The sequence below is a fragment of the Flavobacterium sp. genome (genome assembly GCF_035195345.1).
Taxonomy (GTDB): Bacteria; Bacteroidota; Bacteroidia; order Flavobacteriales; family Flavobacteriaceae; genus Flavobacterium.
This window is the reverse complement of record NZ_CP136574.1, coordinates 921,379-978,194: the sequence shown is the minus strand read 5'-3', so window position 1 is coordinate 978,194 and position 56,816 is coordinate 921,379. Positions and strand designations below refer to the sequence as shown.

61 protein-coding genes and 1 tRNA gene (2 of these 62 only partly in view) are annotated in these 56,816 nt (G+C 31.9%); 28 read left to right on the top strand and 34 right to left on the bottom strand.

The window, feature by feature from the left end:
* The 3 genes from RSE15_RS04715 to RSE15_RS04705 all read left to right on the top strand — a co-directional run.
* Positions 1-327, top strand: the 3' portion of a protein-coding gene (locus RSE15_RS04715; protein WP_324069810.1) for a DUF6549 family protein. The gene continues 333 nt to the left of window position 1, outside the view; 327 of the gene's 660 nt are visible here — the last part of the coding sequence; its start codon lies beyond the left edge, outside the window; its stop codon occupies positions 325-327.
* A 186-nt stretch (positions 328-513) separates the two neighbouring features.
* Entirely contained in the window at positions 514-726 is a 213-nt protein-coding gene (locus RSE15_RS04710; RefSeq protein WP_324069105.1) for a hypothetical protein, read from the top strand.
* Between the two features lie 2 nt (positions 727-728).
* On the top strand, positions 729-1,034 hold the full coding sequence (locus RSE15_RS04705; protein ID WP_324069809.1) for a helix-turn-helix domain-containing protein: 306 nt from the start codon (positions 729-731) through the stop codon (positions 1,032-1,034).
* Between the two features lie 23 nt (positions 1,035-1,057).
* On the opposite strand, the gene RSE15_RS04700 is transcribed toward RSE15_RS04705, so the two are convergent.
* Together RSE15_RS04700 and RSE15_RS04695 are read right to left on the bottom strand one after the other, a co-directional pair.
* Positions 1,058-2,272, bottom strand: coding sequence for a tyrosine-type recombinase/integrase (locus RSE15_RS04700; protein ID WP_324069808.1), 1,215 nt, complete (start codon positions 2,270-2,272; stop codon positions 1,058-1,060).
* Between the two features lie 110 nt (positions 2,273-2,382).
* Positions 2,383-2,456, bottom strand: a tRNA-Met gene (locus RSE15_RS04695).
* Positions 2,457-2,605: 149 nt separating this feature from the next.
* Here RSE15_RS04695 and RSE15_RS04690 point away from each other — a divergent pair.
* Together RSE15_RS04690 and RSE15_RS04685 are read left to right on the top strand one after the other, a co-directional pair.
* Positions 2,606-2,998 carry an START-like domain-containing protein gene (locus RSE15_RS04690; RefSeq protein ID WP_324069807.1) on the top strand — a complete coding sequence of 131 codons (393 nt, stop codon included), beginning with the start codon at positions 2,606-2,608 and terminating at the stop codon, positions 2,996-2,998.
* 55 nt (positions 2,999-3,053) lie between these two features.
* Positions 3,054-3,893: an aminotransferase class IV gene (locus RSE15_RS04685; RefSeq protein ID WP_324069806.1), complete on the top strand. Its 840-nt coding sequence runs from the start codon at positions 3,054-3,056 to the stop codon at positions 3,891-3,893.
* Here the strand turns inward: RSE15_RS04685 and RSE15_RS04680 are convergent.
* The 5 genes from RSE15_RS04680 to RSE15_RS04660 all read right to left on the bottom strand — a co-directional run bounded on the left by RSE15_RS04680 (position 3,886) and on the right by RSE15_RS04660 (position 8,435).
* The gene (locus RSE15_RS04680; RefSeq protein WP_324069805.1) at positions 3,886-4,446 is read right to left on the bottom strand and encodes a YqgE/AlgH family protein; all 561 of its coding nucleotides are present in this window, start codon (positions 4,444-4,446) and stop codon (positions 3,886-3,888) included. The genes RSE15_RS04685 and RSE15_RS04680 overlap by 8 nt on opposite strands.
* Positions 4,447-4,573: 127 nt before the next feature.
* Positions 4,574-4,849, bottom strand: a complete 276-nt coding sequence (locus RSE15_RS04675; RefSeq protein ID WP_008256752.1) for an HU family DNA-binding protein — start codon at positions 4,847-4,849, stop codon at positions 4,574-4,576.
* 175 nt (positions 4,850-5,024) lie between these two features.
* Positions 5,025-5,972, bottom strand: coding sequence for a methionyl-tRNA formyltransferase (gene fmt / locus RSE15_RS04670; protein ID WP_324069804.1), 948 nt, complete (start codon positions 5,970-5,972; stop codon positions 5,025-5,027).
* The gene (locus tag RSE15_RS04665) at positions 5,972-7,858 is read right to left on the bottom strand and encodes a RecQ family ATP-dependent DNA helicase (RefSeq protein ID WP_324069803.1); all 1,887 of its coding nucleotides are present in this window, start codon (positions 7,856-7,858) and stop codon (positions 5,972-5,974) included. The genes fmt and RSE15_RS04665 overlap by 1 nt, the downstream gene beginning before the upstream one ends.
* Before the next feature lie 37 nt (positions 7,859-7,895).
* Positions 7,896-8,435, bottom strand: coding sequence for an AAA family ATPase (locus tag RSE15_RS04660; RefSeq protein WP_324069802.1), 540 nt, complete (start codon positions 8,433-8,435; stop codon positions 7,896-7,898).
* A 126-nt stretch (positions 8,436-8,561) separates the two neighbouring features.
* On the opposite strand from RSE15_RS04660, the gene RSE15_RS04655 reads away from it, so the two are divergent.
* The 4 genes from RSE15_RS04655 to RSE15_RS04640 all read left to right on the top strand — a co-directional run bounded on the left by RSE15_RS04655 (position 8,562) and on the right by RSE15_RS04640 (position 11,712).
* On the top strand, positions 8,562-8,846 hold the full coding sequence (locus RSE15_RS04655; protein ID WP_324070407.1) for a DUF493 family protein: 285 nt from the start codon (positions 8,562-8,564) through the stop codon (positions 8,844-8,846).
* 7 nt (positions 8,847-8,853) lie between these two features.
* Positions 8,854-9,555, top strand: coding sequence for a DUF4290 domain-containing protein (locus tag RSE15_RS04650; RefSeq protein WP_324069801.1), 702 nt, complete (start codon positions 8,854-8,856; stop codon positions 9,553-9,555).
* An 8-nt stretch (positions 9,556-9,563) separates the two neighbouring features.
* Positions 9,564-10,874 (top strand): UDP-N-acetylglucosamine 1-carboxyvinyltransferase, encoded by a 1,311-nt coding sequence (gene murA, locus RSE15_RS04645; protein WP_324069800.1) that lies wholly within the window; start codon positions 9,564-9,566, stop codon positions 10,872-10,874.
* Positions 10,875-10,944: 70 nt separating this feature from the next.
* A complete protein-coding gene (locus tag RSE15_RS04640) occupies positions 10,945-11,712 on the top strand; it encodes a sulfite exporter TauE/SafE family protein (RefSeq protein WP_324069799.1) in 768 nt (255 codons plus the stop codon).
* Between the two features lie 45 nt (positions 11,713-11,757).
* On the opposite strand, the gene RSE15_RS04635 is transcribed toward RSE15_RS04640, so the two are convergent.
* From RSE15_RS04635 to RSE15_RS04620, 4 genes are all read right to left on the bottom strand, one after another.
* Complete coding sequence (locus RSE15_RS04635; RefSeq protein WP_324069798.1) at positions 11,758-11,982, bottom strand: addiction module component CHP02574 family protein; 225 nt, start codon at positions 11,980-11,982, stop codon at positions 11,758-11,760.
* 122 nt (positions 11,983-12,104) lie between these two features.
* Complete coding sequence (locus tag RSE15_RS04630; protein ID WP_324069797.1) at positions 12,105-14,570, bottom strand: DUF5686 and carboxypeptidase regulatory-like domain-containing protein; 2,466 nt, start codon at positions 14,568-14,570, stop codon at positions 12,105-12,107.
* A 59-nt stretch (positions 14,571-14,629) separates the two neighbouring features.
* Positions 14,630-15,043, bottom strand: a complete 414-nt coding sequence (gene aroQ / locus RSE15_RS04625) for a type II 3-dehydroquinate dehydratase (RefSeq protein ID WP_324069796.1) — start codon at positions 15,041-15,043, stop codon at positions 14,630-14,632.
* A 109-nt stretch (positions 15,044-15,152) separates the two neighbouring features.
* A complete protein-coding gene (locus RSE15_RS04620; RefSeq protein WP_324069795.1) occupies positions 15,153-15,707 on the bottom strand; it encodes a porin family protein in 555 nt (184 codons plus the stop codon).
* A 379-nt stretch (positions 15,708-16,086) separates the two neighbouring features.
* Here RSE15_RS04620 and RSE15_RS04615 point away from each other — a divergent pair, with 379 nt between their 5' ends.
* Complete coding sequence (locus RSE15_RS04615; RefSeq protein WP_324069794.1) at positions 16,087-16,695, top strand: outer membrane beta-barrel protein; 609 nt, start codon at positions 16,087-16,089, stop codon at positions 16,693-16,695.
* 340 nt (positions 16,696-17,035) lie between these two features.
* On the opposite strand, the gene RSE15_RS04610 is transcribed toward RSE15_RS04615, so the two are convergent.
* On the bottom strand, positions 17,036-17,398 hold the full coding sequence (locus RSE15_RS04610; protein WP_324069793.1) for a DUF2752 domain-containing protein: 363 nt from the start codon (positions 17,396-17,398) through the stop codon (positions 17,036-17,038).
* On the bottom strand, positions 17,373-17,732 hold the full coding sequence (locus RSE15_RS04605) for a TM2 domain-containing protein (protein ID WP_324069792.1): 360 nt from the start codon (positions 17,730-17,732) through the stop codon (positions 17,373-17,375). The genes RSE15_RS04610 and RSE15_RS04605 overlap by 26 nt, the downstream gene beginning before the upstream one ends.
* A 47-nt stretch (positions 17,733-17,779) precedes the next feature.
* Here RSE15_RS04605 and RSE15_RS04600 point away from each other — a divergent pair, with 47 nt between their 5' ends.
* Positions 17,780-18,673 carry a hypothetical protein gene (locus RSE15_RS04600; protein ID WP_324069791.1) on the top strand — a complete coding sequence of 298 codons (894 nt, stop codon included), beginning with the start codon at positions 17,780-17,782 and terminating at the stop codon, positions 18,671-18,673.
* Between the two features lie 26 nt (positions 18,674-18,699).
* Positions 18,700-19,599 carry a site-specific tyrosine recombinase XerD gene (xerD, locus tag RSE15_RS04595; RefSeq protein ID WP_324069790.1) on the top strand — a complete coding sequence of 300 codons (900 nt, stop codon included), beginning with the start codon at positions 18,700-18,702 and terminating at the stop codon, positions 19,597-19,599.
* Between the two features lie 113 nt (positions 19,600-19,712).
* Here xerD and rny read toward each other — a convergent pair whose 3' ends face one another.
* The 3 genes from rny to RSE15_RS04580 all read right to left on the bottom strand — a co-directional run bounded on the left by rny (position 19,713) and on the right by RSE15_RS04580 (position 22,075).
* On the bottom strand, positions 19,713-21,275 hold the full coding sequence (gene rny, locus RSE15_RS04590; protein WP_324069789.1) for a ribonuclease Y: 1,563 nt from the start codon (positions 21,273-21,275) through the stop codon (positions 19,713-19,715).
* Positions 21,276-21,483: 208 nt separating this feature from the next.
* The gene (locus RSE15_RS04585; RefSeq protein ID WP_324069788.1) at positions 21,484-21,777 is read right to left on the bottom strand and encodes a cell division protein ZapA; all 294 of its coding nucleotides are present in this window, start codon (positions 21,775-21,777) and stop codon (positions 21,484-21,486) included.
* A gap of 7 nt (positions 21,778-21,784) precedes the next feature.
* Positions 21,785-22,075, bottom strand: a complete 291-nt coding sequence (locus RSE15_RS04580) for a hypothetical protein (protein WP_324069787.1) — start codon at positions 22,073-22,075, stop codon at positions 21,785-21,787.
* A 193-nt stretch (positions 22,076-22,268) separates the two neighbouring features.
* Here RSE15_RS04580 and RSE15_RS04575 point away from each other — a divergent pair, with 193 nt between their 5' ends.
* From RSE15_RS04575 to RSE15_RS04560, 4 genes are read left to right on the top strand one after another with little or no spacing between them, the layout of a single operon-like run.
* Positions 22,269-23,951, top strand: coding sequence for a M23 family metallopeptidase (locus RSE15_RS04575; protein WP_324069786.1), 1,683 nt, complete (start codon positions 22,269-22,271; stop codon positions 23,949-23,951).
* A gap of 9 nt (positions 23,952-23,960) precedes the next feature.
* The gene (locus RSE15_RS04570) at positions 23,961-26,429 is read left to right on the top strand and encodes a carboxypeptidase-like regulatory domain-containing protein (RefSeq protein ID WP_416380768.1); all 2,469 of its coding nucleotides are present in this window, start codon (positions 23,961-23,963) and stop codon (positions 26,427-26,429) included.
* Between the two features lie 41 nt (positions 26,430-26,470).
* Positions 26,471-27,184: a hypothetical protein gene (locus RSE15_RS04565; protein WP_324069784.1), complete on the top strand. Its 714-nt coding sequence runs from the start codon at positions 26,471-26,473 to the stop codon at positions 27,182-27,184.
* A gap of 41 nt (positions 27,185-27,225) precedes the next feature.
* A complete protein-coding gene (locus RSE15_RS04560) occupies positions 27,226-27,675 on the top strand; it encodes a hypothetical protein (RefSeq protein WP_324069783.1) in 450 nt (149 codons plus the stop codon).
* Between the two features lie 77 nt (positions 27,676-27,752).
* Here the strand turns inward: RSE15_RS04560 and RSE15_RS04555 are convergent, their stop codons facing one another.
* The 6 genes from RSE15_RS04555 to RSE15_RS04530 all read right to left on the bottom strand — a co-directional run bounded on the left by RSE15_RS04555 (position 27,753) and on the right by RSE15_RS04530 (position 34,272).
* Positions 27,753-28,454 (bottom strand): hypothetical protein, encoded by a 702-nt coding sequence (locus RSE15_RS04555; RefSeq protein ID WP_324069782.1) that lies wholly within the window; start codon positions 28,452-28,454, stop codon positions 27,753-27,755.
* A 225-nt stretch (positions 28,455-28,679) separates the two neighbouring features.
* Positions 28,680-30,509 (bottom strand): ABC transporter ATP-binding protein, encoded by a 1,830-nt coding sequence (locus RSE15_RS04550; protein WP_324069781.1) that lies wholly within the window; start codon positions 30,507-30,509, stop codon positions 28,680-28,682.
* Positions 30,510-32,237 (bottom strand): phospho-sugar mutase, encoded by a 1,728-nt coding sequence (locus tag RSE15_RS04545; protein WP_324069780.1) that lies wholly within the window; start codon positions 32,235-32,237, stop codon positions 30,510-30,512.
* A 4-nt stretch (positions 32,238-32,241) separates the two neighbouring features.
* Positions 32,242-32,739 carry an ORF6N domain-containing protein gene (locus tag RSE15_RS04540; RefSeq protein WP_324069779.1) on the bottom strand — a complete coding sequence of 166 codons (498 nt, stop codon included), beginning with the start codon at positions 32,737-32,739 and terminating at the stop codon, positions 32,242-32,244.
* A gap of 47 nt (positions 32,740-32,786) precedes the next feature.
* Positions 32,787-33,740 carry a glycosyltransferase family 2 protein gene (locus RSE15_RS04535; protein WP_324069778.1) on the bottom strand — a complete coding sequence of 318 codons (954 nt, stop codon included), beginning with the start codon at positions 33,738-33,740 and terminating at the stop codon, positions 32,787-32,789.
* A gap of 4 nt (positions 33,741-33,744) precedes the next feature.
* The gene (locus RSE15_RS04530) at positions 33,745-34,272 is read right to left on the bottom strand and encodes a DUF4199 domain-containing protein (protein ID WP_324069777.1); all 528 of its coding nucleotides are present in this window, start codon (positions 34,270-34,272) and stop codon (positions 33,745-33,747) included.
* A 228-nt stretch (positions 34,273-34,500) separates the two neighbouring features.
* Here RSE15_RS04530 and RSE15_RS04525 point away from each other — a divergent pair, with 228 nt between their 5' ends.
* A complete protein-coding gene (locus RSE15_RS04525) occupies positions 34,501-34,752 on the top strand; it encodes a type B 50S ribosomal protein L31 (RefSeq protein ID WP_026724762.1) in 252 nt (83 codons plus the stop codon).
* Between the two features lie 141 nt (positions 34,753-34,893).
* Positions 34,894-36,069, top strand: a complete 1,176-nt coding sequence (locus tag RSE15_RS04520) for a GlmU family protein (protein ID WP_324069776.1) — start codon at positions 34,894-34,896, stop codon at positions 36,067-36,069.
* Position 36,070: 1 nt separating this feature from the next.
* Here the strand turns inward: RSE15_RS04520 and RSE15_RS04515 are convergent, their stop codons facing one another.
* Positions 36,071-36,343 (bottom strand): hypothetical protein, encoded by a 273-nt coding sequence (locus RSE15_RS04515; RefSeq protein ID WP_324069775.1) that lies wholly within the window; start codon positions 36,341-36,343, stop codon positions 36,071-36,073.
* Positions 36,344-36,687: 344 nt separating this feature from the next.
* Between RSE15_RS04515 and mtaB the strand changes: the two genes are divergently transcribed.
* On the top strand, positions 36,688-38,016 hold the full coding sequence (gene mtaB / locus RSE15_RS04510; RefSeq protein WP_324069774.1) for a tRNA (N(6)-L-threonylcarbamoyladenosine(37)-C(2))-methylthiotransferase MtaB: 1,329 nt from the start codon (positions 36,688-36,690) through the stop codon (positions 38,014-38,016).
* A gap of 41 nt (positions 38,017-38,057) precedes the next feature.
* Here the strand turns inward: mtaB and RSE15_RS04505 are convergent, their stop codons facing one another.
* The gene (locus RSE15_RS04505; RefSeq protein ID WP_133610790.1) at positions 38,058-38,339 is read right to left on the bottom strand and encodes a GNAT family N-acetyltransferase; all 282 of its coding nucleotides are present in this window, start codon (positions 38,337-38,339) and stop codon (positions 38,058-38,060) included.
* 51 nt (positions 38,340-38,390) lie between these two features.
* On the opposite strand from RSE15_RS04505, the gene RSE15_RS04500 reads away from it, so the two are divergent.
* The 3 genes from RSE15_RS04500 to RSE15_RS04490 are packed head-to-tail and all read left to right on the top strand — an operon-like array spanning position 38,391 to position 40,327.
* The gene (locus tag RSE15_RS04500) at positions 38,391-39,050 is read left to right on the top strand and encodes an alpha/beta hydrolase family protein (RefSeq protein WP_324069773.1); all 660 of its coding nucleotides are present in this window, start codon (positions 38,391-38,393) and stop codon (positions 39,048-39,050) included.
* Positions 39,051-39,057: 7 nt separating this feature from the next.
* The gene (locus tag RSE15_RS04495; protein ID WP_324069772.1) at positions 39,058-39,948 is read left to right on the top strand and encodes a transglycosylase SLT domain-containing protein; all 891 of its coding nucleotides are present in this window, start codon (positions 39,058-39,060) and stop codon (positions 39,946-39,948) included.
* Between the two features lie 10 nt (positions 39,949-39,958).
* On the top strand, positions 39,959-40,327 hold the full coding sequence (locus RSE15_RS04490; protein WP_324070405.1) for a sulfite exporter TauE/SafE family protein: 369 nt from the start codon (positions 39,959-39,961) through the stop codon (positions 40,325-40,327).
* Between the two features lie 53 nt (positions 40,328-40,380).
* Here RSE15_RS04490 and RSE15_RS04485 read toward each other — a convergent pair whose 3' ends face one another.
* A complete protein-coding gene (locus RSE15_RS04485) occupies positions 40,381-40,896 on the bottom strand; it encodes a DUF2892 domain-containing protein (RefSeq protein ID WP_324069771.1) in 516 nt (171 codons plus the stop codon).
* Positions 40,897-41,064: 168 nt separating this feature from the next.
* Between RSE15_RS04485 and rpmH the strand changes: the two genes are divergently transcribed.
* Positions 41,065-41,226 carry a 50S ribosomal protein L34 gene (gene rpmH, locus RSE15_RS04480; RefSeq protein ID WP_007136275.1) on the top strand — a complete coding sequence of 54 codons (162 nt, stop codon included), beginning with the start codon at positions 41,065-41,067 and terminating at the stop codon, positions 41,224-41,226.
* Between the two features lie 172 nt (positions 41,227-41,398).
* Entirely contained in the window at positions 41,399-44,254 is a 2,856-nt protein-coding gene (gene carB / locus RSE15_RS04475; protein WP_324069769.1) for a carbamoyl-phosphate synthase large subunit, read from the top strand.
* 184 nt (positions 44,255-44,438) lie between these two features.
* Here the strand turns inward: carB and RSE15_RS04470 are convergent, their stop codons facing one another.
* The 8 genes from RSE15_RS04470 to rsfS all read right to left on the bottom strand — a co-directional run bounded on the left by RSE15_RS04470 (position 44,439) and on the right by rsfS (position 50,957).
* Positions 44,439-45,305: a DUF4238 domain-containing protein gene (locus RSE15_RS04470; RefSeq protein WP_324069768.1), complete on the bottom strand. Its 867-nt coding sequence runs from the start codon at positions 45,303-45,305 to the stop codon at positions 44,439-44,441.
* A 114-nt stretch (positions 45,306-45,419) separates the two neighbouring features.
* Complete coding sequence (locus tag RSE15_RS04465) at positions 45,420-46,193, bottom strand: superoxide dismutase (protein WP_324069767.1); 774 nt, start codon at positions 46,191-46,193, stop codon at positions 45,420-45,422.
* 14 nt (positions 46,194-46,207) lie between these two features.
* Positions 46,208-46,489, bottom strand: coding sequence for an acyl-CoA-binding protein (locus RSE15_RS04460; protein ID WP_324069766.1), 282 nt, complete (start codon positions 46,487-46,489; stop codon positions 46,208-46,210).
* A gap of 2 nt (positions 46,490-46,491) precedes the next feature.
* Entirely contained in the window at positions 46,492-47,148 is a 657-nt protein-coding gene (locus RSE15_RS04455; protein ID WP_324069765.1) for a phosphatidylserine decarboxylase family protein, read from the bottom strand.
* Positions 47,138-47,944, bottom strand: a complete 807-nt coding sequence (locus RSE15_RS04450; protein ID WP_324069764.1) for a phosphatidate cytidylyltransferase — start codon at positions 47,942-47,944, stop codon at positions 47,138-47,140. Before RSE15_RS04450 ends, RSE15_RS04455 begins: the two co-directional genes overlap by 11 nt.
* A 2-nt stretch (positions 47,945-47,946) precedes the next feature.
* Complete coding sequence (locus RSE15_RS04445; protein ID WP_324069763.1) at positions 47,947-48,555, bottom strand: LUD domain-containing protein; 609 nt, start codon at positions 48,553-48,555, stop codon at positions 47,947-47,949.
* 104 nt (positions 48,556-48,659) lie between these two features.
* Positions 48,660-50,579, bottom strand: coding sequence for an ATP-dependent zinc metalloprotease FtsH (gene ftsH, locus RSE15_RS04440; protein ID WP_324069761.1), 1,920 nt, complete (start codon positions 50,577-50,579; stop codon positions 48,660-48,662).
* Between the two features lie 6 nt (positions 50,580-50,585).
* Entirely contained in the window at positions 50,586-50,957 is a 372-nt protein-coding gene (rsfS, locus tag RSE15_RS04435) for a ribosome silencing factor (protein WP_324069760.1), read from the bottom strand.
* An 86-nt stretch (positions 50,958-51,043) separates the two neighbouring features.
* On the opposite strand from rsfS, the gene RSE15_RS04430 reads away from it, so the two are divergent.
* The 3 genes from RSE15_RS04430 to RSE15_RS04420 all read left to right on the top strand — a co-directional run bounded on the left by RSE15_RS04430 (position 51,044) and on the right by RSE15_RS04420 (position 55,723).
* The gene (locus RSE15_RS04430) at positions 51,044-51,772 is read left to right on the top strand and encodes a biotin--[acetyl-CoA-carboxylase] ligase (protein ID WP_324069759.1); all 729 of its coding nucleotides are present in this window, start codon (positions 51,044-51,046) and stop codon (positions 51,770-51,772) included.
* 106 nt (positions 51,773-51,878) lie between these two features.
* Entirely contained in the window at positions 51,879-55,037 is a 3,159-nt protein-coding gene (gene ccsA, locus RSE15_RS04425) for a cytochrome c biogenesis protein CcsA (RefSeq protein ID WP_324069758.1), read from the top strand.
* A gap of 92 nt (positions 55,038-55,129) precedes the next feature.
* Complete coding sequence (locus RSE15_RS04420; RefSeq protein WP_324069757.1) at positions 55,130-55,723, top strand: glutathione peroxidase; 594 nt, start codon at positions 55,130-55,132, stop codon at positions 55,721-55,723.
* A gap of 78 nt (positions 55,724-55,801) precedes the next feature.
* On the opposite strand, the gene RSE15_RS04415 is transcribed toward RSE15_RS04420, so the two are convergent.
* Positions 55,802-56,296 (bottom strand): GNAT family N-acetyltransferase, encoded by a 495-nt coding sequence (locus RSE15_RS04415; protein ID WP_324069756.1) that lies wholly within the window; start codon positions 56,294-56,296, stop codon positions 55,802-55,804.
* A 79-nt stretch (positions 56,297-56,375) separates the two neighbouring features.
* Between RSE15_RS04415 and menD the strand changes: the two genes are divergently transcribed.
* Positions 56,376-56,816 carry the start of a 2-succinyl-5-enolpyruvyl-6-hydroxy-3-cyclohexene-1-carboxylic-acid synthase gene (menD, locus tag RSE15_RS04410; protein ID WP_324069755.1) on the top strand. The gene runs 1,218 nt beyond the window's last position, so 441 of the gene's 1,659 nt are visible here — the first part of the coding sequence; its start codon is at positions 56,376-56,378; its stop codon lies off the right edge, out of view.

The following is a 56,816-nucleotide window of genomic DNA, read 5'->3' as shown; positions in this document are numbered from 1 at the left end:
TTAGCTTATAAAGATTCTATTCCTTGTAATTTTCAGAAAACAGATGCTATATTCACGGATTGGTATTCTTTAGCCTACAAAAGCAATCAGCATGGAGTTGAGGTTTATGATATGGTAATTCCTGATAGTGTCACCATTGTAACTGGATATAAGCGTAAATGGTTCTTAGGTTCTAAAACATTGGTAGTAGATATCAAACACGATAACCCTTTTGTTAACCCAGAATATATACAACAGATTGAAGTCAAAGAAAAAAAGAAATGGTATCAAACCGACTTATTAAAAGTTGGAATTGGAATCATAGGTGGTATAATTATCACTCGATAATTTATTTGTTGTCAGTTTTAAAAGGTGTCTGTTTAGACGCCTTTTTTAGTTATATGTTAAAATTTAGTGCATTTCATCGATTTTTTTGTTTTTGATTTGTTTTATATTACATATATGTTATATATTTGCGTATACAAAATAACAAATAGAATGTGGCGGCAACACTTTAATACGGCAAAAGAAAAAATGAGAACACCAGAATTTTACATCGAAACAAAAAAAACAGGAGCAGGTCATTATTTAGTAACTGTTACTGATGAAGCAAACAATGAAATTAAATCTTATACCGAAACTGATATGCAAGTTATAGATGCTTACAGCGAAGAAGATGGGATGTATGACATGACTCAATGGGATGCTACTCAGATAATGATTAGAAAAGCAGGATTTGACAATTAATTATGGCAAATAATAAAAATCAAAACGAGCAATGGATGTTGCTCGTTTTACTTCTTAAAGAAATCGCTGAAGAAAAAGGAATTACGCAAGGACAAATTGCGGAACAAACTGGAATGATACAATCCGCAGTTAGTCGTTTCTTTTCCTTAAAATTCAAACCAACTATTGATACTTTTTTGCAAGTTTCAAAAGCAATAAAAGTAAATTTCTTTTTTGAAGATCAAGAATCAAAAACAGATTTAAACAAATGCTTCGAAAAAGCAATGGAGCAACTCGGTAGAAGAGTTGACAAACTTGCAAAAAATTAAAGAGGGCAATTGCCCTCTTTTTACTACAAACTATTACTTACTTTTTTCAATTTCTCAAACTGTCTTTGCTTCTCGCCAACTGCATAAACACTACTTACCATTTTAGTTCCTTTGTGGTTTGCCATACGTGCAGCATCTTCCAAAGATAATAATTCGGTAGTTTCATCCAAATTTAAGTGTTTAAGGGAATAAAAATCAGCCGTAATGTTCAACATCGTTTTCACATTTCTTTTCCAACGTAAACGAATTGCATTATACTTTAATTGTTTGGGTCCTGGAACTAAGCCAGTAGAGAAAATAAAATCATCCTTTCGAGCTCCAAAAACAGCCTTGTTCCAAAAAGGCAATGCAACATCTTTTATTACACTTTCTTTCCATTGGTAGCTTGTACCTTTCTTTACTAAAACTTTATACTTTTGTTTACTCAAATCTACATGATCGGCTTTTACAGATAGTAATTCCGTTATACGAATTCCAGAGTGAAAGAATATTTGAGTGAAAGTATGAAATTCGGGATGAAACCTTTTCAAGTGATTTACAACTTGTGTTCTTTGGTCCTTTGTAAGTACTTCACGGATTTTCTTTTCTTGTTTTCTCTTAGAGATATCGCGAATAATATTTGATTTAATAGCTTCCCATTCTAATAGTTCTGAAAAAACAATACTCAAGTAAGAGCGATATTTATTGAATTTATGTGCCGAAAATGCTCCTTCGGTCTTTTCTAAATTATCAATGATCAACTTTATATGCTTTCTTGTAATTTGAGAAACCGCAATTTCATCATATCGTAATTGCTTTGCCGATTTTTTCACATTCTTAACAACCATATTTAAATCTTCCATTGTAGATTCAGCTTTTTTTAGAGAACTAATTGCTAAATCTAAAGCGATATTGAATGGTGTTTCTTCGCAAAGCTCTTTTAAAAAGTTCTTTTCTTCTTGCACCGGTTTAATCATGAAAGTTTTGGTTATTGGATTGTAACCTTTGTCCAGGAATAACTTTGGAATTTCTTCAAGATACAATTGAACTGCCGCTTTTCGCTCCTCTAAGGTTTTAAGTTTGTTTAATTTTTTACGAAAAGGAAATCCTTTTGGATATTTTTCTTTGAATTTTGGATCAAAAAAAACGCATTGAACATACCAATTATCGGTAAGTGCTTTTTTTCCTGTAATAGTTTTCCAATTTTTTGGTGAAGCCCATACTTCAGAGCATTCACAATCGAAGTGAAGTTTTTTCATTTGTCTGTAATTACATTGTCGTTTACGTTGCCGTTTTAAATGTAACTACACTACTCGAAAGCTTTAAAAAAAGGTGCTAAACCCATGTTGGGTATAGGTTTAGCACCTAGTAGCGAGAGGGAGATTTGAACTCCCGACCTCAGGGTTATGAATCCTGCGCTCTAACCAACTGAGCTACCTCGCCAAATATTGGTCTTGCATACTTGTTGAATGCGGGTGCAAATATAAAACTATTTATATTCTTTGCAAATATAATTTTGGAAAAAATAAATAAAATGTTTTTTTGTATATTCAATTAATTCTGTATATATTTCCCACATAAAATAAATTAGAATGAGTGTTAAAGTAAAATATGAATTAGAGTTTCCAATTCAATCTTCTCCACAGTTATTATATCAGTATATTTCTACGCCATCAGGATTATCGGAGTGGTTCGCCGATAACGTTAATTCAAGGGGTGAGTTTTTTACTTTTATTTGGGATGATTCGGAAGAAAAAGCAAAATTAGCGTCAAAAAAATCAGGTGAACGAATTAAGTTCAAATGGTTGAATGATGATGATACCGAAACCGATTATTTTTTTGAATTAAAGATAATGGAAGACGAAATAACAAAAGATGTTTCAATAGTAATTACTGACTTTGCTTATGAAGATGAAATAGATGAATCGAAATTACTGTGGGAAAATCAAATTTCAGATTTAAAACATGTATTAGGTTCTTTTTAAAAAAAAAATAAATTATAAAGAGTATATTTGTCCCGATTTTTAATCGGGATTTTTTATGGTAAATTGTAACGGAATTATTCAGGAAAACACTTCCATAGGTATTGAATCAAATAGAGGTTTCTTGTATGGAGATGCTATTTTTGAAACAATTAAAGTATTAGACAATAAGGTGTTGTTTCTTGAAGATCATTACTTTAGATTGATGGCATCTATGCGTATTTGTCGCATGGAAATTCCGATGAATTTTACCATGGAATATTTTGAAGAACAAATTTTAAGCTTAGTACAATCGCTTTCTACATCAAATGCATACCGAGTTCGTTTTTCAGTTTATCGAGAAAGTGAAGGTTTTTATTTGCCAAAATCAAGACAGGTACAGTTTATTATTACTGCTTCAAATCTTAATTCCGATTTATATTCTTTCCAAAAAGAGCGATATGAAGTAGAGTTGTATAAAGATTTTTATGTTCCAAAACAATTGCTTTCTGCCTTAAAAACAAACAATAAAATGCTTCAAATTACAGGAAGTATTTTTGCAAATGAAAATGGTTATGAAAATTGCCTTGTTTTAAATGATGAAAAGAATGTGATTGAAGCGCTTCAAAGTAATTTGTTTATGAAAACGGGAAATACGATTGTAACACCGCCTGTTTCAGATGGTTGTTTGAATGGTATTATGCGTAAGCAAGTACTTGAAATTTTGAAAAAAATGGAAGGAATTGAAGTAAAAGAAATTTCCATTTCCCCTTTTGATTTGCAAAAAGCAGACGAGTTATTTTTGACAAATGTAATTTCTGGCATCCAACCAATTACTAAATACAGAAAGAAAGAATATGCCTCAGAGTTTGCAAAAGAGATGTTAATACGATTGAATGCTAAAATACGTCTTAGTTAAGAATAGGATTTTCAGGAGCGTTTGAAAATAAAACATATTCCCCCCCTTGTTCAATAATTTTTTCTTTCCAAAATAAAGAACTTGCTTTAGATAGTAATTTGTTTTTTGAATTGTTTTCAGTAACTATCCATGAATTTTCTTGCAACTCCATTTCAAGTTGGTTAAAGCTCCAGCCGCTATATCCAAGGAAAAAACGAATATTTTTTTTTGATATTTTATCTTCGTTTATAAGTTGTTTGGTAGTTTCAAAATCACCACCCCAGTAAATTCCGTTAGAAATTTCAACACTGTTAGGGATAATTTCCGGAATATTATGAATAAAATACAGGTTGTCTTGTTCTACTGGTCCTCCATTGTATATTTTAAACGATGCTTCAATTTCTGGTAGTAAATCATTAATGGTGTAATTCAGGGGCTTATTTAAGATAAAACCAATTGAGCCTTCATTATTGTGTTCTGCTAATAAAACCACAGAGCGATTAAACGAAACATCGCCTAAAATAGAAGGTTCTGCTATAAGCAAATGTCCTTTTTTTGGAAGAGTTGAAATCATATTTTCTGTAGTTTATACAATAAATTTATCAAAAAAAAATTACATTATCAAAAAAAAATCGATGAATTGTAAAAAAAAAGAGTCCCAATATGAATAAGGACTCTTTTATTTTGACGTAAAAAAAATATTATTTGTTTACTGCTCCTTCTAATTCAGCACCAGCTTTGAATTTTACTACATTTTTAGCAGCAATTTTGATAGTTTTTCCAGTTTGTGGATTTCTACCATCTCTTGCAGCTCTTTTAGATACTGACCAAGATCCGAAACCTACTAAAGATACTCTTCCACCTTTGTTTAAAGTTCCTTCAACATTGCTTAAAAATGATTCTAAAGCTAATTTTGCAGCTGCTTTTGTAATTCCAGCAGAAGCTGCCATTGCATCGATTAATTCTGATTTGTTCATGATAAAGTTATTTATAATTGGTTAAACTTAATTATTTCTCACAAATTTAGCGGTATTGTTGAACTACGCAAGTATTAGAGCAAATTTTCCATTAAAATGTTAATAAATTGAATTAAATGTTAATAACATTGTTTGTTTTTTTGCATTTTACTCTTAAATATAGTGTTTTCAAGGCTTAAAGTGCTATTGCATTTTCAGAAAATGAAATTCCATTTAATAATTCATGCGCCAACATTCTTTTCTTACCTGGAAATTGCAAACTAGCTATTTTTAAAATCCCGTCTTTCGTGCTAATAAAAATTTCTTTTTTAGTGGTTGTAATCTTTCCAATTGTATCCGAATGTGTTTTTTCTTCAAAACTTGCCAAATAAATTTTTACATTCCATTCGTTTTCTCCATCTTTAATAAATGTCCAAGCAGCTGGATAAGGCGATAAACCTCTTATCAAATTAAAAATCGTTTGTCCAGATTGTGACCAATCGATTTTGCAATTTTCCTTATTTAATTTATAAGCCGTTTTAACATCAGGATTGTTTTCTTGTAAAGTTGTTGTAGCTTTTCCCGCTTCAATTAATTGAAGTGTTTCTAAAACGGTCTCACTTCCTAAATGCATCAAACGGTCATGGAGTTCACCAGCGGTTTCATTAGCGCCTATTTCCGTTGCTTTGCTTAATATCATGGCGCCGGTGTCAATTTTATCATCTATAAAGAAAGAAGTAACTCCGGTTTTGGTTTCGCCATTAATAATTGCCCAATTGATTGGAGCAGCTCCACGATATTCAGGTAATAAAGAAGCATGTAAGTTAAAAGTGCCTAATTTTGGCATTTTCCAAACAACTTCAGGTAACATTCTAAAAGCAACCACCACTTGTAAATTGGCCTCTAAACTTTTTAATTCTGCTAAAAAATCTTCTGATTTTAAATTGGTTGGTTGTAATAAACGTAAGTTTTTTTCTAATGCATATTCTTTAACCGCACTAGTACTTACTTTTTGTCCTCTACCGGCAGGTTTGTCAGGAGCGGTGATAACACCAACAATTTCATAGTTTTTTTGATAAATGGTATCCAAAATCCCAACAGCAAAGTCAGGGGTTCCCATGAATACAATTTTAAGTTTTTCCATTATATAAGGTAATATTGATTGTTTGAATTTATTTTGACAGTATGATTTTCCAATAATAATTGCAAAGCAAAGATAGTCGCTTCTGCAGAAATGTGAAGTTGGTTTTCAATTTCTCTAGAGGAAAGTGCTTTTCTCTGCAATAATTTAATGATAGATTGTGTGTTTTCTATTGGGTTGGCTTTTTTTTGAGAAACACAATAGGAGCAAATGCCGCATTCTTTTTTTGTAATTTCATCAAAATAGGCAAGTAGTAACTTGTTTTTACAGGAATCTTCGTTTGTAATGTAGTGTACTACACTTTGGAATTGTGTTTCTTTTAAATTATTTTGATGTTCTAAAAATTTTGCTACTCTATTAATCGTTAAATCATCTTCTCGTACTTCATTGAATGTAATACTACAATCGTTGTTTTTAGCATGTAAAACAATACAGTTGCTCGCAGTTAACTGATCAATAACTTCCTCTACACGTGTTTCTGTGCAATTTGATTTTTTAGCAATTAAATGAGGATTGATAGTAGTTTCTACATCAAAAATGCCAGAATACGTTCTTAGGATGTTAGTAATTATTGGTTCATCATGTGGATGCAAACTAATGTATCGAATGACTTCTTTACTAGGAATAATAAATTGAAGACTGATTTTCTCAGTAGATTCGCTTTGAAAGGTTAAAATGCCTTGACGATCTAAAAATTGGATGCTATTAAACGTTTTTAGAATTGGAAAATTATAATGACTGCAAAATTGATTCAAATTAAAAGCGAAATTTTCGTTAAACCCTTCTCCATAAGCAATTCTGAAATAATTGTTAAGTTTTACATAAACATCACGCACAAATTTTTTATTGGGTAAGACATCAATAAATTGTCTTTTTGTATAATCAATATCGCTAGTATTTGTAACAATAATTCCAAAGGCCTTTTCACCATTTCTACCGGCTCTTCCTGCTTCTTGATAGTAATTTTCAATATTTTCTGGAAGTTGAATGTGAAGCACCGTTTTTACATCGGGTTTGTCGATTCCCATGCCAAAGGCATTCGTAGCCACCATAACTTGTGCTTTATTTTCTAGCCATGATTGCATGTTTTTTTCTTTCTCTTTGGAAGGTAATCCCCCATGATAATAGGTGCAAGTAAAGCCCAATTGACTTAGCTGTTGTGAAGTTTCGATACACGATTTACGATTACGAACATAAATAATAGAAGATTGCGGATTTTTAGTTAAAATTTGTTGGACTTTAAAAAGTTTATCTTCTGTTTTAATTACATGGTACGCTAAATTTTCTCTTGTAAACGATTTGGTAAATACTTTTGGATTGACTAATGCTAAATGGGAGCAAATATCTTCTTGAACTCTTTTGTTTGCCGTAGCGGTCAATGCTAAAAATGGAGTAGAAGGGAAGTGCTCTTTTAAAGTTGATATTTTTAAATATGCGGGTCTAAAATCATGTCCCCATTGGCTCACACAATGCGCTTCATCAATGGCGATAAGGTTTATAGGTATTTGTTTTAAGCGTTCTACAATCCAATCGTGCTGTAAACGTTCGGGAGAAAGATAGAGAAATTTGTAATTTCCAAATTGACAATTATCTAAAATATCAATTACTTCATCTTGAGAAACGCCACCAGTTAAGGCAATCGCTTTGATGTTTTTGCTTTGTAAATTCTGAACTTGGTCTTTCATCAAAGCAATCAAAGGCGAAATCACCAAGCAAATACCATTCAACATCATTGCTGGAATTTGAAAACACACCGATTTTCCTCCACCAGTAGGCAAAAGCGCAAACGTATCATTTCCACTTAAAACCGATTGAATAATTTCTTCTTGAGGTTCTCTAAAACTATCGTGTTTCCAATATTTTTGAAGAATTTGTAGGGCTTCAGACATGTTATAAGGCTTTTAGAAACACTAAAATACAAAAAAATTATTGAGCAAGATGTTTCATAATAAAATCTACGCGATTTTCAACCGTATCTTTAGGAACTTCTGTAATCGAATAACCATAGTTTTTGTAGGTTTCCATCAAGTGTTCGTGGATTAAAACGGCTTGTTCATAGTTTTCATAGCGTTCAGCATCACTAATATAGATTTCTTTCCAAGGTGGTAAAACAAAAATAGAAGTATATTTGTAGTCATGACAAGCTTTATCAAAAAAAGAAGGGTATGAATCGCCAATGTAATGCATGTATGCTAAAACATCTGGAATACCACGATCTAAAAAAACGATGTTTGCTTCTTCATTCAAAGCTTCTTGAAATTGTTTTTTTCTGCCTTCAAGGAGTAATTCACTGAATAAAAGAGGTTTTTCTAGAAACAATTGTTCAATACCTTGTTCTTGCGCCTCGCGAATTACTTCACGGGAAACCTCAGGATAACAAGTGTGTCCTTTTTCTTTTAAAGCTTCTATTAACGTGGTTTTTCCAGAGCTTGGTCCACCAATTAAAACCACAATTTCTTTATTCATATTGGAAATTCTAAGGCGCAAAAGTAAGTTTTTTTAAAAATCTAATCAACTTAAAAATTTATAAGTTACTACAATATAATTCTAAACAGAAAAAAGTATATTTGCTTTTCCAATTACGAAATGATGATGGATAAGAAAACAGAAGATTTTTACGCAAGATTAAAAGAAGAGTTAACCAATTCAACGCTTTGGCCTTCAGAGTATTTGTATAAATTTATCATGCCTTCCGATGCGCATAGTATTGCTAAGGTTGAAGGTGCTTTTAATGATATGGGAGCTGTAATTACTACACAACAATCTAAAACGGGTAAATTCACTAGTGTTTCTATTAGTGTAACTATGCCAAACCCACAAAAAGTTATTGATAAATACATTGAAGTTTCAGATATAGAAGGCATCATTTCATTATAAAATAAACATGCAAGAAGAAGTAAGTTATTTAGAATACAATTCAGAACGTTCGCATTTGATTATTCCTGAATATGGAAGACATTTACAGAAATTGATTGACCAAGCTACTGAAATTGAAGATCGTGAAGAACGAAATAAGGCAGCTAAATATATCATTTCGGTGATGGGATCTTTGAATCCGCATTTAAGAGATGTTTTGGATTTTCAACATAAATTATGGGATCAATTGTTTATTATGTCTGACTTTAAATTAGATGTAGATTCGCCTTATCCAATTCCATCAAAAGATATATTGACTCAAAAACCTGATCGTTTAAAATATCCTCAGAATTTCCCTAAATACCGTTTTTACGGAAACAACATCAAATACATGATTGATGTAGCAAATAGTTGGGAAGAAAGCGATTTAAAGAATGCTTTAGTGTTAGTGATTGCTAATCACATGAAAAAAAGTTATTTGAGTTGGAATAAAGATACGGTTACCGATGAGGTAATTTTTGAACATTTATTAGAACTTTCAGGTGGAAAATTAAATCTTTCGAAATCAAACGAAGAACTTTCGAATACACATGATTTAATGAAAGTGAACAAGAAAGTTTCGAATAAAACGCAATTTGGTCCTAGTAAAGTTGGAATCATTAAGAAAAACAACAATAACAAAGGACATTTGAACAAAAACAATCAAAATAAAAATACATTTAAAAAATAGGCAGTTACATGGGAACATTTAAAATAGAAGGAGGAATAGCATTAAAAGGAGATATAACACCTCAAGGAGCAAAAAATGAAGCATTACAAGTGTTATGTCCTGTTTTGTTAACTTCTGAAAAAGTTAGAGTAACTAATATTCCAGATATTATAGATGTTAACAAATTAATTACACTTTTGGGTAATTTAGGAGTTAAAATTCAAAAAAATGGGCCTGGTGATTACACCTTTCAAGCTGATGAGGTAAATGTAAATTACTTAAAAACCGAAGCTTTTAAAAAAGAAGGTGGAAGTTTAAGAGGTTCCATTATGATTGTAGGACCTTTATTAGCGCGTTTTGGTTGTGGATATATTCCAAAACCAGGAGGCGATAAAATTGGTCGTCGTCGTTTAGATACGCACTTTGAAGGTTTTATTAACTTAGGTGCTAAATTTAGATATGAAAGAGAAGACCATTTCTACGGAGTGGAAATCGATGGAAGATTGCAAGGAGCTTACATGTTGTTAGACGAAGCTTCTGTAACAGGAACGGCTAATATTGTAATGGCAGCTGTTTTAGCAGAAGGAACAACAACTATTTATAACGCAGCCTGTGAGCCTTACTTACAGCAATTATGTAAAATGTTGAATTCTATGGGAGCTAAAATCTCAGGTGTAGGATCTAACTTATTAACGATTGAAGGAGTTGAAAGTTTAGGTGGTTGCGAACACCGAATTTTACCTGATATGGTAGAAATCGGTTCTTGGATTGGTCTTGCGGCTATGACACGAAGTGAGATTACGATTAAAAATGTAAGTTGGGAGAACTTAGGTCAAATTCCAAATGTATTCAGAAAATTAGGAATTACCTTAGAAAGAAAAGGCGATGATATTTACATTCCAGCTCATAAAGAGGGTTACGAAATTAAAACCGATATCGACGGTTCTATATTAACAGTTTCAGATGCACCATGGCCAGGATTTACACCGGACTTGTTAAGTATTGTTTTGGTGGTTTGTACACAAGCAAAAGGCGATGTGTTAATTCACCAAAAAATGTTTGAAAGCCGTTTGTTCTTCGTAGATAAATTAATCGACATGGGAGCGAAAATTATGTTATGCGACCCACACAGAGCGGTGGTTATGGGACATAATTTCCAATCCCAATTGAAAGCAACAACAATGAGTTCGCCAGATATTAGAGCTGGAATATCTTTATTAATTGCTGCTTTAACAGCAAAAGGAACTTCAACCATACAAAATATCGAACAAATTGATAGAGGTTACGAACGCATCGACGAACGATTAAGAGCGTTAGGAGCTAATATTGTGAGAGTATAATTTAGTGTTCAGTGTTCAGTCGCAGTAAGCAGCGTTACTGAGACTGAACACTGGGACTGATTACTATAAAATGGAAACTTACATCGTCATTTTTCTTTGCATTGCATCCTTCATAGCTGGTTTTATTGATGCTATTGTGGGTGGTGGTGGCTTAATACAAACCCCTGCAGCCTTAATTTTATTACCCAATATATCCGTAGCTTCAATTATTGGAACGCTTAAAATTCCAGGTTTTAGTGGTACAAGTATGGCAGCTTATCAGTATTTAAAATCAGCAAAGGTCAATTGGAAGTTGTTTTTTGTCATGGCAATTGTTTCTTTCGGTTTTGCTTATTTAGGCTCGAGTTTACTTAACGTAATGCAAAACGATTTCATGAAACCTTTACTTTTTGTGATTTTGATTTTGTTATTACTTTATACTTATTTCAAAAAAGATTTTGGTCAATTTCAAATTGATAAATTAACCACTAGGCAAACCTATATTTACGGGAGTGTAATTTGTGTTTTTTTAGGTTTTTATGATGGTTTTATTGGTCCTGGAACAGGAAGTTTATTAATTATGGCGTTTATAGCCATACTAGGGTTCGATTTTTTGCAAGCCAATATCTACGCAAAACTAGTTAACTTGGCTACTAACTTTGGCTCCATTACCTTGTTTGTTTTGAAAGGAAAAATCATTTGGACGATTGCTATTCCTATGGCAATTTGTAATGTTGCCGGATCTTGGTTAGGCGCAAGATTAGCCATTTCTAAAGGCAACGGATTTATTCGAATCTTCTTTTTAATTGTGGTGGGATTAGCGTTGTTACGTTTTGGATATGATGTTTTTTTGAAATAAAAAAGCACTTCTGTTATTGAAGTGCTTCCTTTAGTGTTTTTAAAATTATCGTTTAAGTTCTTGAAAAAGCTTGTCAATAGGCTGTAAAAGTTCGGGATTTTTTTCAATAGCCATTAGTCTTTGGTCTATAATATCCTTTTCCCATTGTTCTAATTCTTTTTCAGTTGCTTCAATATTTGGATATTCATTTTTAATAATTTCCCAATCTTCAATTGGAATGAAAACTCCTGTCGGATGTCCGTTGTGGTCTTGTATGATTTGTGTTTTCATAATTACAAAAATAAATTATATAGTAAAATTAGACATTAATTTTAACGCTACAAAATTAATCAAATATATTTCTATTAATTACTGTAAGATCAATTGTAATGCTTCTGCCTTTCGGTAAGCTATTAAAACTTCAACCCAAACATCACCCCATCTCCTTGAAAACCATTTTGATAGCTTCTTACATAATCTACACGTAAGAATCTGAATTTACCCCAACCAATGTTGTCAAATCCTACGGTAAACTCTTGATATGGTTTCATGTTAGGAATGTTCAACTGATGAAAACCGCCAATTAAATTCCATTGTAATTTATTTAATAATGGAATTTTATTCATAATGTAGCCTTTGAAATTGTGTTCTATATGCGTTTCCAAATATGCATCATTTGTAGAATGACTATAATATGGAAGCAAATTAAATGAGTTTAAAGAATTATTCAATAAGGTCACATGGGTTTGATTTCCGTTGAAATGTTTATAATCGACAAATGAGATGTTATCAGCATTAAAGAATTTACCCGCTTTAAAGCGTAAGCCAAAATCACCTTTATTACCGATGGTTTTGTTGTAATCAACGGTTCCGCTAATTAAATCATAATGGTAATTGCTGTTAGAGGCACCAAATGCTTTTTCGTAATAGAAGCTTACAATTGGATAATCATCATTTTGAATGTTTATCTTTCCGTCAGGACGCGAAATATATTTTTGTCCAAAACGAATTCGTGTTCCTAAACTTGCCTTCATTATATGATGCTTTACAAAAGGAATTGAAGTCTCATTTGTAGGTTGCAAAGGGTCGTTAGAAAAATACAAATCATCACTTTTAATAATGGTATAATCAGTTGTATTGAATAAGGCTCTTCGGTTTTCGTACATCAGTTTTCCGGAAGCGAAAATACCGTTTACTACCTCTCTTCCATAGTTAATTTCTGCAAATTCTTTATTGTACAATTTCATATAATTGTTTTTAAAGAATAAAGTTGCTACCGAATTCACTAAATTACTAATTGGCTCACTCGGATTGAACTGACTAATTGCACTTCCACCATTTAAACTAATATATGCATTGTTTTGGTTGTTGAATCTATGGTAGAAATTTCCTTTCACACGAAGTCTATCTTCAGAAAAACCATAATTAAAGGTAGATGAAATCGAGGTGAATTTTCCTGTTTCTTCATTCCATTTTCTATAGGAAAACCCACTGTCTAAATTGTATCCTTGAACCGTATTATAACTTAGAGAACCCAAATTGGTGAGTCCTTGATAGTTAAAATTCCAATTGTTAAACGAATTTTTATAATTATATCCTGTAATAATTTTAAGTAATCTGAATTTATTTCCTTTAGCATCAATAGAATCCAAATATACTTGTGATTTTCTAATCGTTTGAATACTGTCTTTCTTAATGTAATTAGTAGATTCTTCTGTGGTTAATGGAACTGGTCGATATTCATTCCAATAGGTTTCTTCTTTTTTATTAGCATTTTCGGCAAAGGTTACCACTTCTTTTCCAAAGGTTTTTTTATCGAAAGCTTCTTTAAAGGTATAATTAGTAAATACGTGGGTAAACTTTCCTGCGAATTTCATACCAAAAATACCGGCACTAAAATCTAACGTTTGAATGTTTTTTGCCCAAATTTTATTTTCAGTGTTGTAACTAAAGTTTTGGGTTATTTTCATTGACTCCAAAATAGGTTGTTGCATTCTGTAACCTTTAATGTCTAAATCAATTCCGTAAATAGCCCATGAATCTTCTACAATGTAAATATATCCTTCAAAAACGGGTTCTTTATCTCGTTTTGGAGTCACCAAAATTTTATTGATTAATTGGTTTTTATCGTCGTAAAAAGTGCTCTCTAATTTATATTTGTAATAAGTAAAAGCATTATCTGCAATAGGCGAGACCATGTTAATCCCAAAATCAACATAATTTCCATAGAAATCGTAATTGGTGTTTAAGGCGGTATTGTAACTAAAACCATTATCATCACCAGCAATTTTGGAAGCAATAATTTCTTCCTTTAAATTATTAGGTTTTTCAAATTTTATCTTAGAAACGGTTTCCGATTGGTAAATGATACCACTACGGGTCGAATCTAAGTTGCCTTCTAAATCACCAATTTCAACGCCCATAAATTTTTTAGGAATATCCTTAGCTTTAAAAATACCTCTTGAGTAAAAATCAGCTTCAAATTTATCCGTTTTGGCAGCGTTTTTCTTTTTTGCTTTTATAGCATTTCGGATTATTTCATTGGCTGGATTTTCTCCGTTCATAACCACAACTTCTTTCAACTGAAAATCTTCTTCCACTAAAACCACATCAAATTCATACGGAAATTGAGAAATGTTAAGAATTTGTTTTTGTGTTTTAAATCCTAAATACTGAAAAATCAAATGCACATTGTTTTTTTCAGTTGTATTTAATTCATATTTCCCTAATTCGTTAGAAGTAGTACCTATATAAGTATTCTCAATATAAATATTTACAAAGGGTAATGGATTTCCTTCTTTATCTTTAACGGTTCCTTTTATTTGTGCAAAGGAAATGGTGGTAAAAACCAGTAGGAGTAAAGTAATTTGTTGTTTCATTTGGTTTGGTTTGTATGGAATATGTTTTAATAGACGTTTATTTATAAAGAATGGTTGTATTATATGAAAGATTTTATAGCTAACTCATAACTCTCCAATCCAAAGCCAATAATAATACCTTTTGCATTGGGTGAAATATACGATTGATGACGAAAAGATTCTCTTGCGAATGTATTGGAAATATGCACTTCTACCACAGGTGTAGTAATTGCTTTTACGGCATCGCCAATTCCTATAGAAGTATGCGTATAAGCACCAGCGTTTAAAACAATACCATCATACGAAAATCCGGTCTCTTGAAGTTTAGAAATAATTTCTCCTTCTATATTACTTTGAAAATATTCTAGTGTAGCATTAGGAAACTGAATTTGTAACTTTTTAAAATAAGATTCAAAGGTTTCATTTCCATAAACTTCGGGTTCACGTTTGCCTAATAAGTTAAGGTTTGGACCGTTTATAATGATGATCTTCATGACGATTGTTTTTGTAAAAATAAAAAAACCATTCCTTTTAAGAATGGTTTTAATAAAATATTGTGATTTTTAATTGCTCCTATACTATAAAGTATATTTTGGCAATTAGTTAAAACATATAGCCTACAGAAAACTGAATTAACGAGTTTTTTACATCGGCATCTTTTTTAGCTTCTGTTAAACCTGCTACATAGCGTCCAGATACAAATATACTTTTGGTTATTTTATAACTTAATCCACCTGCAATTCCAAATTCAAAAGAGTTGGTGTCGTTCGCATCTACTTCATTGCGTTCACTTACTAAAAAAGAAGCTTGTGGTCCTAGTTCTAAACTTAATTCGTTAGAAGTTAAATAAAACTTAGCAAGTACAGGTATTGATAAGTAGCCTAACTTGTTTTTAAATTGGTCGCCTAAACCTTCTAATTCGGCACCTTGGGTAGAATATAAAAGTTCGGGTTGTATGGCAAAGTTTTCAAATACTTTTAATTCCATAACCATTCCAGCATGGTAGCTTGTAATGGTTTTAAAATCCACCCCCGAAACGTCACCTCCAGTGTAATTAGCAAAATTAACCCCTCCTTTTACTCCAAATTCTAGTAATTGTGCTTGCGATATACCCGTTCCTAGAACCAGTAAAATCAATGTTGCGATTGTTTTTTTCATCTGTTTGTGTTTTTTTGTTAAAAATTCAAATCGGTACTAATTCGTATAAATGTTCTCTATTTTTTATCTTTTCTACTAAAAGACCTACAACAATAACGCTTTTTAGCGCTTTTAAGTATTTTTATCGATAAAATGCATTTTTTATCGTTTTTAGGAAATAATTGATATTCAGTTACTTAATATTTTTTTTATTTTATTTTCGTTAGTATTTTTTATTAAAAAAAAATTAAATTTTTAGTTTTTTTGTATCTTAAGTGTTTGATTATGAATAGTGTTTGTTTTTGTTGTTAATAAAATTGTTAATAACATAACTAAACATGTTATTTTGTATGAAAAAATGCTATAAATTTGCCCTATTAACTTTAAATTTAAACTAAACATGAAAAAAGTTTTATTATCTGCAGTAGCATTATTGGCTTTCGGTTTTGCTAACGCACAAGAAGAAGAAAAAGGTTTTGGTTTTGCTAAAAGTGATGTTATTGTAGAAGGTAACTTAGCTTTTGGTTCTACAAATGACAAAAACACTGAAGTAAAAACAAACAATTTTCAATTCAACCCTAAAGTTGGTTATTTTTTAACTGATAAATTTGCAGTTGGAGTTGAGTTAGGAATTGGTTCTGACAAAGAAGAAACAGCTGGAACTGAAACTGACAAAAATTCTAATTTCAATGCAGGTGTTTTTGGACGTTATTATTTCTTAGACTTAGGAAAAAGATTCAAAACTTATGCTGAAGCTGGTTTAGGAATGGAATCAGGAAAAGCTGGTTTAGGTGATGCTAAATATTCTGGTTTTGGATTTGGTGCAGGTTTAGGAATGAATTATTTCGTTTCTGATAGTTTTGCTATCAACTTCGCTTTAACAGATGTTTTATCTTACTCTTCTCAAAAATGGGATGGTGCTAAGAACGAATCTGAATTCAATGCAAATGTAAATGTTTTCAATAACTTCTTTACTACTGCACAATTTGGTTTAACTTACAAATTCTAATTTGTAATTATTACAATAATGAAAATCCCGCTTTGGCGGGATTTTTTTTTGTTTTAAAAACAAGTTAAGGCTAATCTTCGAGCATATTACCTTTATAATAAAATGTTTTACTTTTTAGCATACTTAAATTATATAAGTTAGTCACTTTTAGTAGAGTAAATAGATGCAAAAGTGATGCTTAAATTAATTAGTTTTGTTTGGAAACAACAATGAATTATCAGTTTTCAAATATTATTTTTACTATGTCACTAACATGGAAGTAAGTCAATCTGGCATTGAGGAAATAAAATTTTAATTATTTATTTTATTTCGGTTTGATTTATTAATAAAAAAAGGAGCATTAAGCTCCTTTTTCATACATTAAATTTCCTAATTTACCGGGTAACCTTTTACCCTGAATATCGTAAATTGATTTAACCCAAAGGGGAAATAACATCGGTACAACAATAAAAGATAATTTGTTAAAATTCCAAGCTTGCTCAAATTCAAAATGAATAAAGTGCATAGTAGCTTTAGTTAATCCACATGCATAACATTCAATACCTGCTAATTTTACTGAAAGACAAATGCTCTCACCTTTGTCAAAAAAATCTGCTGGTAAAAAGAATAATATAAATGGAGCAACTATTGTTGAAAGATGAATACTGTAAAAAATAAATTTACGAATCATTAGAAAATTAAAGAGTTTTTGAATACGAACCATTTTTAGGTTGTAAATCACCAGTGATAATTCTGATTAAATCAATTAATGCCCAAATACCACAACCACCTAAAGTAAGTAATTGAACAATTCCTTGCCAAGTGTACCCTAAGTAGAATCTGTGTATTCCTAATCCACCAATCAATGCAACTAAAATAAGAGCAGTTACTTGGCTTTTACCAGAATCAGCAGTAGCTGGAGAAGATAATTCATCTTCTTGGTTTTCAACAACAGTTACATTGTTTGTAGTTGTTTTTTCTACAGGAAATGATGCGTAAGAAATTGTTAAAGCACCAAATGTTAGCATTAAAGCTGATAAAAATAATTTAATTTTCATAAAATATGTTTTAGATTTGCACAAAAATAAAAAAAAATACATAAAAAATGAAAAAAAACCTGCTTCATATCATGTTTCCTTTTTTGGTAAGTATAACTTGTTTAGGGCAGGTAAATTATGAGTTTTTTGGAGCCATAAAGTTAAATGGAAATGATAAAACAATTATCACATATCGATTGGTTTTTGAAGAAAATAAAGGTAAAATTTTAGGTTTTTCAGTTACAGACTTAGACGGTGCTCACGAAACAAAAAACACAATTGAAGGAACATATGATAGAAAAACAAAGTTGTTTACTTTTCAAGAAAAAGAAATTTTATACACGAAATCTAAATATGCTCAAAGTTCATTTTGTTTTGTTAATTTTTCAGGAAAAGTTAAATTAGTTGATAATACCAGTAAAGTTGAAGGAGCTTTTAAAGGTCTTTATAAGAATAAAACAAAATGTATTGATGGAACGGTTACATTAGTAGGAAGTAATAAGATATATAATTTTGCTAATAAAGTAAATAAGAAAATTCAAAAATCTAAAAGAGTTGATGCAGCTACAAAACAGAAAGTTAATCCTATCAAAATTTTAGATAGTTTGAAAATTAATAAATTGTTGAAAGATCAAAATTTAAACATATTTTGGAATTCTAAAAAAGTTATAATTGAAATTTTTGACGCAGGTCAAGATGATGGTGATATTATTAATTTATATCATAATGATGTTTTGATTTTGGATAATTATAAAATTAAATTAGAAAAAAAGTTACTATCTATTCCTATTGATCTTACTATTAATAATGTTTTTAAAATTAAAGCAATTAATGAAGGTACAATACCAACCAATTCAGCTAAGATAATTTTAGTTGATGAAAATAGAACCTTTGATTTATTATCTTCTTTTAAGAAAAATGAAAGTGCAAGTATTACAATTATTAAGAAACCTTCTAATTAATACTGATTCTTGCTTATATTTGAAGCATGAGTACTTGGCAATCCTATATTAAAGAATATCAAAATTACCTTAGGTTAGAACGTGGTCTTTCTAAAAACACCATTGAAAATTACACGTTTGATATTGAAAAGTTAGTGTTGTTTTTAAATCAACATGATATCAAGATTTCGCCAATTACTATTTCAGAAGAAATTGTACAGCAATTCATTTATGAGATTGCCTCAAAAGTAAATGCGCGCAGTCAGTCGCGAGTAATTTCAGGATTAAAAAGTTTTTTTAATTACTTAGTTTTTGAAGATTACCGAAAAGATACTCCGCTAGAGTTAATTGAAGTACCAAAAACCGGACGCAAATTACCCGATACCTTAGCAACGGAAGAAATTGATGCATTAATCTCAGCAATCGATTTATCTACTCCAGAAGGAGAACGCAATAGAGCCATGCTAGAAACTTTGTACAGCTGTGGTTTGCGTGTTTCGGAGTTGGTGGGTTTAAAAATATCTGATTTGTTTTTTGAAGAAGGTTTTATAAAAATCACAGGAAAGGGAAATAAACAGCGTTTTGTTCCTGTAGGAGGCTCTACTATTAAATACATTACTTCATATGTTAATTTGATTCGAGTGCATTATGCGGTACAAAAAGGGCATGAGGACACCTTGTTTTTAAACAGAAGAGGAAAACAGCTAACTCGGGCCATGATTTTTACAATCATCAAAGATTTAGCGCTAAAAATCAATTTGAATAAAACAATTAGTCCACACACTTTTCGACATTCGTTTGCAACCCATTTATTAGAAAACGGTGCCGATTTACGTTCGATACAATTAATGCTTGGTCATGAATCCATTACAACTACTGAAGTGTATATGCATTTAGATCGAAAATTTCTTTCGGAAGTTTTGAATAATTATCATCCACGTAAATAGTTGGCAGTCTCAGTTTTCAGTCACAGTACTATAACGTGCAAAAAAAAGATGTTTCAATTTTGAAACATCTTTTTTTTATCTGTCAACTGCGACTGCGACTGTTAACTAAAATATTATTTAGCAATATTCACAGCTCTTGTTTCGCGAATAACTGTAATTTTCACTTGACCAGGATAAGTCATTTCAGTTTGAATTTTTTGAGAAATATCAAATGATAAATTTACCGCTGCATCGTCTGATACTTTTTCACTTTCTACAATTACACGTAATTCTCTACCTGCTTGAATAGCATAAGCATTTTTAACGCCACTGAATCCGAAAGCGATATCTTCTAAATCTTTTAAACGTTGGATGTAAGAGTCTAAAACTTGTCTTCTTGCTCCTGGACGCGCTCCTGAAATAGCATCACACACTTGGATAATTGGAGAAATCAATGATTTCATTTCAATTTCGTCGTGGTGCGCTCCAATTGCGTTACAAACTTCTTCTTTTTCACCATATTTCTCAGCCCATTGCATACCTAAAATTGCGTGAGGTAATTCACTTTCGGTATCTGGTACTTTTCCTATATCGTGTAATAAACCAGCTCTTTTAGCTAATTTAACGTTTAATCCTAATTCAGCTGCCATAATACCACACAACTTAGCTACTTCTCTTGAGTGTTGTAACAAGTTTTGTCCGTAAGATGAACGGTATTTCATTCTACCCACTACTTTAATTAATTCAGGGTGTAATCCATGGATTCCTAAATCAATTACCGTACGTTTTCCGGTTTCAATAATTTCTTCGTCAATTTGTTTCGCTGTTTTAGCTACTACTTCTTCAATACGTGCTGGGTGAATACGTCCGTCTGTTACTAATTTGTGTAACGCTAAACGAGCAATTTCTCTTCGTACTGGATCAAAACAAGATAAGATAATTGCTTCTGGTGTGTCATCTACAATGATTTCAACTCCTGTTGCAGCTTCTAAAGCTCTAATGTTACGACCTTCACGACCAATAATTCTACCTTTTACATCGTCAGATTCAATGTTAAATACAGAAACACAGTTTTCTACAGCTTCTTCTGTTCCTACACGTTGAATAGTACTAATAATGATTTTCTTAGCTTCTTGATGAGCTGTCATTTTTGCTTCTTCCACGGTGTCTTGGATGAATGACATAGCATTGGTTTTAGCTTCAGCTTTTAAGCTTTCTACTAATTGTTCTTTAGCTTCTTCAGCTGATAAACCAGAAATAACTTCTAATTGCTCCACCTGACTTTTGTGAAGTCTGTCAATTTCTTGTTGTTTTTTCTCTAAAAGCTCAATTTTTGAAGAGTATTCGTTGATTTTAGCTTCGGCTTCATCGTTAACTTTTTTAGCTTTTGCTAACTCATTAGAAATTTGAGATTCTTTATCTCTAGTTCTTTTTTCAGCTTCAGCTGTTTTTTTATCTCTAGCTAAAATGACTTGTTCATGCTCTGCTTTAAGTTCTAAGAATTTTTCTTTAGCTTGAAGAATTTTCTCTTTTTTTGTAGCTTCAGCCTCAACTTTAGCGTCTTTTAAAATAGAACCAGCTTCTTTTTTTGCGTTTTTAATTAAGTTTGAAACATTGCTTTTTTCTAAAAATTTAGCAATTCCAAAACCACCTGCAATCCCGACAAAAATTCCAATTATTATGCTTAGTATATCCATTATTTGTGTTAAAAAATTATATAAAAAAAGCCTACATTAGGTGTTTGTATAAACTCTGTTATACAAGATTTGAGCTAACCTGCAGTTCAAACTTCCCACTAAAGGGCCTGTTATAGTTGCAAAGATTCACTCGTTTAATTTGTTAGTGTTGAGTTTATCAAATATATACTAATGTAGGCAGTATCTTTGTTTTATTGTAAGAACGTATTTATTTTGAGAGTAACTCACTCAATTTTTTATCCAAATTTTTCAATCGGGTAAAGTTGCTTTCATTATCTTGAGTACTCGTAATTTGTTTTTGTTCTACTTGTGCGGCAAATTGCAAGGCACACATAGCTAAAACATCTTGTTTGTCTCTCACGGCATAGCTTTGTTCAAACTGTTTAATCATAGCATCTATTTTTTTGGAAGCACTTCTTAGTCCTTCTTCTTGTGAGGGTTCCACGGTTAAAGGGTACACTCGGTCTGCTATTGATATTTTAATTTTCAGTTTTTCACTCATTTGCTTTCTAATCTGAAAGTTGGGCTATGCAATAATCAATTTCTCTGATTAATGAATTTATTTTGAGTTTTGTTTCTCTTTTATTTTCTTCACTGCCTAGTAATGAATTTACCATTTTTAGAGTATCCAATTGGTTCTTCAAAGCGTCCATTTCGCTTGATTGCGTTTGTTGATTTTTCTTAGAAAGCAACAATTCAGCCTGCAACTCTTGGTTTTTCTTTTCAAGTTGTGTCACTTTTTGATTGAGCTTGAAAAATTTAACTTCGAGAGAATCAATTAATTCAGATAATCCGTTCATTAATGATATAATTCATTTTTTTATTTCACAAAGTTAGCATTACTATTCAAAAATAGCAATACTTTTTACTAAATTTTATGAATTAATTTTTATAGTTTGTAACTTATTGTAAATTAATTCATTATTAATGGTACCGTTTTTGTTAGGTATATTTACGATATTTTTTACTATTTTAGCCCTAAACATAAGCACAATGAAATTTGTATTAGCCTTTTTACTCGCCCCTTTATTAATTTACAGTCAGGATTTTCCTCAAGATTACTTTCAATCACCCTTGGATATTCCGCTTGATTTGTCGGGTTCATTTGGTGAATTACGAAGCAATCATTTTCATTCGGGTTTAGATTTTAAAACAAAAGGGGTCGAAGGGTTGCCTGTATATGCTACTGGAGATGGTTATGTTTCTCGAATAAAAATTTCAACTTTTGGTTACGGAAAAGCAATATATATTACGCATCCAAATGGGTATACTTCGGTTTATGGTCATTTACAAAAAGCCAACGGTTCCATTCAAGAGTTCATTAAAAAAAGACAATATATAGAAAAATCGTATGAAGTGGAAATGTATTTGTATCCAACCGAATTACCTGTTAAAAAAGGGGATATAATCGCTTTTACAGGCAATACGGGAGGTAGTGGCGCTCCTCATTTACATTTTGAATTTCGAAATACAAAATCAGAAGAAATATTAAATCCGTTGCATTTTGGGTTTAAAAAAATGATTAAAGATGAACGTTTACCTGTAATTCAAGGTTTGGTAGCTTATCCGTTGGATTCTACTACAGTTAACAACTCTCAAAAACCAATCAATATTTCATTTTCTAAACAAGCCGATGGAACGTATTTAGGAGTGAAAGTAAAAGCTAATGGGAAAATGGCTTTTGGAATTAATGCGCATGATTTTTGTACCAATGCATACAATAAAAACGGTTTATATAAAGTAAAAGCTTATTTAAACGGGGTATTGTATTATCAATACGGTTTTGATGGTTTTGCTTTTGATGAGTCACGCTATATTAATAACTTTATTGATTATGAGCGATTTCATCTGATGGGACAACGGGTTCAAAAGTTATTCGAATTATCACCGTATCCACTTTCAATTGTTGAAAATAACACAAAAGATGGAACCATTAAAGTGCAGCCAGGAACGAATTATACGTATAGAGTGGAATTGTTTGATTTTCATGGGAATAAAGTAGATGTAATTATCCCAATCGAATACGCTAATTTACAGGCTACTATTAAAAATGTAATCCAAAAAACGCCTTATTTTGTAAAAGCTAAAAATGAGTCTATCTTTGAAAAAGATAAGGTTTCTGTACAAATTCCTGAAAATGCCTTTTATTCGAATTTTTATTTAAATTTTGAAGTTAATAAAGATATTTTAACCTTGCACGATGATAGTGTTCCAGTGCATAAAAATATTACAATTACCTTTAATGACGTAGAAGGTTTATCAGAAGAACAATTAGCAAAAACATATATTGCTACTTTAGAGGGCTACAAGTTAGATTATAATAAAACGTATCGAAAAGGAAACTCGTTTTCAATAAAAACCAAAACCTTAGGTAAATTTAAATTAGCACAAGATGTTACGCCTCCGAGAATTTACAATGTGAATTTTGTAGAAGGTAAAACCATAAAGGAGCAAAAAACAATCAGCGTTTCGGTAAGTGATTTACATTCTGAGATTGATACGTATAACGGATATTTGAACGGAAAATGGATTTTATTGGAGTATGATTATAAAACCAAAAAACTAGTACACAATTTAGAAGATGATATTTGCGTTCAAGGTAGGAATGATTTAAAGATTGTTGTAACGGATAATTTGCAAAATTCTACTACCTTTGAATCTTACTTTTTTAGATAATTAAAACAAATTCTTTTGAAAAATATAATTTTAGTATTCTTTGTGGGTTTATTTTCGTTGACAATTTCGGCGCAGAAAGCCCGTGTTAAAGGTGTTGTGTTGGACGAGTTTAATAATCCAGTAGAAAATGTAACAATTACGGTAGGTGATAAAGTATCGGTTTCCAATGAAAATGGTTTCTATAGTATAGAAATTGATGCCAACAAAAAGGTAACCCTTGTTTTTTCTCACGTTTCATTAAAGAAAAAATCAATTGATATTACTTTAAAACCAAATGAAGATTACGAATTAAATCCCTTAATGAACTCCAAAGTAGAAGAGTTTGGGGAAGTAATTATTACAGCAAATAGTAAAAAACGTATCGAAGGTGTCACCACCATTGATCCTGTAATTATTAGAAGAATTCCAGGTGCTAATGCAGGAATCGAAAATATCGTAAAAACCTTACCAGGCTTTAATAGTAATAACGAACTTAGTACATCGTATGCTGTTCGCGGTGGGAATTACGATGAAAACTTAGTTTATGTCAACGAAATTGAAGTGTATCGCCCTTTTTTAATTCGTTCTGGTCAACAAGAAGGGTTGAGTTTTACCAATACCGATATGGTGTACAATGTTGATGCTTCAGCTGGAGGTTTTCAAGCTAAGTATGGGGATAAATTATCTTCGGTTTTAGATATTACCTACCGAAATCCGGAGCAATTTGCAGCCAGTTTAGAAGCCAGTTTATTAGGTGGTAGCCTAACAGTTGAGGGTGTTTCTAAAAATCAAAAATGGAGTAATATTACAGGGGTTCGATACAGAGATAATAGTTTGTTAGTAAATAGTCAGGAAACGGAAACTAATTTTAAACCTACATTTTTTGATGTTCAAACCTTGCTGAATTTCAATGCTTCTACTAAATGGAATTTTAGCTTTTTAGGAAACATTTCCCAAAATAGATACAATTACGAACCATTAACGCGTCAAACCAATTTTGGAACGATTGATGAGCCTATAGCATTATTGGTTTTTTATGAAGGACAAGAAAAAGATAAATACCAAACGTTTTTTGGTGCTGGAAAAGCAGTTTACCAATACAATGAAAAAAATAAATTAAAGTTTATCCTTTCGGGCTATCATACGCAAGAGCAAGAATATTATGACATATTAGCCCAATATCGTTTGGGTGAAGTAGATGCAAATATTGGTTCGGAAACCTTTGGCGATGTTGTTTTTACGCGTGGAATTGGTTCGCAATTAAATCACGCTCGTAACGATTTAGATGCTTTAATTGTTAACACCGAAGTAAAAGGTTTTCACGAATTAAATGAAAAATCACAATTTGAATGGGGCGCAAAATTTACACTTGAAGATATTCGCGATAGAATTGTAGAATGGGAAGTTGTAGATTCTGCTGGTTTTTCATTACCTAACCCACTTTTGGATTATCAAAACGACCAACCTTACAATCCGTATGTTGGACCATTAGCACCTTATCAAAATGTAAGAGCTACAAATTTCACCAGAATCAATAGATTGTCAGGTTATGCACAATGGAATTACAGAGGAAATATAGGCGAACACGACTATTGGGTAAATGCTGGAGTTCGTGCACATCAATGGCAAGTTGATGCTGATGGTAGACCAAAAGGCGATAGCCAAATTACGTTTTCACCCAGAGCTCAGTTTGCATTTAAACCCAATTGGAATAAAGATATGTTGTTCCGATTGTCTGGAGGTTTGTATCACCAACCACCTTTTTATAGAGAATTAAGAGATGAAGATGGGGTAGTGCAAACGAATGTAAAAGCGCAACAATCGATTCATGTGGTTTTAAGTAACGATTATAGTTTTAAAATGTGGAACCGACCGTTTAAATTGGTCTCCGAAGCGTATTATAAAAATATTACCGACGTAAACACGTACACTATTGACAATGTTAGAATTCGATATGAAGCGAATAACAATGCAGAAGCTTATGCCTATGGTTTTGATACCCGACTAAATGGTGAATTTGTTCCAGGTACTGAATCATGGTTTACGTTTGGCTATTTAAAAACCGAAGAAAATCAAGATGGGAAAGGGTTTATTGCTCGTCCAACTGATCAGCGATTAAAATTTGGAGTTTTGTTTCAAGATTATATGCCTAATATTCCAAACTTACGTTTATATTTAAATTTAGTATATAACACAGGTTTGCCTGGAGGTTCTCCATCGTATGCCGATCCATATGCGTACCAATTGCGTTTAAATGATTACCGTAGAGCGGATGTTGGTTTTTCATTTGTGTTTAAAGATGAAACAATTAAATCGAGTAAAGTGTGGTTAAAACCTTTTAATGAATTTTCTTTGGGATTGGAAATTTTTAATTTATTCAACAATCAAAACGCAATTACGAATACTTGGGTGCGCGATGTGTACACCAAATCACAATACGGAATTCCTAACTATATGACCACTCGTGTTTTCAACATCAAATTGGTTGCCCGATTGTAAGCCAATAATTATTTAGTATATTTGACTATAAAATTTTTATTATGAAGCGCATCTTTTTTACTTTTTGTCTTATAACAACTTTGTTTAGTTGTAAAGAAGAAACCGAAACTCCAAAGGTAATTTATGAAGGTGGACAAGCAAAGGCTGAAACGAAAGTTAAAGATACCTCTTCTATAAAAGTAGCCGATTTGCCAATTTTAATGGAAGGCACAAAATACCTAATTCATCCTGTTGGCGATGTGAGAGTTTACGAAACAAATGGAAAAGTGTATGGAAGCAGCAAAACAAATCAAGTGAGTTATGCAATTTCTAATTATAACCGATTTGAAATTACAGGTTTTTTTGATAATTTGAATTTTCAACATATTGATTCTACAATTGTTAGTCCATTGTCTGATAAAAAAATTCAAATTCAAACAGCAACATTTTTAAATACTATAGCTTCGAAAACTAAAAAGCAAATAATGGTTTATTCGCTTGTAGACTCAGATACTAATAAAGATGGTAAAGTAGATCAAAATGATATTAAATCACTATATATTAGTTCAATTAGTGGTCAAAATTTCACAAAACTTTCAGAAGAGTTTCAAGAATTAATCGATTGGAACATCATTGAAGCACAAAATCGCTTATATTTTAGATGTATTGAAGATATCAATAAAAACGGTGCATTTGATAAAAATGATAAAGTACATTATCACTACGTAAACTTATTAGCTGAGGATTGGAAAGTGGAAGTTTATACTCCGAATTAAGGTTATTATTGTTAAGTTTTTATAATGTCTGAAATTATTTTATGAATAAAATTTTAAGCTTTCTTATGTTTTTTATTGCTTTATCAAGTTTTGGTCAAGCAAATTCTGTTGAAAAAATTAAAATTAATAAAGGCAAAATCGCTATAATAGAATATGATAAAAATTGGGTTTTTCCATTTAAAAATGCAGAATCAGCACAACTGAATGATACAGATTTTAAAGAAATTGAAAGGTTATTAATTGAGTGTGCTACAAAATCAAATGAGTTACTTCCTTTAAAAAAATATTACAGGCAATATGTTGTTGTGAAAAATGAAAATGGAGAAAAGGAAGTTTACATAAATTGTATGTGTGAATTAGTGGGTCTCGATTTTGCAGATTGGAAAAAAGAATTAATTGACATAGCAGATGGTGGAAATTGCTATTTTAATGTGAAAATAAATTTAAGTTCAAAAGTTTACTATAATTTGATGATAAACTTGCAAGGCTAAATTAGTAGTAACTCAAAAGTTCAAAAAAATCAGTTCAATAAACGTTGCAAAGCATCAGTTTCATCAGCGTTCCAACTCTAAATCAAAATATCACTCTCTAAATCCGATTTCTCAATTTCGAAATCAAATCCCAATTTGGAAACCAATTCGATGACTAATTTTTTATACCAGTTTTCACTTTTGGGGTGAATGTAGATTTTTTCTATTAGTTGGTTCAGATTAACGTCTATTTTTAATCCATTATCAATGGTCATTCCACTAGCAGAAACGTCAGAGATAATGCGAATTTCTCTCTCATATTGAAAACTTTTACGTTTGAATAAGAATGGAAAAAACGTATCATCAAAAGGAATAAACTCTTTTTTATAATCAATATAGTTTACTGCTCCAATGTATTGTTCGGTTTGTCTTTCAGGTTGTAGAGCTTCTTTTAGTCTTCCAATAGTAGTTTGAATGGCTAAACCTTCTGTATTTTGAGTGAAAATTTGCCACATGGCAAAGGATTCGTATTCATTAATGTGCCAACTACTAATCACCACTTTTTCGCGATGCGATTTGTAATAGTCTAAAAATTTAGAATTGTTTGCCGCAATTTTCTTAATTTCCTCAAAAGTAGGTTCCGAAAACGTGCCTTCATATTGATCTTCAAACTTATCAGAGCGTGACATAAATAATTGACGCGACATTAACATGTCTAAAAATTTAGACAAGTCCAAATATTTCCAAACAATGGTGTCATTGTCATCGGGTAAAGTAATATTTGAGCTGTTTATGTACATTTTTTAAGTTCAAATTTCAATGTCAAAAATCAAATTCAATTACAAGTTCAAAATTAAATTAAAAAAGAAATTCCTAATAGTATGACAAGTTTGTGCATAAATCTTAAATGACTTAATACATAAAGATACTCAACTTCAAAACTTATCTGGCTTATATGTTTAAATTCAAAAATCTGTTTAAATCCGCGTTTCGCTTTAGCGAATCAGTGTCATCCGCGTGCTAATTTACTCGAAACTCTGCATCATTACTAATTTCGAATACGTTCCGTTTATAGCCAATAATTCATCATGCGTCCCTTGTTCTACAATTTCACCTTTTTGCATTACGACAATCTTATCTGCTTTTTGAATGGTAGATAAACGGTGTGCAATTACGATTGATGTTCTATTTTGCATCATGTTTTCCAAAGCAACCTGAACAAATTTTTCGCTTTCTGTATCTAAAGCCGAAGTCGCTTCATCCAAAATCATAATCGGAGGATTTTTCAAAACCGCTCTCGCTATCGATAAACGTTGTTTTTGCCCGCCCGAAAGTTTTCCACCGGCATCGCCAATGTTGGTTTCAATTCCGTTAGGTAAATCTTTTACAAATTCGTAGGCATTGGCTATTTTCAAAGCGGCAATAATTTCTTCATCAGTTGCATCTTGTTTGCCTAAACGAATATTGTTTTTAATGGTATCATTAAATAAAATAGAATCTTGTGTAACCAGTCCCATCAAATCGCGAAGTGAATGTAAAGTAATATCTTTAATATCGATTCCGTCGATTTTTACGGTTCCTTCTTGAACATCATAAAAACGAGTCAATAAATTCGCAATCGTACTTTTACCTGAACCCGATTGCCCAACTAAAGCCACCGTTTTTCCTTTTGGTACTTCTAGCGAAAAGTTTTTCAACACATTTTCTTCAGCATAACTGAAGTTGATGTTCTCAATACTGATTTTATTGTTGAAAGAATCTTTTACAATTGCATTTGGTTTGTCTGTAATGGTGTTTTCAACTTCTAAAATTTCGAATACACGTTCCGCAGCAGCCAATCCGTTTTTTACAGCATAAGAAGCTTTAGAGATAGATTTTGCGGGAGTTAAAATATTGTAAGCTAATCCCAAATACACAATAAATAAAGCACCATTTAATGTTTTATCAACTAAAACCAAATTACCACCATACCATAAAAGTATTGCAATTGTAACTATTCCCATGAATTCGCTCATTGGAGAAGCTAAATTATTTTTCTTTCCGATGCTATTGTTTAAACGAAGCAATCGATCTATTGAATTATTGAAGATGGTTTTAAAATAACTTTCAGCATTATAACTTTTAACGACTTTTAGTCCGCTTAAACTTTCTTCTACCACTGAAATTAAAAAACCATTTTCCTTTTGAGCGTTTTGAGATTTTGATTTTAAACTTTTACCAATTTTAGAAATGATAAAACCTGAAATTGGAATAAAAATAAAAACAAAAAGTGTTAATTCTAAACTTATTCGCATCATGGCTATAATAGCAAAAACAATCGTTAAAGGCTCTTTTACTATAAGTTCCAAAACCATGAAAAACGAATTTTGAACTTCATTAACATCACCTAACATTCTAGCCATAACATCCCCTTTTCTTTTTTCAGAGTAGTAGGAGATAGGTAATGAAATAATTTTATCGTACATTTTTTCACGTAAATCACGAAGTACGCCGTTTTTTACTTTTGTTAAATGTTGTGATGCAAAATAGTTGAATATGTTTTTGAATAAAAAGGTTGAAATTACTAATGCGACTGTTAAAAATAACGCATATTGAGGTCCGTTTTCTATGGATAATTTAGTAATATAAAATTGTAAATATTGTTTTCCGTATGTACCTAATTCCCAAACTCCTGTATATTTTGGCAATTCTGTAACAGCTTCGTTCATTTTAAACAAAACTTCCATTAGAGGAAAAAGTGCTACAAATGATAGTGTACTAAATAAGGCATATAAAACATTAAAAAACACATTCCAAAAAATGTGTCCTTTGAATTTTTTTGCAAACGGAATTATCTTTTTAAAATTTTCGTCCATTTAGTTTAATTTCATTGCCGAAATAATTCCTGCAATTTTGTTATCCAATTCTTTTTCAACTGATTCAGCGTTTTCAATCGTGTCTAAAACCCCATTTACGCTGAAATAGAATTTAATTTTAGGTTCGGTACCACTTGGTCTTGCGCAAATTTTACTTCCGTCTTCCAAATAATAAATTAATACGTTTGATTTTGGAATATGGATTTCAAATTCCTCATTGTTCATGAAGTCTTTTCCTTTAGAAGCTTGATAATCTTCGATACAAATTACACGCTGTCCGTTGATTTCCTTTAGCGGATTTTCGCGTAAATCAATCATCATTTGTTTGATTTCATTGGCGCCTTCAATTCCTTTTTTGGTAATTGAAATTAAATGTTCTTTGTAGCAACCAAAATCAATATATAAATTCAATAATTCTTGATATAACGAACTTCCCGAAGCTTTTGCTTGCGCTGCAATTTCACTCACTAATAAAATAGCGGCAACAGCATCTTTATCACGAACGGCATCACCCACCATAAATCCAAAACTTTCTTCACCACCTCCTATAAATTGTTGATTTGGGAAATCTTTAATGAATTTCGCAATCCATTTGAAACCTGTTAACCCAACTTTACATTCCACATCATAAGCTGCTGCTAATTCTAACATCATTGGCGTAGAAACAATAGTAGAGCCAATAAATTCATTTCCTTTGAATTTATCAGCACGTTTCCACTGTTCTAATAAGAACGCGGTCATGATTACCATCGTTTGGTTTCCGTTCAATAATTTGATTTTTCCATCCAAATCACGAACCGCAACACCTAAACGGTCAGAATCTGGGTCCGTTCCCACAACCATATCCGCTCCAATTTTGTCAGCCAAAGCAATTGCCATAGATAAGGCTTCAGGTTCTTCTGGATTTGGAGATTTTACAGTAGGAAAATCACCATTGGGTTCCGCTTGTTCTGGAACAATGTTTACATCGGTATAACCTGCTTTTGCCAAAACATTTGGAATAGCTTTTATAGATGTTCCGTGCAATGAAGTGTATACAATTTTTAAATTTGCTTTAGCTTCAGTTGGTGTATTAAAACTTGCATTTTCGATAGTTGATTTGGCGAAAGCTTCGTCCACTTTGGTGTCAATATATTCGATTAAATTGTTATTTGCTTCGAACTTAATTTCGCTGTATTTTAAATCTTCGATTACTTTAATAATTTCAGCATCTTGAGGTGGAACTAATTGACCTCCATCTTGCCAATATACTTTGTATCCGTTGTATTCTGGTGGGTTGTGAGAAGCTGTCAATACAATTCCAGCATGGCAATTCAAATAACGAACTGCAAAGGATAATTCTGGCGTTGGTCGCATATCTGAAAACAAATACACGTGGATTCCGTTTGCTGAAAAAACATCTGCTACCACTTTTGCCAACTTATCACTATTGTGACGACAATCATAAGCAATAGCTACTTTTAAAGGCTCGTTTGGAAACGATTTTTGCAAATAGTTTGATAGACCTTGTGTGTTTTTTCCTAACGTATATTTATTGATACGGTTGGTTCCAACACCCATAACACCGCGCATTCCGCCCGTTCCAAACTCTAAATTTTTATAGAAACTTTCTTCCAACTCTTTAGGAGCCGAAGTCATCATTTCTTTGATTGCGTTTTGAGTTGCATTGTCAAAAGTAGGAGTTAACCACTCGTTTACTTTATTTAAAATACTTTGTTCGATGTGCATAATCTTATTTCTTTTTGAAGCCAATTTTGCTTCTTTCTTTTTGTTCTATATTTTTCTGATGGGTGTCCATCAGATAATTTAAAGCTTTGTATATTTCAGGAAACTGTTGTTCAATTTCTGAAACTCTATTTGTGATTTCTTCCAAAGACAAAATTGAATTTCTAAGCACTACAAAAGTTCTCATAATTGCAATATTGACTTCAATTGCTTTCTTTGAATTTAATACTGAAGACAACATGGCAACACCTTGTTCAGTAAATGCAAAAGGCATATATCTTGTTCCACCGTAACTTGAGGTCACAATTTGTGACCTCAAATTGTCGAATTCTTCTTTTGTAAGTTCAAACATAAAATCATCAGGAAATCGTTCAATATTTCTTCTTACGGCTTGTTTTAAAATTCTTGTTTCAGTTTCATAAAGTTCTGCAAGATCAAAATCTAACATTATTTTATAACCTCTAATTTCATGAATTTTTTGTGTAATAATCTCTAATTTTTGCATGGCGTATATAATTTAAATGGTTAATAATTCTATTTCACTTTCAACTCTCAACTCCCAACTCCCAACTCTTCACTAATCTTATAGCGTTCTTCGTTGTTTTTGGTTCTTAGGATAATTTCACCTAAAAATCCGGCTAAGAATAATTGTGTTCCTATTAACATTGCAGTTAATGATAAGTAAAACTGAGGTCTCTCGGTTATTAATCTTCCTGAGGTGTTGATGAATAATTTATCGATTCCTAAATAGAAAGCGAATAAAAATCCAATGATAAACATGATAGAACCTAATAATCCGAAAAGGTGCATTGGTCTTTTTCCGAAAGTTGATAAAAACCAAATGGTAATTAAATCTAAGAAACCATTGATAAAGCGGCTCATTCCAAATTTAGAATTTCCGTATTTTCTAGCTTGATGGATTACAATTTTTTCACCGATTTTTCCAAAACCAGCATTTTTTGCTAAAACTGGAATGTAACGGTGCATTTCACCCGAAACTTCTATATTCTTAATAACGATATTTTTATAGGCTTTTAATCCACAATTAAAATCGTTTAAATGAACACCCGATGTTTTTCGAGCTGCCCAATTGAATAATTTTGACGGAATATTTTTTGCCACAACCGAATCGTAGCGTTTTTTCTTCCAACCCGAAATCAAGTCATATTTATCTTCTGTAATTAAGCGAAATAACTCTGGGATTTCGTCTGGACTATCTTGTAAATCAGCATCCATAGTGATAATAACATCGCCTTGTGCTTTGACAAAACCAGCATGTAACGCTTGTGATTTTCCGTAATTTCTAAGAAAACGAATGCCTTTTACATTTGGGTTTTCACTTGAAAGTTGTGAAATAGTTTGCCAAGAAGCATCGGTACTACCATCATCAATAAAAAGGATTTCGTATGAATAGTTATGACTTTGCATCACTTTCACAATCCATTGGTGTAATTCAGGTAACGATTCTTGTTCGTTTAATAAGGGGATAACTATGGATAAATTCATTGATTTAGAATACAGGTTTATTTTTTTTGAAGATGGCAGCTAAAATTAATCCAAAAACTATTGAACCTAATAATGATTTTAATACGCCATATAGAAGACCTGTAATAGAAAATTGAGGTGTTTCTTTCATACCTTCAACAACTTTTTTAATTTCTCCTGCTGGAACGTTCCATTTTTGCAGATTTTCAACTTGAAAAGTTATAAGTTCTTCATGGATTAAATCTCTGGTTTCTGTATCAATAAAATTAAATAAGAGTATTGAAAATCCAGTAGAAATTAATATTCCAATTAAAGCCGAAATAAAATATCCAGTAAATCCTTCTTTAAATGTCATAAATCCACCTAAATTTTTTCTTAATTCAGATAACTGAAAAATTCCAATAGCAAGGAAAGCTAATAAAACTGCAATGCCCAACCAAATATTAATAAAAAGCTTGTAATCAACAATATACAAAGCCAAAAAATAAAAAATGCTAAATAATCCACTGATTACTCCAAATTTAATTCCGTTTTTTTTAATAATTTCGTTCATAGTTTGTTTTGGTTTAATTAATTTACAAATATAAGAATTCTTCTCGTTACTCTATTAGAGATAAAAAATAAAAAAAAGTTACAGAAACATTGGTAAATTAAAAATTAAATGTAATTTTGCGCTCTGAAATAAAAAGTTTATAAACCAAAAGGTTATAAATTGTTTACACCTCTTTTAATGTAGAGCCGCGAAACAAGTTATAATCGCTTAATAAAAAAGATTTACAAAATGAAAAAAGGTATTCATCCAGAAAATTACAGATTAGTTGCTTTTAAAGACATGTCAAATGAAGATGTTTTTATTACTAAATCTACAGTAGAAACAAAAGAAACTATTACTCATGAAGGTGTTGAGTATCCAGTTTTCAAAATGGAGATTTCTAGAACGTCTCACCCTTTTTACACAGGTAAATCTAAACTTATTGATACTGCAGGTCGTATCGATAAATTCAACAGCAAATACGCTAAAAAAGCAAAATAATTTTTTGTTTTTTCAAAATATAGAAAAGCTTCACTTAGGTGAGGCTTTTTTTGTGGAATAAATTGTATTTTTGAATTTATAATCTAATAAAAATTAAAAGTACAGATAAGTCAATGGCTTGCCTCAACAAAATAATAAAATATGAACTATATACTATTTGATGGAACCGTTCGCAATGCGTTACTTCCGTTTACTTTTACTCGTCCAGTTGCCGATATTCGTGTTGGGATTTTAACCATTCGTGAAAAATGGGAAAAATATCTTGGAACCACAACCACTTCTTTAACAGAAGAATATTTGATGGAAAAATATCCAATGGTTGAAATGGAACAAAACATAATGATAAATGCGTCATTTTTGCCCAATCCAATTTTGGTAGATATGGTTCAAAATTTGAATACTAAAGAAGCTATTCTTTTTGGAGAAGAAATTATTGCTTTTTACACCAATGACACCCAAGATGAAGTTGATTTTGACGAATATGAGCTAATTGAATACGAGGGAGAAGTGCTAAGAATAGAAAATACTTGGGATATTTTTGCGAAAAATGACGCAGCTATTCGAGAAGATTTTGAACTTTTGACAGAAGATAGATTTTCTCAGCCTATTCCAAAAAGCATTAATGTTATAGCGCCAGAAAACATTTTTATTGAAGAAGGTGCTAAATTAGAGTTTGTTACTTTAAATGCGTCAACAGGTCCAATTTATATCGGAAAAAATGCCGAAATCATGGAAGGTTCTGTTATTAGAGGTCCATTTGCTTTGTGTGAAGAAGCACAAGTTAAATTGGGAACTAAGGTGTACGGAGCAACTACTGTGGGGCCACATTGTCGTATTGGTGGAGAAGTAAATAATTCGGTTCTTTTCGGATATTCTAATAAAGGTCACGATGGATTTTTAGGAAATTCTGTTTTAGGGGAGTGGTGCAATATAGGTGCCGATTCTAATAATTCCAATTTAAAAAATAATTATGAAGAAGTACGTTTGTGGAGTTATGAAACCGAAGGTTTTGCCAAAACAGGTTTGCAATTTTGCGGATTAATGATGGGTGATCACAGTAAATGTGGCATCAATACAATGTTTAATACGGGAACTGTTGTAGGTGTTTCTACGAATATTTTTGGTTCAGGTTTTCCTAGAAATTTTGTGCCGAGTTTCTCATGGGGAGGTGCTTCAGGATTTACAACCTATATTACCAAAAAAGCTTTCGAAACTGCTAAAATTGTAATGAGCCGCCGTCATGTGGAATTCACTGAAGAGGATGCTAAAATTTTAGAGCACGTTTTCGAAGAAACTAAAAAGTATAGAAAAGAGTAAATTACAGCTTATTAAGTAAATACAAAGTTGCAAATAGTATTATAAAAGAGAGAAGCAAGAAAAGTAATTCTTGTTTCTTTCTTTTTTTATTTTCAATTTGTATTCGAGACCTTATCTCTTCTAATAATTCAGGTGTTGCTTTAATATGATCTTCTATGGGTTTTTCATTTTTAATTTTATAATCTTTCCAACTTGATCGATTGTGATTGCCTCTTAAAGATTTATTGTAAGCTAAGCTTTTTATAGCTTGAATCATTGATCCTTCTCCTGCCATATCTTTTTTATTTTTTAATTATACGTTAATATTAGGTAAAAGTTACATTTTTTTAAGATTATACGTTTATAGTTGTAATCTTATACACTTATTACCAAAAACCCTACAGTTATTAAAAGTCATGCAGGTACATTCGGAATTGTTTATACATTTACACCATAAGATAGATTTTTAGTTCTGTAGGGGGGGATATAAGAATCAAAAACAAAGGCTTAATGTACTTTTAAGCCTTTGTTTTATGCTTATAATTTAAAATATTCAATTCTATTTAAATTATTGTTAATTTGTCTGTAAATTTGCACTCTCAATTTTTTGACAACGATTTCATTAATTGAGTATTACTTATGGAAAACAAGAAAAAAGTAGCGTTCTATACTTTAGGATGCAAATTGAACTTCTCAGAAACATCAACTATTGCACGCGATTTTCAAAACGAGGGTTTTGAACGTGTAGATTTTGAAGAAATTGCCGATATTTATGTAATCAACACTTGTTCGGTTACGGATAATGCAGATAAACAATTCAAACAGATTGTTAAAAAAGCAATGAAATTGAATGATAAAGCGTTTGTTGCAGCAGTTGGTTGTTATGCCCAATTAAAACCAGAAGAACTTGCCGCAGTGGATGGAGTAGATTTGGTTTTAGGAGCTACAGAAAAATTCAAAATCACCGATTACATTAATGATTTGTCTAAAAACGATATGGGTGAAGTACATTCATGCGAAATCGAAGAAGCTGATTTTTATGTAGGAAGTTATTCAATTGGTGACAGAACACGTGCTTTCTTAAAAGTGCAAGACGGTTGCGATTATAAATGTACGTATTGTACGATACCATTGGCTCGCGGAATTTCTCGAAGTGACGCCTTGGAAAATGTATTAAAAAATGCTTCCGAAATTTCAAATCAAGGCATTAAAGAGATTGTTCTTACAGGTGTAAATATTGGCGATTACGGAAAAGGTGAATTCGGAAATAAAAAACACGAACACACTTTCTTAGATTTAGTAAAAGCTTTGGATGAAGTGGAAGGTATCGAGCGTTTACGTATTTCTTCGATCGAACCTAATTTACTTAAAAATGAAACTATTGAATTCGTATCGCAAAGCCGAACATTTGTGCCGCATTTTCATATTCCATTACAATCGGGTTCTAATGATATTTTAAAGAAAATGAAGCGTCGCTACATGCGTGAATTGTATACTGAACGTGTAGCTAAAATTCGTGAAGTAATGTCGCATGCTTGTATTGGAGTGGATGTAATTGTTGGTTTTCCTGGTGAAACGGATGAGCATTTCTTAGAAACCTATCATTTCTTAAATGATTTGGATATTTCCTATTTACATGTCTTTACCTATTCAGAAAGAGATAATACAGAAGCGGTTGAAATGGAAGGAGTAGTACCAGCTAATGTGCGCTCAAAAAGAAGTAAAATGCTACGTGGACTTTCAGTTAAGAAAAGAAGAGCGTTTTATGAAAGTCAAATTGGAACCAACAGAACGGTTTTATTTGAAAGCGAAAATAAAGAAGGCTATATTCACGGTTTTACCGAAAATTACGTAAAAGTAAAAACACCTTGGAATCCAGAATTAGTCAATACACTTCATGATATTCAATTAACAAAAATTGATGAAGACGGAAGTGTAAGAATGGAATTCATAAACGTTGAAGCATAAAAAAAATCCCAAGTCTATTAAACTTGGGATTTTTTTTAGAATTAAATCATCAATCCTGGAGGCAAAAGCTCTCGATATTTTCTGTTTTTTCGGAAGAAACTTATGAATTTTGCGTGCGTGGGCACTACTTTTAATTTTCGTTCTTCAGCAAGTTCTAGTACGGTTTTAATAAATTCATGATGTAACTCTTCATCTTCATTGTTATTGTTACAAAATTTGGTTAAAAATAGCTTGCGTTCTTGTACAGAATACTCAATTGCTACTAAACCAGTTTCAGTAATAATTTCAAATTGTCTTAAAAGTTCATTATCTTTGATTTCCATGATAACTTCAATTAGAATGCAAATTTACGAAACTTTTTTAAAATAATGGTAATGAGTAAGATTCCAGTTTATTTTATGCCTGGTTTGGCAGCTAGCCCAACAATTTTCGAAAATATAAAATTACCAGAAGATCAATTTGAAATGCACTTTTTGGAATGGTTTTTGCCTAATGATAAAGAGAGTATCGAAAGTTATGCCCTTCGAATGACGGAAAAAATTCAAGATGAAAATCCGGTTTTGGTAGGGGTTTCTTTTGGAGGTGTTTTGGTACAAGAAATCGCAAAGCATATTAAAACGCAGAAAGTAATTATTATTTCAAGTGTAAAATCGAATTCCGAATTTCCATCGCGTTTTAAAGTAGCAAAAACGACTAAAGCTTATAAGTTAATTCCAACCCAACTTTTGGCGGATATAGAAAAATTAGTTAAATATGCATTTGGAGATAATATTGTAGCCAAACGAATAAAGTTGTACGAAAAATATTTATCGGTTAGGGACAAACAATATTTAGATTGGGCTATTGAGACTATTTTGTGTTGGAACCAAAAAAAAGGAAATGAATCAGTAATCCACATTCACGGAGATGCAGATGAGGTTTTTCCAATCAAAAATATAGAGAACTGCATCGTTATAAAAGGAGGAACACATATTATGATTATCAATAAGTTTAAGTGGTTCAATGAAAATTTGCCACAATTAATACTAAAATAATAAAATGATGAAAAAGGTATTGACAAGAAAAGGAGTAATTATAGTATTAATTGCAACTTTAGGAAGTTTTTTTATTTATGGAGTAGTATCGGATAATACAAAATATGCTCCCGTGGGCTATAACTTAAAGATGGATTTTGCGGGAGAAGAAGTGCCAACTTTTATGGCGGATGTTCAGGAGCGATTGGATAAAGAGATGATTACCAATATGAATTATCATACCAATACCACTTTGGTAATCAAACGCGCCAATAAAGTGTTTCCAATTATTGAACCCATTTTGGCAAAATACGGAGTTCCAGATGATTTTAAATATTTGGCCGTAATTGAAAGTAGTTTAGTAAATGCTGTTTCGCCAGCAGGAGCAAGAGGAGTTTGGCAATTTATGCCTGCTACAGCTAAAGAAAAAGGAATGGAGATAAGTGATGAGGTAGATGAACGCTATCATCTAGAAAAATCAACGGAAGCGGCTTGTAAATATTTAGTAAGTGCTAAAGAAAAATTTGGTTCATGGACATTAGCGGCAGCTTCTTACAATGGTGGAATGAACGGTATTTCTAGAAAAATGGAAGAGCAAGAAGTGTCAGATTATTATGATTTGTTGCTTACAGAAGAAACTTCACGTTATGTTTTCCGAATTTTAGCTTTAAAAGAAATTATGTCAAAATCGCAAAAGTATGGATTTAGCATTCCTAATGAAGCGCTTTATTATTCTGTTCCAACAAAAAAGATTGTAATTGATTCTTCTATTACTGATTTGGCAAAATTTGCTAAAACACAAGGAGTAAATTATAAAATTTTAAAAATTCACAATCCTTGGTTGAGAGACAAAAAGTTAACAGTTACAACAGGTAAAAAATATGAAATCGAAATCCCAACTTCAGGATATAACAAATAATAAGCGCCAAATGGATATTCAAGTAGTTCTCTCTTTGGTATTAATAGGTGTTCTAGCTGGAATTCTAAGCGGATTAGTTGGAGTAGGCGGAGGTGTTGTTATGGTGCCTTTGTTGGTTTTGTTGTTAGGGTTTAACCAACATCAAGCGCAAGGTACAAGTTTAGCGGTTTTAGTGGTTCCGGTTACGGCAATTGCAGTGTATACTTATCATAAAGAAGGCTATATCGATTGGCGTTATGTTGGAATAATAGCTGTTTTCTTTGTTATTGGAGGTTATTTTGGAAGTAAAATGGCCGTTAGTTTAGATCAAAAAATGCTAAAAAAAGTATTTGGATTTATTCTTTTATTGATTGCAGGAAAGATGCTTTTAGGAAAATAGTTATATAAGAAAGCACCTCTAAAGGTGCTTTCTTATATAATAAATGAAATCAGTTACATTTTTTTCATTTGATCTTTCATCATTTTAATCTGATCTTTAAGCATATTTTGCTTATCTAATTTTTTGGCCTCATTTAATAAATTAGTAGCTTCAATTTTTCTTCTACGAGTCATAGCAATACCAGCAAGTTGTAATTTAGCTAAGGCTAAATCTTGATCCATTGATAAACCTAATGCGATTGCTTTTTTAAAATAACGTTCCGCCTCGTTTAAATTAGTTTGCGAAACCATTAATCCATGAAGATAATTGAAATACCCTTGTTGTTTTTGTACTAAAGCAGCTTCAGGGTTTTTAATGTGTGATAACCATTTTTGAGCTCCTGGGAAATCTTGCTTTCTTAATTTTAAAAAAGCTAATAAAATAAACTCATTTTTAAAGTATAAGAATATGAAAATTGTAGAAAATAGAATTAAAAAAATTCCATTACCTATATTGTTTTCAGTAAATTGATAAATTCCAAAGGCAATAATTAAAGCGGCTAAAACTAATTTGATATTTTTGTGAAACATTTTAATGTATTTTTGTTGCGTACAAAGATAATAAAATGAATTAAAAATATTTTTAAAAAAGTACTTGCGAATGAAAAAAGTCTTTGTATATTTGCACTCGGTTTTCAGGACAGGAAACCTATGAGTTTTAAAAAAGATTTTTATTTATAGATTTTAAAAGATACTACAATGAGTAAGAGAACGTTTCAACCATCAAAAAGAAAAAGAAGAAATAAGCACGGTTTCATGGATAGAATGGCTTCTGCTAATGGAAGAAAAGTGCTTGCTCGTAGAAGAGCTAAAGGAAGACACAAATTGACTGTTTCTTGTGAGCCAAGACACAAAAAATAATGTTTTAGCTTAAAACAATATATCAGCCGTTACTTTTATTAGTAGCGGCTTTTTTTTAAACTGTTTATAAAATTTAGATAAGTTTTAAAGTGTGTTTAACGTAATCCTTTGAAAATTAGTAACTTTATGAACTTTAAATAACTACAACCCACAACAACAAAACAACAACACAATGCCTAAAGACACCACAATCAAATCGGTATTAATTATTGGATCAGGACCTATTGTTATTGGTCAAGCTTGCGAATTTGACTACGCAGGTTCACAATCGGCTCGTTCTCTTCGTGAGGAAGGAATTGAAGTTATCTTAATTAACTCAAATCCAGCAACGATTATGACCGACCCCTCAATGGCCGATCATGTTTATTTAAAACCACTGACTACAAAATCAATCATAGAAATCCTTAAAGCACATCCACAAATTGATGCTGTTTTACCAACAATGGGTGGACAAACTGCTTTAAATCTTTGTATTGAAGCAGATGAAAAAGGGATTTGGAAAGATTTTGACGTACGTTTAATAGGTGTTGACATCAATGCGATTAACATTACCGAAGATAGAGAGCAATTCAAAAACTTATTAAATAAGATTGGAATTCCTCAAGCTCCTGCAAAAACGGCTAATTCTTTCTTGCAAGGTAAAGAAATTGAGCAAGAATTTGGTTTTCCTCTAGTAATTCGTCCTTCGTTTACATTAGGAGGAACTGGAGCTGCAATTGTGTACAAAAAAGAAGATTTTGATGGTGCTTTAACTTATGGTTTAGAAGCTTCTCCAATTCACGAAGTCTTGATTGATAAGGCTTTAATGGGTTGGAAAGAATACGAATTAGAATTATTACGCGATAGTAACGACAACGTAGTTATCATCTGTACGATTGAAAATATGGACCCAATGGGAATTCATACTGGAGATTCGATTACAGTAGCACCTGCGATGACTTTATCGGATACAACATTCCAAAAAATGCGTGATATGGCGATTTTAATGATGCGCTCTATCGGAAATTTTGCGGGAGGTTGTAACGTACAATTCGCAGTTTCACCAGATGATAAAGAAGATATTGTAGCAATTGAAATCAATCCACGTGTTTCTCGTTCTTCGGCATTAGCTTCAAAAGCAACGGGTTATCCAATTGCTAAAATTGCTACAAAATTAGCTTTAGGATACAATTTAGATGAATTACAAAATCAAATTACAAAATCTACTTCGGCTTTATTTGAACCAACGTTGGATTATGTAATCGTAAAAATACCAAGATGGAACTTCGATAAATTTGAAGGTTCAGACCGTACGTTAGGACTTCAAATGAAATCGGTAGGAGAAGTGATGGGAATTGGGCGTTCGTTCCAAGAAGCGCTTCACAAGGCTACTCAGTCTTTAGAAATCAAACGTAATGGGTTAGGAGCAGACGGAAAAGGTTATAAAAACTACGAACAAATCATTGAAAAATTAACTTTCGCGAGTTGGGACAGAGTTTTTGTAATCTATGACGCCATTGCGATGGGAATTCCCCTTTCAAGAATCCACGAAATTACTAAAATCGACATGTGGTTCTTAAAACAATATGAAGAATTATTCCATTTAGAAAGAGAAATTTCGAATTATAAAGTAGATACGTTACCAAGAGAATTGCTGTTAGAAGCGAAACAAAAAGGATATGGAGACCGCCAAATTGCGCACATGATGGGTTGTTTGGAAAGTCAAGTACATAAATTACGTGAAGAACAAAATATCAAACGTGTTTACAAATTAGTAGATACGTGTGCGGCAGAATTTAAAGCAGTAACACCATATTTCTACTCGACTTTTGAAGCTGAAATTGAAAAAGCAGATGGAACTAAATACGTTCACAACGAGAGTATTGTTACCGATAAGAAAAAAGTAGTCGTTTTAGGTTCGGGACCAAATAGAATTGGGCAAGGAATTGAGTTTGATTATTCATGTGTTCACGGTGTTTTAGCCGCTAAAGAATGTGGTTATGAAACGATTATGATTAACTGTAATCCAGAAACGGTTTCTACCGATTTTGATACGGCAGATAAATTGTATTTCGAACCTGTTTTTTGGGAACATATTTACGATATCATCCAACACGAAAAACCAGAAGGTGTTATCGTTCAGCTAGGTGGTCAAACTGCCTTGAAATTAGCAGAAAAATTAGCCAAATACGGAATTAAAATTTTAGGAACTTCATTCGATGCTTTGGATTTAGCCGAAGATAGAGGGCGTTTCTCAGATTTATTAACCGAATTAAATATTCCGTTTCCACAATTTGGAATTGCAGAAAGTGCTGAAGAAGCAACAAAATTAGCAGATAGTTTAGATTTCCCATTATTAGTGCGTCCTTCGTATGTATTAGGTGGACAAGGAATGAAAATTGTCATCAACAAACAAGAATTAGAAGAGCATGTAATTGATTTATTAAAATCGATTCCAGGAAATAAATTACTATTAGATCATTATTTAGATGGTGCTATCGAAGCTGAAGCTGATGCTATTTGTGATGCCGATGGAAATGTGTACATCATAGGAATTATGGAACACATCGAACCTTGTGGAGTTCACTCGGGCGATAGTAATGCGACTTTGCCTCCGTTTAACTTGGGTGAATTTGTAATGCAACAAATCAAAGACCACACCGAAAAAATCGCAAGAGCACTACAAACCGTAGGTTTAATAAATATTCAGTTTGCGATAAAAGACGATACAGTGTATATTATTGAAGCGAATCCAAGAGCTTCTCGTACGGTGCCATTTATTGCAAAAGCGTATGGCGAACCGTATGTAAATTATGCAACTAAAGTAATGTTAGGTCATAATAAAGTAACTGATTTTACTTTCAATCCACAATTAAAAGGATATGCGATTAAGCAGCCCGTTTTCTCTTTCAGTAAATTCCCGAATGTAAACAAAGCATTAGGACCAGAAATGAAATCAACCGGAGAAAGCATCTTATTCATAGATGATTTAAAAGATGATCAATTCTATGATTTATACGCGAGAAGAAAAATGTACTTAACGAAGTAATACTAAAAATCCCAATCGAAAGATTGGGATTTTTTTATAGGCTGGCGCGAACATCATGCTCGTGACCATTGGGTTTTATAAATTTAGCTTGTTTTCACGAGTGTGACGCTATTAATAGCAAGTGAATTTTCATGTTTTTGTAGATTGTTTTGAGAAAATGCTAGTTGTGCAATAATTAGGTCTGTTATGAGATGGTAGAATTTCTTCTAACAAAGTCTTTCAAATATTCTTGATTTTCAGACGCCACTTTGCATTGACAGTATCTAAGATTTAGACGGTTGTAGTATTCTACAGTATTGAAGTCGCAATGAATTATTGTCGATGATGGTAAAGGTTTGTTTTTATATAGTTTTGTTGAAAAAAAATTAATAAAAATTTTACTTGTTAAGGCTAAACCGACATAAGCAATCTCTTTTATTTCTGGATTGAAGTATTCGTTTATTTTATCTCTTTGAGTTGCTGCTCCAAAATCTGGAATAAAAAAATAATTAAATTTATCTGCAACTAAAATTTCGTATCTCAAATCTCCCATCTTTTCCAAAACTTCATCAGCAATTTCTAAGTAGCTTATCAAATTGCTATATTTTACATGGTTTTGAAATTCTATTGATTTTTCAAAATCAGCTTTTAATTCTGGTGCAAACATTTCGCTTAAACCTTTTAATGACCCAAAAATGGCTTCATCCATTTCTTTTTTATGCTTTGGTGTACGCATTTCTGCAATAATACCATATTTAACGAAATATAGTAAAGCATTAATTATTTCTTCATTTTGATTGTTATTCGAAATAAATTGTTGAACTATTGAAACGTTTTTTGCAAAGTCTTTTTCAAAAAAATCATTTAACTCTTTTTCTAATGTTTCGTGATCAATTTCCCCATCTGAAAATCTTGAATTGGAGTATTGTTCACTAAAAAGAGATTTCAACGTAGTTTTAAAGAATATATTTTTTTCAAATTTATCATAGATATAGATTTTACCTTCACTTTTGTTGAAAAAATTCTTAATATGAACTTTTGAGATTATATGATGATTTTTTGGTACGCTCATAACTACTATCGCATAACTCATTTATATATGTGACACTATCATACAACAGCTAACCAATTTTGGTTATATATGCATGATAAAATCAGTTTTACTTTTTCAAAAATAATCTACCAATTAAATCTTACTAATCGCCGTTTCGTATTTAATATTCACTACATTCCAATCGATTACGTTGAAAATAGCGGTTAAATATTCGTTGCGTTTGTTTTGGTAATTTAAGTAGTAGGCGTGTTCCCAAACGTCAATTGCTAAGATAGGCGTACCTCTTACCTCTGCGTTTGGCATTAATGGGTTGTCTTGGTTGGCGGTGCTAGTTACGGCTAATTTCCCATCTCTTGTAACTACTAGCCAAGCCCAGCCACTTCCAAATTGTCCTGCGGCGGCATCGGTTAATTGTTTTTGTAAGTTGTCAAATGAACCTAATTCTGCGGTAATGGCTTCGGCAAGTGCGCCAGTTGGAGTACCACCCCCTTTTGGATTTAAAATTTCGAAAAATAAATTATGGTTGTAATAACCACCTGCGTTGTTTCGGATTTCTTTATTGTTTGCGTCTAAGTTCTTAAGAATTTCTTCAACGGTTTTTAATTCTAAATCAGTACCAATTACTGCCTTATTTAATTTATTTGCGTAACCCAAATGATGTTTAGAATAATGAATTTCCATGGTACGACCATCGATGTGTGGTTCCAAATCATCATATGCATATTTTAGTCCTTTCATTTGAAAAATACCACCTTCGGTAATCTTTACATCTGCAGGATTTCCCAAGGCCGAAATTTTAGTTTCTACTTCAGGATCTGGAATTTTAACTTCTTCTAATTCGTTTTCCTTTTTGCAGCTCGTCATCATAAATGTGATGCAAGCCCAAATCAATAGTGACTTTTTCATTGTGGTAATACGTATTATAAATTACGTTCTTTCAGCAGTTTGTTGATGATATTAATGTATTCAGCTTTAGCATCATCTGGTTTTAGATGTTTGACTTGCATCCAAGCATTTAATTTGAATGCATTTCGAATATCTTGTGGATTTTGAAACAATAAAGGGTTTGTAGTTTCTGAGGTAGCTTGTTTATATAAACCATACAATATTAATTGCATGTCCTGTGGCACAGATTCTTGCGGAATCAATTGTGCGTTAGCAAATGCTTCGTCAAATAACGTATTAATATCCTTTTCGTTCATTTTTATGCTTTTTTACTAATAACGGTTTTGTTTCCGATAGCTTTTTCGCCTAATTTAACATTGATTTCTGTTCCTAATGGTAAATAAATATCTACTCTTGAACCAAATTTAATGAATCCGGCATCTTTTCCTTGAACCACTCTCATACCTTCTTGCGCATAATTAACAATACGTCTTGCTAATGCACCCGCAATTTGACGATACATGATTTCTCCATAAATTCTATTATTGATAACAACAGTAGTTCTTTCATTTTCTTCACTAGCTTTCGGATGCCAAGCAACTAGATATTTACCTGGGTGATATTTGCTGTATTTTACAATTCCGTTTACACAATAACGGGTAACATGAACGTTTATTGGTGACATAAAAATTGATACCATCAAACGTTTGTCTTTGAAATATTCAGGTTCGTAAACTTCTTCAATAACAACTACTTTTCCATCTACTGGAGCTAAGATATGATTGTCGCTATTGTCGGCAACTCGTGTAGGATTTCTAAAAAATTGTAATACGAGCACTAATATTACTAGAGCAAATAAAAATGCCACAGTTCTTAACCAGCTAATATCTTTTAAGAAATAATCTGCTGAAAAAATAATACCCACAACTAAAAGTAGGGTAATTAAAATAATTTTTGAACCTTCTTTATGAAACATAGTATAAAATTAAATAAAATAAATTAATAAATGGAATGACAAATATAATACTATCTAGTCGATCTAGAATACCTCCGTGACCGGGCATTATATTTCCGGTATCTTTAATTCCGGCAACACGTTTTAATTTTGATTCGATTAAGTCGCCTAAAGTGCTAAAAATACTCACTATAGCAGCAATAACAATCCAAATATATAAATTTGATGCCATGATGTAATATTGGGCTAATAATGCGCCGCCAATAATTGTAAATAGTAATCCGCCTACAAAACCTTCAATCGTTTTTTTAGGAGAAACACTTGGGAAAAGTTTGTTTTTACCAATGTTTTTCCCAACCAAATAAGCAAAAGTATCGTTGGTCCAAATTAATACAATAATCGAAATTAAAATTTTTGGATTGTATCCTTTTACACCCATTGCCACATAATTTGCTAAAATGAAAGGAAGTATAACGTATCCAAACAATAAGAAATATTTTGTGTAAATATTAAAGGATGTTTTGTTTGCATTGAATAAATACAAGACTAATTTTATGGAAATTAGAATTGATATTGTGGTTAAAACAGTATTTAAATTGATATCAGCGTTTTTATTCCATAAGAAATAATAGGCTGCTGCTGCAATAGGTAGGCTTACGTAGAAATTTAATTCAGCCATTTTGCAAAACTCGTATACACCTATGAGAAGAAACACACCAAAAAGAATTGCTAAACCCTCTCTAGAATAAGAAATGCAGCCTAATAATAAAAGTACATAAACGGCTCCAGATAATGCTCTTTTTAGCGTTTCGGTCATTATTATAAATCTTCTAAAAGAAGTAGGTAAAGATTTTTATGGCAACTTCCGTAGTGAAGAAAATCCTGTTCTTCTTTTACTTCTTCAAAGTATTTTATGGTCGTAATATTTGAAGGATAATTTTTTTCGTGAGCGTTTTTTATTCGCCTTAACCCATCGCTTTTGCTATGTACAATTTGACTTGTAGTGGCAAAAACTATCATATTCGTAGGTAATTCGTTTGGTTTAAAATGTTTAAATTGATTAGAAGAAAACAATATCGAGCCTTCATCTGCAATTAAATTTTCACACGAAGAAAGGATAAAAATCGGATTAGAAGCGTTGTTATAGGTAAGTTTATTTATTTCAAGTAAATAAAGTAATCGATTATCAAAACATTGTGCGTTGCATTCAAACCAATCGTTTTCTGCTAATATGTTCTCAAAATTTTCCGAAATTTCTTCTAGATTTTCACAATAAATAAATTTACCTCCATTTTCTTTGAAATTGAAAGTAAATTGTTCGTCTATAGCCAATGTAACATCAGGAGAATAAGGACTCTTAACTTCTTGTTTGTTATCATTGTCTTCTTCATTTCCAGAAGTGCCGAAAAATTTTCTAAAAAGACTCATGTATTTTAGTTGCTTTTTATAGTGTGAAAATCAAAGATAAAAAAAAACTTAATTCTTTGCGTAAAGAATTAAGTTTTTTATTAATATAATTTTGTTGATAACTCTTATTCAGTAGCAGGAATTTCAGCCTCTTTGTCAAAAGGTCTTTTTCCAAAAATAGTTTCTAAATCATCTTTAAAAATAACTTCTTTTTCAATTAGAATATCAGCTAATTGAGTTAATTTTTCTTTGTTTGTTTCTAAAAGATGAATAGCTCTTTGGTATTGCTCTTCAATTAATTTAGAAATTTCAAAATCTATCACTTTTGCAGTTTCTTCAGAGTATGGTTTAGAAAAATTGTAATCAGACTGTCCTGATGAATCATAATAGGTGATATTTCCAAGCTTATCGTTCAATCCATAAATGGTTACCATTGCTCTTGCTTGGCGTGTAACTTTCTCTAAATCGCTTAATGCTCCTGTTGAAATTTCATTAAAAATTACTTTTTCAGCAGCTCTTCCTCCCATGGTAGCACACATTTCGTCTAACATTTGATCTGGTCGAACAATTAGTCGTTCTTCTGGTAAATACCAAGCAGCTCCTAAACTTTGTCCACGAGGAACAATCGTTACTTTTACTAGTGGTGCGGCGTGTTCTAACATCCAGCTAACCGTAGCGTGTCCGGCTTCGTGAATGGCAATTGCACGTTTTTCTGCCGGTGTAACAATTTTATTTTTCTTTTCTAAACCACCTACAATTCTATCTACAGCGTCTAAGAAATCTTGTTTGTCTACCGCTTTTTTGTCGTTACGAGCGGCAATTAAAGCTGCTTCGTTACAAACATTAGCAATGTCAGCTCCTGAGAATCCTGGAGTTTGTTTTGCTAAAAATTCAGTGTCTAATTCCTCTGATTTTTTTAAAGGTTTTAAGTGAACTTCAAATATTTCTTTACGCTCTCTAATGTCTGGTAAATCCACATAAATTTGTCTGTCAAAACGACCGGCACGTAATAAAGCTTTGTCTAAAACATCGGCACGGTTTGTTGCAGCTAAAACAATTACATTTGAATTGGTTCCAAAACCATCCATTTCTGTTAATAACTGATTTAAAGTGTTTTCTCTCTCGTCATTTCCACCTGTCATGTTGTTTTTACCACGAGCTCTTCCCACAGCATCAATCTCGTCAATAAAAATAATTGAGGGTGATTTTTCTTTTGCTTGTTTGAATAAATCTCTAACACGAGATGCTCCAACTCCAACAAACATTTCCACAAAATCTGAACCTGATAATGAGAAGAAAGGTACTTTTGCTTCCCCTGCTACCGCTTTTGCAAGTAAGGTTTTACCTGTTCCTGGAGGTCCTACTAATAAGGCTCCTTTTGGGATTTTACCACCAATAGAGGTGTATTTTTCAGGAGTTTTTAAGAATTCTACAATTTCTTGAATTTCTTCTTTTGCACCTTCTAATCCAGCAACGTTTTCAAAAGTAACGCGTGTATCATTTTTTTCATCAAATAATTTTGCTTTTGATTTTCCAATGCTGAAGATTTGACCACCTCCGCCACCAGAACCACCCGACATTCTTCGCATCATAAAAATCCAAAGACCAATCAATATAACAAATGGCAATAGCATTGATATAACTTCACCCCACATGCTTTCAGGCTCTTTTTCATAATCTGAAAGTTTACCTTCACTTGATGCTTTTTGTAAATTTTCTTGAAAAGTTTTTAAATCACCAATTTCAGTAAAATAGTGAGGGCCTTTTGTGTTTAATTTTCCTAAAACATCATTTTTTACTTTGTCGTGCGCCTTATCAGTTAGGGCTGTTTTTTTTAAGTAAACAGTTGCCTTGGTATTAGTAAACACTACTTTATCTACCTGATTTTTATCTAAATATTGATAAAATTTTGATAAAGTTGTTGGCGCAGGATTACTTAAATCAAGGCCTTTTGTAAATAAACTTATTGTGAAAAAGATAACTAGGACAAGAACAATACTCATCCAAGGACTAAACTTAAAGTTAGAATTACTATTTTGTGCCATAAAAAATTAGTATTTGGTTTCTATAGTAGTGATTTTAGCATCACCCCATAAACTTTCAATTCGGTAGTATTCACGAATGTGTTTTTGAAAAACATGAACTACAATATTCACGTAGTCCATTAGAACCCATTCTCCATTTTCTGCACCTTCAACGTGCCATGGTTTGTCTTTTAATTCTTTAGAAACAATTTTTTGAATAGAACCTACAATTGCATTAACTTGTGTGTTTGAATTACCATTACAAATCACAAAATAATCACAAACGGTGTTGTCAATTGCTCTTAAGTCAAGAATGTCAATATTTTCTCCTTTTACTTCTTCAATCCCTTTGATGATGTTTGCTAATAAATCATCATTATTAATCTGCTTCTTCGTCATTTATTATTTTTGAATTTATGCAAAGGTATCATTTTTTGTCGTTATTTTTGAACCTTAACATAAGATTAAATTTTCTTACTACTAACATGAACATAATCAAACTCAATGCCATAGATTCTACCAATGCTTTTTTAAAGAATTTAGCCAATACGAAACCAATTGAAAATTTTACAATTGTTGTAGCAGAACAGCAAACTAATGGGAAAGGTCAAAGAGGTGCTGAATGGCTTTCGGAAATTGGTAAAAACCTAACCTTTAGTGTTTTGTGTGGTTTTAAGTGGAATGAAATTAGTTTGTTTACTGTAAATGTAATTGTTGCTTTAAGTATTGTTAAAGGGTTGAAAAAGTTCACCGATTTAAATTTTAAAATAAAATGGCCTAACGACATTTTGGCAGAAAATAAAAAAATTGCGGGTGTTTTAATTGAAAACAGTTTTAAAGGACAGCACGAGATTCAAACAATTGTTGGGATAGGAATTAACGTAAATCAAGGAAATTTTGATTTGTTGCCCCAAGCTTCTTCTTTATTTTTATTAGCTAATAAAGACTTTGATAAAGATGCTTTATTGGCTGAGATTGTAAACGAATTAAAAAGTAATTTAGAGGCAGTTAAATTGCAAGGTGAAGATTGTTTTTGGAATGAATACCATGAAATTTTATATAAAAAAGACAAAGTTTCTACTTTTGAAGATCTACAAAATAAACGTTTTGTGGGGAAAATTTTAGAGGTTACAAGAGAAGGAAAATTAAGAGTAGTTATTGATAATGAAATAGTTGCTGTATATGATTTGAAAGAAATTAAAATGTTGTACTAGATTAAACATTGCTTAAAAACACAAATCCTATGTTAAACTTGGTTAAAAAGATTTTCAAATTAAGTACATTTGTGACAATTTTATAAATAAGTATTCCTAAAATCTCATGGAAAAAAAAATATTCTCACTTTTGTTCTCTACTCGTTTAATGGCTTTTTTGTTTATTGCTTTTGCTCTAGCCATGGCAGCAGGAACTTTTATTGAAGATGCTTATAATACTGATACTGCTCGCGTTGTGGTTTACAATGCAGTTTGGTTTGAAGTAATTATGGTATTTTTTGTAATCAATTTTTTGGGTAACATCAAACGTTATCAATTACATAAAAAAGAAAATTGGGCTACTTTGATATTACACCTTTCTTTTATTTTAATTATTGTTGGTGCTTTTATTACGCGTTACATTAGTTATGAAGGGATGATGCCAATTAGAGAAGGCGAATCAGCGAATATTATTTATTCAGATAAGCCTTATTTAACGGTTATGGTTGATGGTAATTACAAAGGCGAAATGAAACGTAAGACTTTTGAAAAAGGTTTGATTTTAGCTCCTGAAATTAAAAAAGATGCCTTTTTGAATACTTTTGCGAGTAACGATTTCTCTATGGGAGGTGAATTCAGTGATATCCCATTTGAAATCGAACACCAAGAGTTTATAATGAACGCCACCGAAACGGTTGTACCTTCTGAAACTGGAAAGTTGATGATAAAAATGGTAGAATCGAGTGGAGGAACTCGTCATGAACATTACTTAAAAGAAGGCGAAGTTCAAAATTTACACAACGTACTTTTTGCCTTTAATAAATATACAGAAGGAGCAATCAACATTACCAAAATTGCAGAAGCTTACACCATTCAAACGCCTTTTGAAGGTGATTTTATGCGAATGGCTGATAAATTACAAGGTAAAGTGGCGAAGGATTCAGTTCAAACTTTAATGTTGCGTTCGCTTTATAACATAGGTGGAGCTCAGTTTGTATTTCCAGAACCAGCTATTAAAGGAGAGTTGACTTTTAAATCGAATAATGATTTCAAAGACAAACAAACCGATGATGCGTTGAAAGTAAAAATCAAAACACAAGGAAAAGAAGAAGTTCTAACCTTAGTAGGAGCAAGAGGAAAACAAGGTGTACCACAAAGTGTAAAAATGGGTGATTTAGAATTTACCTTATTCTTTGGAAGTAAAGTTTACAACACACCTTTTACAATTAAATTAGACGATTTTATTGCGGATAAATATCCAGGAACAGAAAATAGTTATTCTGCTTTCAAAAGTAAGATTGAAGTGTCCGATTCTGAACAAAAGAAAACATTTAAAGACAGTGTTTTCATGAATAATATTTTAGATTACAGAGGATTTAGATTTTTTCAAGCAGGATTTGATCCTGACGAAAAAGGAACTCAATTATCAGTAAGTCATGATTTCTGGGGGACATGGATCACCTATATTGGGTATTTCTTGTTGTATTTTGGATTAATGGCTATTTTATTCAATAAAAATACTCGTTTTGCTAGTTTGAAAGAAAAATTAGAAAAAGTAAAAGTAAAGAAAGCAAGTTTGTTAAGCATCTTTTTGATTTTCTTTTCAACTGTAGCTTTTGCGCAAGAACACAATCACCAACCTAGCAAAGAAGAAATTCTAGAGTTGTTGAAAAAATATGAAGTAACACCAGAGCATGCAAGTGAATTTGGAAAAGTAGTAATTCAAGATAACGGGCGAATGAAGCCTATCAATACGTTTTCATCTGAATTACTTCGTAAAGTATCTAAAAGTGATACCTATGAAGGTATGAATTCCGATCAAGCTTTTTTATCGATGACACAATATCCTCAGTATTGGTATTCACTACCTATTATCTATTTAAAAAGAGGAAATGATAGTATTCGTAAGTTAATAGGCGTTGAAAAAGAAGCAAAATATGCTCCATTAATTTCGTTTTTTGATGAAACAGGTAATTATAAGTTGGCAAAATATTTAGAAACTGCTTACAAAGAACCAGTTCCAAATCAATTTCAAAAAGATTTTATTGAAGCAGATAAAAAAGTAAATCTTTTATACTCGGCTTTAAGCGGTCAAATTTTAAAAGTGTTCCCTATTCCTGGCGATAAATCGAATAAATGGGTATCATTTTTAGAAGTAAATCAGCCAACAGGAACTGCTTTAGATTCTATTAAAAATGTAATGCCATTTTATTTGAATGCCTTAGATAAAGCATCACAAAGTAAAAATTATGAGTTACCAAATAGTCTTTTAAAAGGATTAACAGAATACCAAAAGAAATATGGAGCAGCGGTAATGCTTTCGGAAAGTAAAATTAGCTCTGAAATAACCTATAACAAATACGATATCTTTAAAAGATTGTATTACATGTATATGTTGGCTGGGGTTTTAATGTTGGCTTTCTGTATTGTTCAAATCTTTAAAGATTCAAAAACAATCCGAACAATTATCAATGTTTTTCATGGATTAATTGGTTTGTTTTTCATTTTGCACTTGGCAGGATTAATTATCAGATGGTATATTTCGGGTCACGCACCTTGGAGTGATGCCTATGAAAGTATGATTTATGTAGCTTGGGCAACTATGTTTTTTGGATTGGCTTTCGGAAAAGATTCAAAACTAACAGTTGCTTCTACAGCTTTTGTAACCGCAATGATTTTAATGATTGCACATTGGAATTGGATGGATCCAACAATCGGAAACTTACAACCCGTTTTAAATTCGTATTGGTTAATGATTCATGTTGCAGTAATCGTGGCGAGTTACGGACCTTTTACTTTAGCAATGGTTTTAGGGTTAGTTTCATTGTTCTTAATGATTTTTACCAATGAAAAGAACAAAGAAAAAATGAAACTAAGCATTGACGAAATCACTTACATTAACGAAATGGCACTAACCGTTGGTTTGGTCATGTTAACCATAGGAAACTTCCTTGGCGGACAATGGGCAAACGAAAGTTGGGGACGCTATTGGGGTTGGGACCCAAAAGAAACTTGGGCATTAATTAGTATTATGGTGTATGCTTTTGTAATTCACGCACGTTTTGTTCCTGCATTAAGAGGAAGATGGATTTATAACGTAATGAGTGTTTTAGCTTTTGCTTCTATTTTAATGACGTATTTTGGAGTAAATTTCCACTTGAGTGGTTTACATAGTTACGCTTCGGGTGAAAAACAAAACGTAACTTATTACTTTATAATTTTGGCGATTGTTTTAGTAATAGCTGTAATAGCTTACTTTCCGTATAAGAAGTATTATAAAAAATAAGAATTTGGTCGCTAATAAGCGGCCATTTTTTTTTTAAGAAATGTTTATCAAAAAATGCGTTTTAAAACACTAAATTTGAAATAAAAAAAGAGATGAAAAAAGTAGTAACCTTGTTTTCAGTAGTGGCTTTGTTTTTTAGTTGTCAAAATCAGGCACAAAAAAAGCAAACGACTACAGTAACAGCAACCACGACACCAATGGCAAAAGAGACGATTTATCAGTTTAAAGTAGAAGATTTGAGCGGCAACACTTTTGATTTTTCAACCTTAAAAGGGAAGAAAATCTTGGTAGTAAATACGGCTTCTGAATGTGGGTTAACGCCACAATACGAACAACTACAAGCCATTTATGAAAAGTATAAGGATAAAAACTTCGTAATTGTAGGTTTTCCTGCGAACAACTTTGGTGCCCAAGAACCAGGAACCAATCAAGAAATTGCTACTTTTTGTCAGCAAAACTTTGGTGTTTCGTTTCCAATGATGGCTAAAATTTCGGTGAAAGGTGGCGATATGCACTCAGTATATCAATTCTTAACGCAAAAAGCTAAAAATGGATTACAAGACAGCGAAGTACAATGGAATTTCCAAAAATACCTAATCAACGAAAATGGCGAATTAGCAAAAGTAGTTTCTCCAAGAACGTTACCTACTGATGCTGAAATTACCAATTGGATTGAAGGGAAATAATATAGTATCCAGTGTTCAGTCGCAGTTTTCAATAAGGAGTTTAATATCTGCTTACTGTGACTGCGACTGTTTACTATTCTAAAGCATCTTCTGTACTAAAACAGAATGCAACCATCGGTCAAATTTAAAACCAGATTCTTTTATAAAACCTACTTCTTCGAAACCAAATTTCTTATGAAAATCAATGCTGTTCGTGTTTTCAGAATCAATGACTCCAATCATCGTGTGAAGGTTTTGTTTTTTGGCTGTTTCGATTAATTCGTTCAACAATAATTTTCCGATGCCTTTACCAATAGCATTCTTATTTGCATAAACGGAATGTTCTACCGTGAATTTATAGGCTTCTCTGAACCGGAATTCACTATAATAACCAAATCCAACAACTTCATTATTTGATTCGGCTACAATCACGGGAAATCCTTTATGAAGTTTTTCTTCAAAAATAGCTTCTTGTGTGTTTAATGTTCGAATGTTGTAATCGTACAAGGCGGTTGAATTCAGAATAGCATCATTGATGATTTCTATAATTGCTTTGCAATCTTGTATTTGATAGTCTCTAATTTTTATCTCCATTTTGTAAAGAAATTACGTAGTAAAAGTACTAAAAACCTTTTCAACTTCGTAACTTTGTAGCTCAGTTATTTTTTATAAAATGATGTATCCAAAAATTCCTTTGGCACAAAGGATTATCGAAATTTGCCAACAAAAAGGAGTCCAACATATCGTAATTTCTCCAGGTTCGCGCAATGCTCCTTTGACTATAGGATTTACCAATAATCCCTTTTTCAAATGTTACAGTATTGCTGACGAACGTTGTGCCGCTTTTTTTGCTTTGGGAATTGCCCAACAATTGCAAAAACCAGTTGTGGTTGTTTGTACTTCGGGTTCCGCTTTACTGAATTATTACCCTGCGTTTGCGGAGGCTTTTTACAGTCAAATTCCTTTAGTAGTTATTTCTGCGGATCGACCACAAAGCAAGATTGATATTGGTGATGGTCAAACCATTCGTCAAGAAAATGTATTTGCAAATCACAGTTTGTATAATGCCAATTTGCTAGAAAATAGTTCAACGGAGAACGATAACAATATTCAA

Bases quoted from the DNA above. Each gene is read 5' to 3' on its own strand.
- RSE15_RS04710 (WP_324069105.1), top strand. From the start codon at position 514: ATGAGAACACCAGAATTTTACATCGAAACAAAAAAAACAGGAGCAGGT.
- RSE15_RS04705 (WP_324069809.1), top strand. From the start codon at position 729: ATGGCAAATAATAAAAATCAAAACGAGCAATGGATGTTGCTCGTTTTA.
- RSE15_RS04700 (WP_324069808.1), bottom strand. From the start codon at position 2,272: ATGAAAAAACTTCACTTCGATTGTGAATGCTCTGAAGTATGGGCTTCA.
- RSE15_RS04690 (WP_324069807.1), top strand. From the start codon at position 2,606: ATGAGTGTTAAAGTAAAATATGAATTAGAGTTTCCAATTCAATCTTCT.
- RSE15_RS04685 (WP_324069806.1), top strand. From the start codon at position 3,054: ATGGTAAATTGTAACGGAATTATTCAGGAAAACACTTCCATAGGTATT.
- RSE15_RS04680 (WP_324069805.1), bottom strand. From the start codon at position 4,446: ATGATTTCAACTCTTCCAAAAAAAGGACATTTGCTTATAGCAGAACCT.
- RSE15_RS04675 (WP_008256752.1), bottom strand. From the start codon at position 4,849: ATGAACAAATCAGAATTAATCGATGCAATGGCAGCTTCTGCTGGAATT.
- fmt (WP_324069804.1), bottom strand. From the start codon at position 5,972: ATGGAAAAACTTAAAATTGTATTCATGGGAACCCCTGACTTTGCTGTT.
- RSE15_RS04665 (WP_324069803.1), bottom strand. From the start codon at position 7,858: ATGTCTGAAGCCCTACAAATTCTTCAAAAATATTGGAAACACGATAGT.
- RSE15_RS04660 (WP_324069802.1), bottom strand. From the start codon at position 8,435: ATGAATAAAGAAATTGTGGTTTTAATTGGTGGACCAAGCTCTGGAAAA.
- RSE15_RS04655 (WP_324070407.1), top strand. From the start codon at position 8,562: ATGGATAAGAAAACAGAAGATTTTTACGCAAGATTAAAAGAAGAGTTA.
- RSE15_RS04650 (WP_324069801.1), top strand. From the start codon at position 8,854: ATGCAAGAAGAAGTAAGTTATTTAGAATACAATTCAGAACGTTCGCAT.
- murA (WP_324069800.1), top strand. From the start codon at position 9,564: ATGGGAACATTTAAAATAGAAGGAGGAATAGCATTAAAAGGAGATATA.
- RSE15_RS04640 (WP_324069799.1), top strand. From the start codon at position 10,945: ATGGAAACTTACATCGTCATTTTTCTTTGCATTGCATCCTTCATAGCT.
- RSE15_RS04635 (WP_324069798.1), bottom strand. From the start codon at position 11,982: ATGAAAACACAAATCATACAAGACCACAACGGACATCCGACAGGAGTT.
- RSE15_RS04630 (WP_324069797.1), bottom strand. From the start codon at position 14,570: ATGAAACAACAAATTACTTTACTCCTACTGGTTTTTACCACCATTTCC.
- aroQ (WP_324069796.1), bottom strand. From the start codon at position 15,043: ATGAAGATCATCATTATAAACGGTCCAAACCTTAACTTATTAGGCAAA.
- RSE15_RS04620 (WP_324069795.1), bottom strand. From the start codon at position 15,707: ATGAAAAAAACAATCGCAACATTGATTTTACTGGTTCTAGGAACGGGT.
- RSE15_RS04615 (WP_324069794.1), top strand. From the start codon at position 16,087: ATGAAAAAAGTTTTATTATCTGCAGTAGCATTATTGGCTTTCGGTTTT.
- RSE15_RS04610 (WP_324069793.1), bottom strand. From the start codon at position 17,398: ATGGTTCGTATTCAAAAACTCTTTAATTTTCTAATGATTCGTAAATTT.
- RSE15_RS04605 (WP_324069792.1), bottom strand. From the start codon at position 17,732: ATGAAAATTAAATTATTTTTATCAGCTTTAATGCTAACATTTGGTGCT.
- RSE15_RS04600 (WP_324069791.1), top strand. From the start codon at position 17,780: ATGAAAAAAAACCTGCTTCATATCATGTTTCCTTTTTTGGTAAGTATA.
- xerD (WP_324069790.1), top strand. From the start codon at position 18,700: ATGAGTACTTGGCAATCCTATATTAAAGAATATCAAAATTACCTTAGG.
- rny (WP_324069789.1), bottom strand. From the start codon at position 21,275: ATGGATATACTAAGCATAATAATTGGAATTTTTGTCGGGATTGCAGGT.
- RSE15_RS04585 (WP_324069788.1), bottom strand. From the start codon at position 21,777: ATGAGTGAAAAACTGAAAATTAAAATATCAATAGCAGACCGAGTGTAC.
- RSE15_RS04580 (WP_324069787.1), bottom strand. From the start codon at position 22,075: ATGAACGGATTATCTGAATTAATTGATTCTCTCGAAGTTAAATTTTTC.
- RSE15_RS04575 (WP_324069786.1), top strand. From the start codon at position 22,269: ATGAAATTTGTATTAGCCTTTTTACTCGCCCCTTTATTAATTTACAGT.
- RSE15_RS04565 (WP_324069784.1), top strand. From the start codon at position 26,471: ATGAAGCGCATCTTTTTTACTTTTTGTCTTATAACAACTTTGTTTAGT.
- RSE15_RS04560 (WP_324069783.1), top strand. From the start codon at position 27,226: ATGAATAAAATTTTAAGCTTTCTTATGTTTTTTATTGCTTTATCAAGT.
- RSE15_RS04555 (WP_324069782.1), bottom strand. From the start codon at position 28,454: ATGTACATAAACAGCTCAAATATTACTTTACCCGATGACAATGACACC.
- RSE15_RS04550 (WP_324069781.1), bottom strand. From the start codon at position 30,509: ATGGACGAAAATTTTAAAAAGATAATTCCGTTTGCAAAAAAATTCAAA.
- RSE15_RS04545 (WP_324069780.1), bottom strand. From the start codon at position 32,237: ATGCACATCGAACAAAGTATTTTAAATAAAGTAAACGAGTGGTTAACT.
- RSE15_RS04540 (WP_324069779.1), bottom strand. From the start codon at position 32,739: ATGCAAAAATTAGAGATTATTACACAAAAAATTCATGAAATTAGAGGT.
- RSE15_RS04535 (WP_324069778.1), bottom strand. From the start codon at position 33,740: ATGAATTTATCCATAGTTATCCCCTTATTAAACGAACAAGAATCGTTA.
- RSE15_RS04530 (WP_324069777.1), bottom strand. From the start codon at position 34,272: ATGAACGAAATTATTAAAAAAAACGGAATTAAATTTGGAGTAATCAGT.
- RSE15_RS04525 (WP_026724762.1), top strand. From the start codon at position 34,501: ATGAAAAAAGGTATTCATCCAGAAAATTACAGATTAGTTGCTTTTAAA.
- RSE15_RS04520 (WP_324069776.1), top strand. From the start codon at position 34,894: ATGAACTATATACTATTTGATGGAACCGTTCGCAATGCGTTACTTCCG.
- RSE15_RS04515 (WP_324069775.1), bottom strand. From the start codon at position 36,343: ATGGCAGGAGAAGGATCAATGATTCAAGCTATAAAAAGCTTAGCTTAC.
- mtaB (WP_324069774.1), top strand. From the start codon at position 36,688: ATGGAAAACAAGAAAAAAGTAGCGTTCTATACTTTAGGATGCAAATTG.
- RSE15_RS04505 (WP_133610790.1), bottom strand. From the start codon at position 38,339: ATGGAAATCAAAGATAATGAACTTTTAAGACAATTTGAAATTATTACT.
- RSE15_RS04500 (WP_324069773.1), top strand. From the start codon at position 38,391: ATGAGTAAGATTCCAGTTTATTTTATGCCTGGTTTGGCAGCTAGCCCA.
- RSE15_RS04495 (WP_324069772.1), top strand. From the start codon at position 39,058: ATGAAAAAGGTATTGACAAGAAAAGGAGTAATTATAGTATTAATTGCA.
- RSE15_RS04490 (WP_324070405.1), top strand. From the start codon at position 39,959: ATGGATATTCAAGTAGTTCTCTCTTTGGTATTAATAGGTGTTCTAGCT.
- RSE15_RS04485 (WP_324069771.1), bottom strand. From the start codon at position 40,896: ATGTTTCACAAAAATATCAAATTAGTTTTAGCCGCTTTAATTATTGCC.
- rpmH (WP_007136275.1), top strand. From the start codon at position 41,065: ATGAGTAAGAGAACGTTTCAACCATCAAAAAGAAAAAGAAGAAATAAG.
- carB (WP_324069769.1), top strand. From the start codon at position 41,399: ATGCCTAAAGACACCACAATCAAATCGGTATTAATTATTGGATCAGGA.
- RSE15_RS04470 (WP_324069768.1), bottom strand. From the start codon at position 45,305: ATGAGCGTACCAAAAAATCATCATATAATCTCAAAAGTTCATATTAAG.
- RSE15_RS04465 (WP_324069767.1), bottom strand. From the start codon at position 46,193: ATGAAAAAGTCACTATTGATTTGGGCTTGCATCACATTTATGATGACG.
- RSE15_RS04460 (WP_324069766.1), bottom strand. From the start codon at position 46,489: ATGAACGAAAAGGATATTAATACGTTATTTGACGAAGCATTTGCTAAC.
- RSE15_RS04455 (WP_324069765.1), bottom strand. From the start codon at position 47,148: ATGTTTCATAAAGAAGGTTCAAAAATTATTTTAATTACCCTACTTTTA.
- RSE15_RS04450 (WP_324069764.1), bottom strand. From the start codon at position 47,944: ATGACCGAAACGCTAAAAAGAGCATTATCTGGAGCCGTTTATGTACTT.
- RSE15_RS04445 (WP_324069763.1), bottom strand. From the start codon at position 48,555: ATGAGTCTTTTTAGAAAATTTTTCGGCACTTCTGGAAATGAAGAAGAC.
- ftsH (WP_324069761.1), bottom strand. From the start codon at position 50,579: ATGGCACAAAATAGTAATTCTAACTTTAAGTTTAGTCCTTGGATGAGT.
- rsfS (WP_324069760.1), bottom strand. From the start codon at position 50,957: ATGACGAAGAAGCAGATTAATAATGATGATTTATTAGCAAACATCATC.
- RSE15_RS04430 (WP_324069759.1), top strand. From the start codon at position 51,044: ATGAACATAATCAAACTCAATGCCATAGATTCTACCAATGCTTTTTTA.
- ccsA (WP_324069758.1), top strand. From the start codon at position 51,879: ATGGAAAAAAAAATATTCTCACTTTTGTTCTCTACTCGTTTAATGGCT.
- RSE15_RS04420 (WP_324069757.1), top strand. From the start codon at position 55,130: ATGAAAAAAGTAGTAACCTTGTTTTCAGTAGTGGCTTTGTTTTTTAGT.
- RSE15_RS04415 (WP_324069756.1), bottom strand. From the start codon at position 56,296: ATGGAGATAAAAATTAGAGACTATCAAATACAAGATTGCAAAGCAATT.